This window comes from Frankia sp. AgB1.9 (assembly GCF_016786355.1).
In the GTDB taxonomy this organism is placed as follows: domain Bacteria; phylum Actinomycetota; class Actinomycetes; order Frankiales; family Frankiaceae; genus Pseudofrankia.
Map to the genome: position 1 here is coordinate 56,828 of NZ_JADWYX010000024.1, position 42,988 is coordinate 99,815.

38 protein-coding genes (1 of these 38 only partly in view) are annotated in these 42,988 nt (G+C 72.6%); 18 read left to right on the plus strand and 20 right to left on the minus strand.

The window, feature by feature from the left end:
• The 3 genes in view from I6A60_RS11715 to I6A60_RS11725 are tightly spaced (each overlapping or abutting the next) and all read right to left on the minus strand, a layout consistent with a single transcriptional unit that may run on beyond the window.
• On the minus strand, positions 1-2,033 hold the 5' portion of the coding sequence (locus I6A60_RS11715) for an FtsX-like permease family protein (RefSeq protein WP_203015521.1). Its footprint begins 265 nt before the window's first position; only the first 2,033 of its 2,298 coding nucleotides appear in the window; it begins with the start codon at positions 2,031-2,033; its stop codon lies off the left edge, out of view.
• Positions 2,030-2,716: an ABC transporter ATP-binding protein gene (locus tag I6A60_RS11720; protein WP_203015520.1), complete on the minus strand. Its 687-nt coding sequence runs from the start codon at positions 2,714-2,716 to the stop codon at positions 2,030-2,032. The genes I6A60_RS11715 and I6A60_RS11720 overlap by 4 nt, the downstream gene beginning before the upstream one ends.
• Positions 2,713-3,237, minus strand: a complete 525-nt coding sequence (locus I6A60_RS11725) for a PadR family transcriptional regulator (protein ID WP_203015519.1) — start codon at positions 3,235-3,237, stop codon at positions 2,713-2,715. Before I6A60_RS11725 ends, I6A60_RS11720 begins: the two co-directional genes overlap by 4 nt.
• A gap of 303 nt (positions 3,238-3,540) precedes the next feature.
• On the opposite strand from I6A60_RS11725, the gene I6A60_RS11730 reads away from it, so the two are divergent.
• Positions 3,541-4,344, plus strand: a complete 804-nt coding sequence (locus I6A60_RS11730) for a ferritin-like domain-containing protein (RefSeq protein ID WP_203015518.1) — start codon at positions 3,541-3,543, stop codon at positions 4,342-4,344.
• Positions 4,345-4,350: 6 nt separating this feature from the next.
• Here the strand turns inward: I6A60_RS11730 and I6A60_RS11735 are convergent, their stop codons facing one another.
• Positions 4,351-4,995 carry a formylglycine-generating enzyme family protein gene (locus I6A60_RS11735; protein ID WP_203015581.1) on the minus strand — a complete coding sequence of 215 codons (645 nt, stop codon included), beginning with the start codon at positions 4,993-4,995 and terminating at the stop codon, positions 4,351-4,353.
• Positions 4,996-5,103: 108 nt separating this feature from the next.
• Positions 5,104-6,885: a cytochrome c biogenesis protein DipZ gene (locus I6A60_RS11740; protein ID WP_374113364.1), complete on the minus strand. Its 1,782-nt coding sequence runs from the start codon at positions 6,883-6,885 to the stop codon at positions 5,104-5,106.
• A 536-nt stretch (positions 6,886-7,421) separates the two neighbouring features.
• Between I6A60_RS11740 and I6A60_RS11745 the strand changes: the two genes are divergently transcribed.
• Positions 7,422-7,715, plus strand: coding sequence for a DUF1540 domain-containing protein (locus tag I6A60_RS11745; protein ID WP_203015516.1), 294 nt, complete (start codon positions 7,422-7,424; stop codon positions 7,713-7,715).
• A gap of 395 nt (positions 7,716-8,110) precedes the next feature.
• Positions 8,111-8,575, plus strand: a complete 465-nt coding sequence (locus I6A60_RS11750) for a hypothetical protein (RefSeq protein ID WP_203015514.1) — start codon at positions 8,111-8,113, stop codon at positions 8,573-8,575.
• 217 nt (positions 8,576-8,792) lie between these two features.
• Here I6A60_RS11750 and I6A60_RS11755 read toward each other — a convergent pair whose 3' ends face one another.
• Together I6A60_RS11755 and I6A60_RS11760 are read right to left on the minus strand one after the other, a co-directional pair.
• Entirely contained in the window at positions 8,793-9,470 is a 678-nt protein-coding gene (locus tag I6A60_RS11755; protein WP_203015512.1) for a 1,4-alpha-glucan branching protein, read from the minus strand.
• A 121-nt stretch (positions 9,471-9,591) separates the two neighbouring features.
• A complete protein-coding gene (locus I6A60_RS11760; RefSeq protein ID WP_203015510.1) occupies positions 9,592-10,491 on the minus strand; it encodes an SDR family oxidoreductase in 900 nt (299 codons plus the stop codon).
• 85 nt (positions 10,492-10,576) lie between these two features.
• Here I6A60_RS11760 and I6A60_RS11765 point away from each other — a divergent pair, with 85 nt between their 5' ends.
• Positions 10,577-11,134 carry a TetR family transcriptional regulator gene (locus I6A60_RS11765; RefSeq protein WP_203015508.1) on the plus strand — a complete coding sequence of 186 codons (558 nt, stop codon included), beginning with the start codon at positions 10,577-10,579 and terminating at the stop codon, positions 11,132-11,134.
• A 39-nt stretch (positions 11,135-11,173) separates the two neighbouring features.
• On the opposite strand, the gene I6A60_RS11770 is transcribed toward I6A60_RS11765, so the two are convergent.
• The 7 genes from I6A60_RS11770 to I6A60_RS11800 form a co-directional block, all read right to left on the minus strand.
• Positions 11,174-12,013: a GNAT family N-acetyltransferase gene (locus I6A60_RS11770; RefSeq protein ID WP_203015506.1), complete on the minus strand. Its 840-nt coding sequence runs from the start codon at positions 12,011-12,013 to the stop codon at positions 11,174-11,176.
• The gene (locus tag I6A60_RS11775) at positions 12,010-12,483 is read right to left on the minus strand and encodes an N-acetyltransferase (RefSeq protein ID WP_203015505.1); all 474 of its coding nucleotides are present in this window, start codon (positions 12,481-12,483) and stop codon (positions 12,010-12,012) included. The genes I6A60_RS11770 and I6A60_RS11775 overlap by 4 nt, the downstream gene beginning before the upstream one ends.
• A 447-nt stretch (positions 12,484-12,930) precedes the next feature.
• Positions 12,931-15,399, minus strand: a complete 2,469-nt coding sequence (locus tag I6A60_RS41520) for an FtsX-like permease family protein (RefSeq protein WP_203015504.1) — start codon at positions 15,397-15,399, stop codon at positions 12,931-12,933.
• Positions 15,396-16,151 carry an ABC transporter ATP-binding protein gene (locus tag I6A60_RS11785; protein ID WP_238435272.1) on the minus strand — a complete coding sequence of 252 codons (756 nt, stop codon included), beginning with the start codon at positions 16,149-16,151 and terminating at the stop codon, positions 15,396-15,398. Before I6A60_RS11785 ends, I6A60_RS41520 begins: the two co-directional genes overlap by 4 nt.
• An 11-nt stretch (positions 16,152-16,162) precedes the next feature.
• A complete protein-coding gene (locus I6A60_RS11790) occupies positions 16,163-16,741 on the minus strand; it encodes a PadR family transcriptional regulator (protein ID WP_203015502.1) in 579 nt (192 codons plus the stop codon).
• 84 nt (positions 16,742-16,825) lie between these two features.
• Positions 16,826-17,674, minus strand: coding sequence for a hypothetical protein (locus I6A60_RS11795; protein WP_203015501.1), 849 nt, complete (start codon positions 17,672-17,674; stop codon positions 16,826-16,828).
• Complete coding sequence (locus I6A60_RS11800) at positions 17,667-20,909, minus strand: DEAD/DEAH box helicase (protein WP_203015580.1); 3,243 nt, start codon at positions 20,907-20,909, stop codon at positions 17,667-17,669. Before I6A60_RS11800 ends, I6A60_RS11795 begins: the two co-directional genes overlap by 8 nt.
• A 192-nt stretch (positions 20,910-21,101) precedes the next feature.
• Between I6A60_RS11800 and I6A60_RS11805 the strand changes: the two genes are divergently transcribed.
• Complete coding sequence (locus I6A60_RS11805; RefSeq protein ID WP_203015500.1) at positions 21,102-21,632, plus strand: pyridoxamine 5'-phosphate oxidase family protein; 531 nt, start codon at positions 21,102-21,104, stop codon at positions 21,630-21,632.
• Positions 21,633-21,815: 183 nt separating this feature from the next.
• Here the strand turns inward: I6A60_RS11805 and I6A60_RS11810 are convergent, their stop codons facing one another.
• Complete coding sequence (locus I6A60_RS11810; protein WP_203015499.1) at positions 21,816-22,610, minus strand: sulfotransferase; 795 nt, start codon at positions 22,608-22,610, stop codon at positions 21,816-21,818.
• 260 nt (positions 22,611-22,870) lie between these two features.
• Between I6A60_RS11810 and I6A60_RS11815 the strand changes: the two genes are divergently transcribed.
• Together I6A60_RS11815 and I6A60_RS11820 are read left to right on the plus strand one after the other, a co-directional pair.
• Entirely contained in the window at positions 22,871-24,121 is a 1,251-nt protein-coding gene (locus I6A60_RS11815; protein ID WP_203015497.1) for a cytochrome P450, read from the plus strand.
• A gap of 56 nt (positions 24,122-24,177) precedes the next feature.
• A complete protein-coding gene (locus tag I6A60_RS11820; protein ID WP_307873643.1) occupies positions 24,178-25,014 on the plus strand; it encodes an alpha/beta hydrolase in 837 nt (278 codons plus the stop codon).
• Positions 25,015-25,034: 20 nt separating this feature from the next.
• Here the strand turns inward: I6A60_RS11820 and I6A60_RS11825 are convergent, their stop codons facing one another.
• Positions 25,035-26,225, minus strand: coding sequence for a cytochrome P450 (locus I6A60_RS11825; RefSeq protein ID WP_203015495.1), 1,191 nt, complete (start codon positions 26,223-26,225; stop codon positions 25,035-25,037).
• Positions 26,226-26,545: 320 nt separating this feature from the next.
• Between I6A60_RS11825 and I6A60_RS11830 the strand changes: the two genes are divergently transcribed.
• Complete coding sequence (locus tag I6A60_RS11830) at positions 26,546-27,217, plus strand: TetR/AcrR family transcriptional regulator (RefSeq protein WP_203055607.1); 672 nt, start codon at positions 26,546-26,548, stop codon at positions 27,215-27,217.
• Here the strand turns inward: I6A60_RS11830 and I6A60_RS11835 are convergent.
• Entirely contained in the window at positions 27,162-28,361 is a 1,200-nt protein-coding gene (locus I6A60_RS11835; RefSeq protein ID WP_203055608.1) for a thiolase family protein, read from the minus strand. The two genes, I6A60_RS11830 and I6A60_RS11835, sit on opposite strands and share 56 nt — an antisense overlap.
• A gap of 277 nt (positions 28,362-28,638) precedes the next feature.
• Between I6A60_RS11835 and I6A60_RS11840 the strand changes: the two genes are divergently transcribed.
• The 5 genes from I6A60_RS11840 (at position 28,639) to I6A60_RS11860 (ending at position 34,328) form a co-directional block, all read left to right on the plus strand.
• Positions 28,639-30,270 carry an OB-fold domain-containing protein gene (locus tag I6A60_RS11840; protein ID WP_203015491.1) on the plus strand — a complete coding sequence of 544 codons (1,632 nt, stop codon included), beginning with the start codon at positions 28,639-28,641 and terminating at the stop codon, positions 30,268-30,270.
• 71 nt (positions 30,271-30,341) lie between these two features.
• Positions 30,342-31,157 carry an SDR family NAD(P)-dependent oxidoreductase gene (locus I6A60_RS11845; RefSeq protein ID WP_203015489.1) on the plus strand — a complete coding sequence of 272 codons (816 nt, stop codon included), beginning with the start codon at positions 30,342-30,344 and terminating at the stop codon, positions 31,155-31,157.
• Between the two features lie 119 nt (positions 31,158-31,276).
• Positions 31,277-32,128, plus strand: a complete 852-nt coding sequence (locus I6A60_RS11850) for a mycofactocin-coupled SDR family oxidoreductase (protein ID WP_203015486.1) — start codon at positions 31,277-31,279, stop codon at positions 32,126-32,128.
• Between the two features lie 179 nt (positions 32,129-32,307).
• Complete coding sequence (locus I6A60_RS11855) at positions 32,308-33,102, plus strand: SDR family NAD(P)-dependent oxidoreductase (protein WP_203015485.1); 795 nt, start codon at positions 32,308-32,310, stop codon at positions 33,100-33,102.
• 164 nt (positions 33,103-33,266) lie between these two features.
• Positions 33,267-34,328 carry a Rieske 2Fe-2S domain-containing protein gene (locus I6A60_RS11860; protein WP_203015484.1) on the plus strand — a complete coding sequence of 354 codons (1,062 nt, stop codon included), beginning with the start codon at positions 33,267-33,269 and terminating at the stop codon, positions 34,326-34,328.
• A gap of 64 nt (positions 34,329-34,392) precedes the next feature.
• On the opposite strand, the gene I6A60_RS11865 is transcribed toward I6A60_RS11860, so the two are convergent.
• Positions 34,393-34,779, minus strand: a complete 387-nt coding sequence (locus I6A60_RS11865; RefSeq protein ID WP_203015483.1) for a helix-turn-helix domain-containing protein — start codon at positions 34,777-34,779, stop codon at positions 34,393-34,395.
• Positions 34,780-34,882: 103 nt separating this feature from the next.
• On the opposite strand from I6A60_RS11865, the gene I6A60_RS11870 reads away from it, so the two are divergent.
• Positions 34,883-35,500, plus strand: coding sequence for an NAD(P)H-binding protein (locus I6A60_RS11870; RefSeq protein ID WP_203015577.1), 618 nt, complete (start codon positions 34,883-34,885; stop codon positions 35,498-35,500).
• A 153-nt stretch (positions 35,501-35,653) separates the two neighbouring features.
• Here I6A60_RS11870 and I6A60_RS11875 read toward each other — a convergent pair whose 3' ends face one another.
• Positions 35,654-36,064, minus strand: coding sequence for a nuclear transport factor 2 family protein (locus I6A60_RS11875; protein ID WP_203015481.1), 411 nt, complete (start codon positions 36,062-36,064; stop codon positions 35,654-35,656).
• Positions 36,065-36,833: 769 nt separating this feature from the next.
• Here I6A60_RS11875 and I6A60_RS11880 point away from each other — a divergent pair.
• The 4 genes from I6A60_RS11880 (at position 36,834) to I6A60_RS11895 (ending at position 42,072) form a co-directional block, all read left to right on the plus strand.
• Positions 36,834-38,333: an HNH endonuclease signature motif containing protein gene (locus tag I6A60_RS11880; RefSeq protein WP_203015479.1), complete on the plus strand. Its 1,500-nt coding sequence runs from the start codon at positions 36,834-36,836 to the stop codon at positions 38,331-38,333.
• 103 nt (positions 38,334-38,436) lie between these two features.
• Positions 38,437-39,348 carry a phosphotransferase gene (locus I6A60_RS11885; RefSeq protein ID WP_203015477.1) on the plus strand — a complete coding sequence of 304 codons (912 nt, stop codon included), beginning with the start codon at positions 38,437-38,439 and terminating at the stop codon, positions 39,346-39,348.
• A gap of 821 nt (positions 39,349-40,169) precedes the next feature.
• A complete protein-coding gene (locus tag I6A60_RS11890) occupies positions 40,170-41,396 on the plus strand; it encodes an aromatic ring-hydroxylating dioxygenase subunit alpha (RefSeq protein ID WP_203015475.1) in 1,227 nt (408 codons plus the stop codon).
• A 34-nt stretch (positions 41,397-41,430) separates the two neighbouring features.
• Positions 41,431-42,072: a nucleoside deaminase gene (locus tag I6A60_RS11895; RefSeq protein WP_203015474.1), complete on the plus strand. Its 642-nt coding sequence runs from the start codon at positions 41,431-41,433 to the stop codon at positions 42,070-42,072.
• A gap of 157 nt (positions 42,073-42,229) precedes the next feature.
• On the opposite strand, the gene I6A60_RS11900 is transcribed toward I6A60_RS11895, so the two are convergent.
• The coding region (locus tag I6A60_RS11900) for a class I SAM-dependent methyltransferase (protein ID WP_203055609.1) at positions 42,230-42,988 on the minus strand (759 nt) is incomplete at its 5' end.

Below are 42,988 nucleotides of genomic sequence, written 5' to 3' on the forward strand. Positions count from 1 at the left end.
GCGAGGCGCAGCATCGCGAACGGGCGACGACGGTCCGACAGGCCGGCGACGACGCTCACCGCGAGGCTGCAGCCGGCGATCGGCAGCGTCGTCGCCAGCACCACGTTCGCCAGTTGCCGCCAGCCGGCCAGCACCCGCTGCTGGTCGGAAGCCCAGTCGTTGACCATGCGGACCTCCTGCTGGGGATACGCGACGGTCAGCAGTGTCCGGGTCCGCTCCATCGCCGCCGTCGACCCGTCGGTGGTGACGTAGAGCATCTGCACGGGCAGCGTGGCGATCGCGGCGCTGCTGATCGGGGCCGTGGGCCACACCTGGTTCGGCGCGGACTCGAGGTTCAGGAAGGCGTCCAGCGCGACGGCCGCGACGCTCGCCCCGGCCGAGCAGTGGCCGATGACCACGAGGCGGGCCAGGTCCGAGCACGCCACCAGGCCGTCCGGCACCGTGGGAATCTCCGCGAGCAGCGGGTCGCCGGGAGCGGCGCGGGTCACCGGGGTCTCGGGACCGTTTGGCGGGCCCGAACGGACTTCCAGCACCTTTCCGATCTTGTCAGGGTCGGCGTGCACGACCGCGAGGCCGCTGAAGCCGGGAACGGCACGGAGCTGGGCGACGAGCCGGTCCGGCGTCGCGCCGGTCAGCGGCGCGTCGGACAGCGAGCCGTCCTGCACCGCGGTCCTCGTCTGCGCGTCACCGGCCAGCGAGCCGCGATCGACGTTGATGGTGCCGATGATGCTCACCGTCGCCGTGGTCACGAACAGGGCGAGGACCAGGCCGCTGACCGAGCGGAAGCCGGCCTTCGGATCGTCGGCGAGCCGGCGGGCCGCGATCAGCGTCGCCGGCCGGCGGGCCCGGCGGGCTCCCGCCCGCGCGGCGGTCATCGTCAGCCACGGCCCCGCCACCACCAGGCCCAGCATCACCAGCAGGAAGCCGGTGAGATACGCCGCCGCCTGGCCGTTCGTGCTCGCCGGTCGCCGGCCGAGGAAGAAGGCGAGCTCACCGAGCCCGGCCACGAGAACGAACAGCCGCCAGACCTGGGGCGGACGCGGCGTCACCCTACGAGTCACGCCGAGCGGCGAGATGGTCACCCGCCGCAGTGCGAGCCGCGCCGCCACCGCCGCCGCCACCGGGACGCCCAGGGCGACGACCACGGCCTGCAGCGCGGTCAGGGTCAGGTCCGCGGTGAAGAACCGGTCGCCGGTGAAGGGAACGGTGGCCACAGCCGGGCGCAGCAGGAAGAAGAGGCCGAAGCCGACGACGAGGCCGGCGCCGGCGGCCACCGTCGACTCGACCGTCGAGATCACCGCGACCTGGCGCGGGGTGGCGCCGACCAGGCGCATCGCCGCGTACCGCTGCTCGCGGGTCGCGGCGGACAGCCGCGTCGCGGAACCGATGAACATCAGCACCGGGAACACCAGCGCGGCCGCCACCACCGAGAAGATCAGCGTCAGCGCGTCGCCCCGCACACCGGACGCCGGGCAGTCCTCGCCGCAGACCGGCGGGAACGTGCGGGCGAGCGCGGTGACGGCTCGTGCGTCGGGCCCGGCTTTCACCTCGGCCTGGGTGCGGCCGAGCACGGCGACCAGCGCGTCCGGCGAGGCCAGCGCGTCGTCACCGACCAGGCCGGCGAGGCGGCCGGGGAACCGGTCGCCGAGCTGGTCGGCGGGCGTCGACCGCAGCAGCCGGGCCAACGCCGGCGAGGCGTAGTACTGACCGGCCGCGGGCACCCTGGCCAGGCCTGGCGGGACCGGTGCGGTCGGCCCGGTTGCGGCGACGTCGACCTCGACGATCGACCTGCCGTCGTAGTAGTCGGTGTGCGACCGCCACAGGAGCGGGTCGACCGGGGCCGTCTCTGTCCGGCTCGCGGCGCCGCTGTCGAGCCAGACCTGGCGGTCGTTCTGGTGCCCGACGGCGTTGCTGGCGGCGAGCGTGGACAGCAGCAGCCCGACACCGACGGCGACTGCCGCGGCGATCATGACCAGGCGCCCGACGGCGGACCGCCCGCCGCTGACCGCGAGGCGCAGCGCGAAGGCGATCACGAGCCGACCCGTTCGACGGTGAGCGGACTGGTCCGGCCGTCCCGGACGATCACCTGGCGGTCGGCGTAGGCGGCGACCCGCGGCTCGTGGGTGACCAGGACGACCGTGCTGCCCTGTTCCCGGGCCGCGTCGACCAGCAGGTCCATCACCTGCTCGCCGGTCAGCGAGTCGAGGGCGCCGGTCGGCTCGTCGGCGAAGAGCACCCTGGGCCGGGTCACCAGGCCGCGGGCCAGCGCGACGCGCTGCGCCTCGCCGCCAGAGAGTTCCCCGGAGCGGCGCCGATGCAGGCCGTCGAGGCCCAGCCGGGCGAACCACGGCCTCGCCTCGGCGAGGGCCGCCGCCCGTCGGTGGCCGCCCAGCAGCAGCGGGAGGGCGACGTTCTCCTCGGCGGTCAGCTCCGGGACGAGCTGGCCGAACTGGAAGACGAACCCGAACGTGTCGCGGCGCAGGGTGCTGCGCCGCTGCTCGTCGAGGGTGTCGATCCGCTGCCCGTCGATCCACACCTCCCCCGCGTCGGGCACGAGGATGCCGGCCAGGCAGTGCAGCAGGGTCGACTTGCCGGAGCCGCTCGGCCCCATGATCGCCACGACGTCGCCGGCGTCGACGGTGAGGCTCGCGCCGCGCAGGGCCGGGGTCCCGCCGAAGGACACCTCAAGGTCACGGGCCTCGATCAGGGCGGTCATGCGCGCACCTTCGCGGCGAGCTGGTCCAGGCGGCCCGCCGTCGCGTCGATCCAGCGCAGGTCCGCCTCAAGGTGGAAGAGCCCGTGGTCGGCGAGCAGCACGTCGACGATCTCCCCGGTCCGGCGCAGGTCGGTCAGCTCCCGCATGCGCCGCAGGTGGGCCAGGCGCTGGATGTCGAGGTAGCCATGCGCATCACGGCCGAGCATCAGGGCCAGCACGACCTTGGTGAACAGCAGCGACTGCAGGTTGGGCTCGGGCGTCACCGCCTCGGTGAGCCACGCCTCGAACTCGGTGGCGCCCGTCTCGGTGATGACGTAGCGCCGGCGTTCCGGCCCGTCGCCGGGCTCGGCGTCGCCGGCGAGGACCTTGCCGTCGCGGGCCAGCCGGCCCAGCGTCGAGTAGACCTGGCCGTACGGCAGGGGCTTGCCGCGGCCGAAGAATGCGTCGTAGTCCCGCTTGAGGTCGTAGCCATGACTCGGCTCTCGCTCCAACAGGCCCAGCAGCGTCAGGGGAACACTCACAAGGTCACTATACACCGCGTATCTACGCTGGGTGTAGGTCCCCGGTGAGTACAGGCGCGCCGACGACGTCCGTGCGGACGGGCTCGTCTTCGGGACGGTGCCGTTGCCGGGTGGCCTTGCCGCCTGCCTCTGCCGGCTGGCCTCGCCGGCAGCGCTTGTCGGCTGCCTGACCCCATCCCGCCAGGCCGTGGCCACGAATCACCGGCGACGGCGGGCTGGGGCCGAGGCGTCGCGCAGGCGCGTCGGAGCCGCTCGCCACCCGAGATACGCGTGCTCGCACGCGACTGACGAAGGCGGCCCCGGATGGCATTCGACGTTGACAGCTTCGCGCGCACCGCCGCGCCCGTGCGTACCGACGACCTGGGTGACCTGGCGGCACAGTTCGCCGGCCGGCCGCTGTCCGACGAGGGCCTGCGCTGCCTGCGCTACATGCACGACGTCGAGAGCCACACGGTCTGCTATCTGCGCGACCTGCTCCTGACGCCGTCGCATCGGGACCCGCGGATCACGACGTTCCTCACCGTGTGGAACTACGAGGAGCACGCCCACGGCGTGGCGCTCGGTTCGGTGCTCGCCGCGCACGGCGAGCCGCACGGCGACGAGCGCAACGCCGCGGTGCGCGCGCGCCAGGGACGCTTCGAGGGGCTGAAGGCGATGCTCACCGCGGCCGCGGCAGCCGCGGTCGGCGAGGACTTCGTCGCCGTGCACATGAGCGTGGGCGCCGTGAACGAATGGACCACCCGCTCGGGCTACGCCCGGCTGATCGAGCGTGAGCAGCACCCGGCGCTGACCGAGCTGCTGACCCGGATCATGGCGCAGGAGAGCAGGCACATCGCGTTCTACGCGAGCGAGGCCAGGACCCGCCTGGCGGCGAGCGCACGGGCCCGCCGGGTCACCCGGTGGGCGCTGCGCCGGAAGTGGGCACCGGTCGGGTCCGGGGTCATGCCCGCCGAGGAGACGGCGTTCGTGCTCGGGCATCTGCTGGACGGGGAGTCCGGGCGGCGCGAGGCGAGGCGCATAGACGCACTGATCGACCGGCTGCCCGGCCAGGCCGGGCTCGGCCTGATGACCGGCACCGCCCACCGCTACGCGGCCGCCGGGGGGTAATACCTCCTACGCGGAGCGCGCGATCCGGAACCCGACATCATCAATCTGAAAGGTCGGGTGACTTCGGCGACGTACCGAGGCCCGGCAGCTCCAGTGCTCGTCAAACCAGCCGCCACCACGGAGCACCCGGTAGGCACCGTAGACCTCGGCGTCGTACACGTCCCAGCACCACTCCCAGACGTTGCCCAGCATGTCGAAGAGGCCCCACGGGTTGGGCTGTCTGCCTCCCACCTCGTGTAGCCGCTCGCGCGAGTTTCCTCGATACCAAGCGATCTCGTCGAGTTGTCCATACCGTGGGCCGACCGTGCCGGCGCGGCAGGCGTGCTCCCACTCGGCCTCCGTCGGCAGCCGGTATCCATCAGCGGACGCGTCCCATTCGACGCTCTCGATGTCAGCATCAAGGCGGTACGCGGGGGCCAGCCCCGCACGGTGGGACAGCAGGTTGCAGAACCGGACCGCGTCCCACCAGGAGACGTTCTCGACCGGCAGCTGATCGCCTCGCGCGGTACTCGGCCGCTCGCCGGTGACCTCTGTGTATTCCGCCTGCGTGATCGGGAAAGCGGCAAGCTGGTACGGCGCCAGCTCGACGGACCAGCTGCGCGTCGATCGCCGGTCCGACAGCGTCACCTGCCCCGGCGGGACGGAAAGCATGCCCGTTCCTGTCTCCGCCGCCACGAGTAGATGATGCTACCGACCTCGGCCCTTGATGACAGTGCGCCCCAACAGCATCGGCGCGCTGCTAGTCAAAGGTGCGCGCTGCTAGCCGAAGGTGAAGGAATAGGCGGTCAGGCCCGGCGACAGGATGACGGTCAGGGTGTCGCGCGCCGGCGACGGCCGATCGGCCAGCGTGTAGATGTTGGGAGCGCCCGAGACCTGGTACGTCGTGGTCTTCCCGTCCAGGGTCGCGGTGATCGTCCCGGTCCCGCCGACGTCGAGATAGGCCGCCCCGGCGAAGAAGTTCAGCTCGATGCCGGCGTTCTCCTCGGCGGTGAGGGCTTCCTCGCCGACGGTCCAGGTACCCGCGAGCGCGAACGCGTCGTCCGGGAGCGCCTGCGGATAGCTGAAGGTGCGCCGGCCCGAACCGAGTGGTTCCTGGATACCGTTCGTCGCCCGCTCCGAGCCGAGATAGGTCTCCGGCGTCTGGTCCGGGTCGTCGGGCGTGGTGTCGGCGACGTCGGTGCTCGCGGGCAGCGTGACGGCCGGGTGCGCGGCGGTCAGGAGCTGGCGGATCAGCGACTCGGTGGTCGAGTAGTCCCCCTCGCCGATGGCGACATGCCGCACCTCGCCGGTCGCGTCGATGAGGTACTCGGCGGGCCAGGAGTCGTTGCCGAAGTTGTTCCAGGTCGTGTACCCGTTGTCCACGGCGACCGGGTAGGTGATGTGAAGCCTCTTCGCGCCGGCCGCCACGTTCGCGGGGACGTGTTCGAAGGCGTACTCCGGCGTGTGCACGCCGATCACGACCAGGCCGGCGGCCTTATACGCGGAATACCACGCCTGCACGTGCGGAATGGCGCGCTGGCAGTTGATGCAGGAGTAGGCCCAGAAGTCGACCAGCACCACCTTGCCGGCGAGGTCGGCCGCGGTCACCGGCGTGCCGTCCGGGGTGTTCAGCCATTGTTGGATTCCCGAGATGGCCGGTGCCTTGCCGCAGTTCTGCGGGACCGGCCGGGCCTCCTGCGCACAGGTCGCGAGACCCGCCGCCTGATCGGACCCGAGTTGCGCCGAGACGCCGGCGCCGTCGAGATCCTTGTTCAGGCTGGCGGTGTAGTCCGGAACCGTGCGCTGCAACGCGTCGGTGACATCGAACGTGAGCGCCACCGCCAGCGCGATCATCACCGCGCCGGCGACGATGCGGACGCCGCGTTCGCGATCCCGGAAGGCGCGGACCCGCTCGGCGACCCCGCGACCGGCCAGGGCGAAGCCGAGCAGCGGCAGCGCGGTCCCGCAGGCGAAGGCCACGGTCAGCGCGACCGTGCGCAGCCCGATCATGCCCGTCGCGCCGGCGACGGTGATCGCCGCGAGCACCGGGCCGGCGCACGGCACGTAGACGGCCCCGAGCGCCAGCCCGAGGACGAATCCGCCGTGCTCGCCGCTGACCTGACGTTGGCCGATCCGGGAGAAGGGCCGTTCGAGCAGGTGCTGGACCGGCGGGAACATCATCGCGACGCCGAGCAGCACGAGGGCGACCAGGCCGGCCCAGCGCACGATGTCCGTCGGCAGCGGCAGAACGCTGAGCACCAGCGTTCCCAGGAGAGTGAAGGCGCTGAAGCTCAGCGCGAGCCCCGCGACCACGAGATACGGACGACGGCTCGCCCGCCGCTCCGCCCGGTCCCGCCGACCAGCTCCGGGCACCGTCTTACCGTGTGCCGGCACAGCTTGGCCCGGCGCGGGCGCCGCCTGACCGGGTGCGGGCGCGGGCTGGCGGGGTCGCGTGTCCTGGACCCCGCCGGCGAGGAAGACGACCGGCAGCACCGGCAGGACACAGGGCGAGATGCCGGTGATGATCCCGCCGACGATCCCGATCAGCACGAGCGTGATCAGCGCAGACCTCCCACCCGCCGGCCGGCCCGCGAGCTCCGCGCCGACATCCTCGTCGTGCCGCGATCTTAGGTCCCGACCCTGTGCGTCGCGTTACGCCAAATCTTTCGATTCGCGGATCCCGAACCGACCCGCCTCCGCGGCCGCCAGCGGTGGAGCCACCCGCGCGCTCGCCTCGACGCGACCGGACCGCCCCGAGGTCGTGGTCGAGGTCGAGGTCCCCACCCCGGAGCCTTTCGGCCCTGGCCGTTACCAGACGAAGACGCCCCGGACTCCCACGCTTTGGCTCTCGCCCGGCAACCCGAGGTCGACGTGCGCGAAATTCCTCCTCGAATAAGGATAGCCTTACCTCACCGGTGTTCCGGGATTTCCGGGGGCGGCCGCGCCACAATCTTCGGAAATATCTCGGCTATGCGGCGGCATTCAGGATTCCAGCGCGCGGTTTTCGCCTTGACGGCGCGGCCGGCAGCTTCTAGGAAATGCTGGCGGGGCGGACCCGCGATGCTTTCAGGAACGCGACGCCGACCGAGGGAGATCCCATGCAGCTACCGATGATCACGAAGTGCGCCGTCGACGCCTGCGCCTACAACCGCGAGAACGCCTGCCACGCCCCGGCTATCACCGTGGGCGACACGGGCGCCATGGTGGCGCATTGCGACACGTTCCACGTGGCTCCGATGAAGGGCGGCGACCCGGGCGAGACCGGCCGGGTCGGCGCGTGCAAGGTCTCGGACTGTTCGCACAACCAGAATCTGACCTGTCACGCGAAGGGAATCACAGTCGGGTTCCAGAGCAACGGCGTCGACTGTCTTACCTACAAGGCCCGCCGCTAGAAACGTCCCCGAGAGCCGGCGGCCCGACGTGGCCGCCGGAGAGCCCGGCGCGGCCCGCTGGACCTACCCGAGCCCGGGGGCGACGGCGGTCGCGGGTCGCGTCGGCGGACGGCGTCGGGGTTGGTCGCGGCGACCAGGAAAGGACAGGAGACGGAGAAGGCTCGATACCATCCCGAACTCGCCTAACAGGAGCCGACCCGCTTCAATGCCGTTTCTCATCCGACCTCCGGCCGGCCCGTGACAATTTCGGGCACCGGCCGCAAAAGGCCGTCACGGTAGGACGCCCCACACGCCAGCCGTATCGTTTTCCGGGAACCGGCAGCTTAAGGCCGTGGACTGATGATATTCTCCGGTACCGGTGGGCAGGGCTGGCGACGTAAAGTCCGGGTGAGAGCATGTCCAATCAGGAGAACTGGGCCGACGTTTTTATCAGTCAGCTCATGTACCCAGCCCTCGAAGTCCTCGTCAACACGGTGCTCCTCGGGCTGTCCACGTACTACGTCGTGCACGCGTTCAACGACAACGTCTCGCTCGGTGCGCGGACGGCCGCCGTGACCCTGATCCCGCTGATCGTCGTCACGTACCTCGTGAAGAACCTTCGTCAGCCGCTGGCCAGGGCCGCGTCGGCCGGCTCGCCACGGGTGACGTTCGCGCTGACGACGGTCGTCGGGTTCTCCGCCTTCCTGGTCCTTCAGCAGTCCACCTCGCTCGCGCTCGACGGGTTCGTGCTGAGCCTCGTCTTCTCCTCGTTGATCGGGGTGCGGGCGAGCCTCCAGGAGGACCGGAGAATCTCCTACCTGTTCGGCGCCGCACTCGGCGGCCTGCTCGCCGTCGCGACCATCGGCCTGCCGGGCACCTGACCGCACGGCAGGCCAGGCCACGGCGCTCCCCCATGGCCGCTGCACCGGGCGCGCCGACCGACGGAGGAGGAGCGTCCCGACCGTCGGCGGCTGGCCGCCGCCTTGATCGCGATTTGGGCCCTGGGATGGTCGTGACGGGGACGTTTCTACAACCACCCCAGGGCTCAAACCGCGATCATGACCGACGTGCTGCCGGGCGACCTCGTAGGAGGCAGCCCTAGTCGCCGGCTCGGGTCGCGGTGACGAGGAGGCCGGTCGACTCGGAACCGTCGGGCTGACGCCAGACGGCCTGGACGTGGCCGGCCCGCTCGGCCACGACGGCGGGGCGAGCCGGAAGGGCCCGGGCGACCCGTACGACGAGGGCCGCCGCCGCCCCGTCAGTGTCCGCCACCGAGATCCGCATCCTCGTCCCGTCGGGCCCGTTGCTGGCCAGGGTGCACGCGGACACGACGAGGTCCGCGCCGGGGAGGACCGGGGTGCTGCGCACCGACGGGTCCGGGGTGTCGGAGAGGCTCTGCGCCTGCGGTACGGACTGGCCCTGCAGCAGGGCGATGAGCTGGGTGGTGAAGACCCAGTCGTGCGTCGCGTCGTAGACGTACCTGGTTCCGAGCACGCCGTGCTCGGTGGTCCCGATGAGGCCCGCCTCCGAACCTGTTGGCGGGGTCCCGCGGTAGGTCATGGGCACGTGGTAGGTCACCGGTCTGCCGCCGGCCAGGTCCGTGGCGAGCATGAACTCGATCCCGACCTCGCCGGCCGGGTCGTCGAGCCGGAAGCCGCCCACCTTGGTCAGGCGCGGGGCCTGGCCGGCGTCGAGATACCACGGCTGGCTGGGAAGCCAGGCCGTCAGCAAGTCCAGCTTCGACGGAACCAGCGTCGTGTTGTGAATCGTCGCCATGCTCGGATTGTCCTCCCGGCGCCTGGTCCGTCGCGCCACCGGCCGGCCCGCGGCGGGCCCGGCCCGACGGCCGCCTCAGGCCCGCGGCCCGCCGCCGGCCGAGTGTCACGCGGGAGGCCGGTCAGTCCGGCAGCGCGTAGGCCCCGGCGGCGATGTCCTCGAACAGCGTCGGGCCGGTGGGCGTCCAGCCGAGCAGCTCACGGGTGCGGGCGTTCGACGCGGCCACATCGAGGCCGAAGAAGCGCCCGATCCAGCCGAAGTGGGCGTCGGCGTCCGCCGGCGCGACAGAGCCGGTCGGCAGGCCCAGGTAGTCGCCGAGGGCGGCGGCGATGTCGCGGGAGGGCAGACCGGCCTCGGCCACCGCGTGCACCCGCGCACCGGCCGGCGCCTTCTCCAGCGCGAGTCGGACCAGGCGGGCGGCGTCGGAGCGGTGCACGGCCGCCCAGCGGGTCGAACCGTCACCGATGTAGCCGGCGACGCCGCGCTCCTTGGCGATCTTCGACAGGACCGAGGTGAACCCGTGGTCACCCAGGCCGTGCACGGTCGGCGAGAAACGCAGCGCCACCGGGCGGATCCCGCGGTCGGCTGCTTCGAGGGCGAGGTTCTCGCTGCCGCCCCGCAGCGAGTCGGCACCGTGGAACGGCGACGGGTCCTCCTCGGTCAGCGGCCGCCCCACGCCTGGCGAAGCCAGCCCGGAGGCGAGCAGGAACGGCCGGTCGCTGCCCGCGAGCGCGTCGAGCATCCGCGCGACGGCGGCGTGCTCGGTCCTGCCCGCGCCGGCGTAGTCGGAGAAGTCGTGGTTGAAGGCGAGGTGGACGACGCCGTCGCTGGCCGCGGCCGCCGCGGCCAGGTCGTCAGGGTCGTCGAGGCTGCCGCGGTGCACGTGGGCCCCCTTCGACTCCAGCGCGGCGGCCGCGTCGTCGGAGCGGGCGAGACCGACGACCTTGTATCCGTTGGCGAGGAGCTCGTCGGTGACGGCGGAGCCGATCCAGCCGGAGGCACCGGTGACGAAGACACGCATGGCTGACTTCCTTCGACGAGTATGTCAGTGACTGACATCGACAGTAGCACGCCATGTCAGGCACTGTCATCACTACACTCGGCATGTGGGTCGTTGGGAACCGGGCGCGCGCGGGCGGATGATCCGCGCCGCCGTCGAGCTGTTCGCCGAGCGCGGCTTCGAGCAGACCACCGCCGGCGACATCGCCGAGCGCGCCGGCGTCACCGAGCGCACCTTCTTCCGGCACTTCGCCGACAAGCGCGAGGTCCTCTTCGACGGTTCGAAGACGATGGTGCAGACCGCGTACGAGGCGATCCTGGCCGCGCCGGCCGAGCTCTCACCGCTCGACGCGGCCCTGGCCGGGATCGTGGCGGGCGGCAGCCTGCTGGGCGAGATCCGCGATCACTCGGTGCGCCGCTCCCAGATCATCGCGGCCAACCCGAGCCTGCAGGAACGCGAGCTGCTCAAGCTCGCGGCGATGACCGAGACGATCGCCGAGGCGCTGCGGGCCCGGGCGATCGGCGAACCGACCGCCAGCCTGGCCGCCCACAGCGCGGTGACCGTCTTCCACGTGGCCTTCGCCCGCTGGGTCTCGGCCACCGACCCGCCAAGCTTCGCCGGCTGCGTCGCGGACGCGGCGGCCGCGCTGCGCGCCCTGATCTGACCGGACGTACGCGCCGGCCGGGCAGGTAAGGCGCCCGGTTCAGAGGTCCTTGACCAGCACGGCCCGGGTGTAGAGCAGGTCGAAGCCCAGTCGCTGCACGTTCTGCTGGGATCTGGAGCCCGGCTGGGTCGTGACGACCGCGATGTCGCAGCCCGCGGCGTCGGCAAGCCGCGCGGCCAGAAGCGCCGACTGGACACCGCGGCGGCGGTGCGCGGGGGCGGTCGCCGCGCCGGTGAGCTGCGCGACGCCCTCGGCCGTGCGCATGCTCGCGCCGCCGGCAATCACACCGTCACACCGCGCGAGGTAGCGGTGAACGCCGGCCGCCGCCATGTCGAGCACGGCGCGCCGCAGGATCTCGCGGGGGAACTCCTCGTGGGTCGGGACCCCCTGGGTGTCAGGGTGGGCGAAACCGTCGACGACGACGTCGAGCCACGGCTCGAACTCGTCGTCCCCGCTCGGCCGGACCTCGACGCCCGGCGGGCTCACGCGCCGCGGGCTGCCGTCCAGGGACCGGCCGAGGACGTTCTCGAACGAGACCAGCCGGTACCCACGACCGGTCAGGAGTTCGCCCACCGCCGGGTCGGCCAGCTGGGAGAGCTCCACCTGGACCGGCGCGCCACAGGCGGCGAACGCCTTCTCCACCTGCTCAAGGTCGGCCACGTCGGGTACGCCGGCGAAGCCCAGCCCGACGATCTTGTTCATCGGCGAGCCCTCCTCGGCGAAGCTCGCCACGCCGCCGGCAACGGGCCTGACGAAGCCCGGCGTGCCCGTCTGGCGGAGCCCAGCGGCTTCGCTGCCGCGGGCGATGAGCTGCGCCTCGACCCGTTCGATCCGCTCGGCCAGGGCGACGTCACAGAACAGCGAGGGGTGAACGGTCATCGGGCGTCCAGGTCGTATCTAAAGACGATCATGTCTCGCATGACGATCCCGTGGTCACGAATCGGGGGTCGCACATAGGCGAAGTAGTCGGGCTTCACCGCGCGCATGCGGAACCCGCATTTCTGGTAGAAGGCGATGTTGTCGAGCGCGGAGTTCGCCGTACCGACGAGGAGCGACCTCCCGTGAGCGGGCAGCTCGGCCTGTATCGCGGCGACGATCTGCCGGCCGTAACCCTTCCCGCGCTCGTCGGCGGAGACCGCGAGGTAGAGAAGCTCGGCCTCGGCGTCCGGTTCTCCCCAGCGCACGACCGCGGCGCCCACGTCCGCTGCGTCGAGGGTCGCAGCGTAGGTGGCGCAGGCCGGGTCGCGCAGCGCCGCCCTGACAAGCTCGTCGTCCTCTTCGGCGTCGCGCAGGATCGGCATCAGCCGCCCCGCGGCGGCACCGTCTACCCGCGCACAGCGCACTGTCACGACGACGACCTTTCACGTATTCCTCGCGCGGTGCGCGGCAGGCCGGAGAAGCTCTCGGATTCGCCCGCGGCGTGTCCGTCCACAGGCAGTCCTCATCCGGCACGGCGTTCGGTGGGCCTGCCGGAGACGCAGCTGACCTGCGGTTCGGCGGTGTCGCCGCGAGCCATAACACTCGCACTCCGGATCCGGCTCGGCAACCGGATATCGCCGACACCAGCTGACGACCGAAGACGACTCACGCGGATGACACGGTGGCAGCCCTGGGTCGCCACTAGCTCCGCGACCGCCGACGTCTGCCCGTCTTCCTGATCGCTGTCTTGGCCCTCCGATGGCTACGAAACGGACCCGGTAACGACCACCGGAGGGCCAAAACAGCGATCTTGGGGAAGCCGAGGGCGAACTTTGCCGGAGGCGGTCTTAGATTTCGCCGCCACCGTCCGGACGGGGTCAGTCCGCGAGCCTGCGCCCGAGCGCCGGTGGCTCCTTCCCGGCCAGCAACCATCCCGCCACCGCGGCGACCAGCGGTACCCCCACGAGCAGGACCAGCGGGTACACCGGCGGTATCCGCCCGAAGACCGCGAGATCGTGCCGGTACACCGCGACCAGGCCGAGCCCGGCGCCCGCCGTGCCGAGTATCCCGCCGAGCAGCGCGAGCCCGCCCGCCGTGGCCGCGGTGAGCGTGCGCCTGATGCCGGCCGTGGCCCCGGTCGCCGTCAGCGTGCGCAGGTCGGCGGCGGCCTCGCCGCGGATCAGGCCGACGGTCATGGCCAGGACCGCGAGCGCGAGCAGCAGCCCGCCGGCCGTGGCGCCGGCCCGGACCGTCCGCACGCCCGAATGACCGTCGCGGAACTCGACGGTCAGCCCGGCCGCGGCGGCGATCCGCCGGGCGTCGGCCCGCTGCGCGTCGGTCAGCGGCTGCGCGGACTCCAGCAGCCAGCCGGCCCGGACGGGGGCGAGATGGCGGCGGGTGAGTGCGCCGGCGGTCAGCAGCGTGTCGGGCAGCGACGTGAAGCGGGGGCCGCTGACGTGCGTGCTGGACGGCTGCCGGGCCTCACGCCCGTCGTCGAAGATGACCAGCGGCCCGGCCCTGGCCGTGACCACGTCCGTGGCCGGTGGGATCTGCACCCCGTCGGCGCCCACGAGCCGCAGCAGGTCGGGCGTGGCGACGTACGCCGGGATCCCTTCGTACTCGCCGCCGCCGCGCGGCCGGTCGAGCTCCACGGCGCGCCGGACGGATTCGTTGCCCTGCAGGCCCAGCTCCGGGCGGGCCGCCGGATCGTAGGCCAGGTCCAGCGGGATCACGGCCGGATGTGGGAACACCGCCGCGAGCTGCTCGACCTGCGCGGCCAGGCCCTGTAGCTGGGCGTCGGTGCGGATGGGGACGAGGTCGGGCGGGTCGCCGGGCCGCGCGATCCCGACGAGCAGCTGGTGATCGCCCAGGTTCCCGCCCGTCGGGCTGCCCTGGATGCCCGTCGTCACCACGACGATGGCGGCGGCGATGCCCAGCGCAAGGCTGATCGCGGCGAGGGCCGCCCCGGAGCGGGCCTGGTGGCGGCCCAGGTCGCGCAGCGCCAGCCGGACGGCGACCGGAGCCCGTCCACCCGCCGCGGCGAGCAGCCTGATCGCCGGCGGTCCCGCGAACAGCATCGCGAGCGCCATCGCCACCGTGCCGGCGACGATCAGGGCCGGGCTCTTCTTCTCACCGGCCGCCAGCAGTCCCAGCCCGACGGCGAGGAAGAACACGCTGACGAGCGCCGGGCGGTGCGACGGCCTGGGCGCGGGCGGACGGCCGGACAGGGCGAGCGTGACCGGCAGGCGCGACACCGCGCGGGCCGGCCACCAGGCCGCGGCCGTCGCCATCAGCACGGCGAGCAACCCGACGCCGGCGACCAGCGGCCAGGGGATGTCGAGCCGGTCGATCCGGTGCCCGACCGCCGGCTCCAGCCAGGCGGCCACCGCCGGCCACAGCGCCAGCCCGAGGGCGGCTCCGGCCCCGGCGGCGAGGCCGCCGACCAGCAGGCCGGTGACGGCCATCATCAGCCGGACGTGGCGCTCGGTGGCGCCGATCGCCGCGAGCATCCCGAGCTGGCGCAGCCTGCGGTGGGCGAGGACGGCGAACCCCGCGGCCGCCACGAACGCGACGAGCAGGAGCAGGACCGTCGCGCCGCCGAGGACGAGGGTCGTGATCACCAGGTGGTCCGTGTTCGGCCCCTGCCCCATCACCTGGCCCACCGTCGTCAGGTGGAGGGCCTCGAGGCCAGGTCCGTTGTTCCTGGCGAACACCGACACGGTCTGCGGCGGGGCGGCGGCCGAGGGCGCGACCAGGACGAAGTCGTCCGCCAGGTCGCTCGGGTCCTCGGCGATGCCGACGATCACCCGCCGGTGGCCGTCGAGCGAGACGGTCCCGCCGAGCCGCAGCCCGAGCAGCTTCGCCACCCCGGTGGTGACGGCCGCCTCGTTCAGTCCGGACGGGTAACGGCCGCGGTGCATGGCGAGCAGCTGTCCGGTAAAGGTGCCGTGCGGCGTCTGTTCGCGGTAGTCGACCGCCTTGGCCAGGCCCGCGACGCTGTAGCCGGAGTGGCCGATCACATCGACCGTTCCGAACGCGTGGCGCAGGGTGGCGACGTCGGCCGCCAGGTCCGCCGCGTGGCCGTTCTGCCCGTTGAGCACGTACACGGCCCCGGCCGTACCGAGCTTGGGATCGGCCTGCGGCGGCACGTTGTACAGCGTGGTCCCGCCACAGACCGCCACGGCCACCGTCAGCAACAGCAGGAGGGTCACCAGGACCTGGGAGCGCCACTCGCGGCGCAGCATCCGCCAGGCCCACCGCGTCATCGCCCGCCGGGCGGCGAGGCCGCCGTCCGCGGGGGCGCCCGACGGCCGGGTCCGCGGCCGGGGCGGAGTCTCGACGGTCACCGCGGCACGTCCGCCGTGAGCAGCGACTCGGGGCCGGCGGCCGGGCCGGCCTGGTCCACGGCCACGCCGTCCCGGACGAACACGACCCGGTCGGCCCAGGCGGCGAGCTGGGCGTCGTGGGTCGCCAGCACGGCGGCGGCCCCTTCCTTGCAGGCGTTGCGCAGCAGCCGCATGACGTTCTCGCCGGCCTGGGAGTCCAGCGAGCCGCTCGGCTCGTCGGCCAGCAGCAGCCGGCGCTGGCCGACCAGGGCACGGGCGATGGCGACCCGCTGGCGCTGCCCACCGGACAGCTCGTCGGGGAAGCTGTCCGCCCGGTCCGCCAGACCGAGCCCGTCGAGGGCCCGGCGCGCCGACTCGGCGGCCTTCCTGGCCTTCAGGCCGTCGAGCTCCAGCGGCAGCGAGATGTTCTCGGCGGCAGTGAGCCCGGGCAGCAGGTTGAAGTCCTGGAAGACGTAGCCGATGTGGCGTCGTCGCATCCGTGCGCGGTCGGCCGCCGACAGGCCCGCCAGCGAGGTGCCCTCGACCAGGACGTCGCCGCTGGTCGGCTGTTCCAGACTGCCCGCGATGGTCAGCAGGGTGGACTTGCCCGAGCCGCTCGGGCCCATGATCGCGACCATCTCGCCGGCCCGGACCGACAGGTCGACGCCCGCCAGCGCGTGGACCTCGGTCGGCCCCGAGCCGTACACCTTGGTCACGGCGCGCAGCTCCAGGACGGGGGCGGTCGGGAGGGCGTCCGCCGGGACGGCATCCATCGAGGTCGTGGTCACCGGGCCGCCCTCGCGGTGCGCCGAGCCGGGGCGGGGACCGGCGCCGCGGGGGACGCCACGGGTGGGCGGTGCCGCAGTCGGCCTTCCGCCGCGTCCAGCCACCGGACGACCGCCTCCAGCCGGAAGATCTCGGCGTCCGCGACCAGCAGCAGCCCGAGGTCGCCCTCGGCGGCGTCCTGCTTCAGCCGGGTGTAGCGGCTCATCGTCTCGATCAGGTGCCGCCGGTGGCTCTGGAGGATTCCGGCGACGTCGGCCTCCGGCAGCCGCGCGGCCACCAGCACCTTGATGACCAGCTCGTCGCGGGGCGGCGCGTCGGCGCCGGGCGGCGTCGTGAGCCAGCGGGCCAGCTCGGCGCCGCCCTCCGGCGTGATCCGGAACGTCTTCTGCGGGCCCGGCTCGTCGCCGTCGTCCGAGGCGACCAGCCCGTCCCGTTCGAGCCTGGCCACGGTCGTGTAGACCTGCCCGACGTTGAGCGGCCAGACCTCGCCGGTCCGCGCCTCGAACTCCTGGCGCAGTTGCAGGCCGTACTTCGGGCCCTCGCTCAGCAGGGCCAGCAGGGCATGTCGCACGCTCACGGGCGCCCGTCCTCTCGGAGAATACTCGGTATCATACCCGGTATACACCAAGCCTGGCGAGACCCCCGCGTCAGCGCGTCAGACTCATCCCTCGACGGGACCGTCAGCACGGGGCGCGCTCGCCCGGCGGGCCGCGAAGACCTGGTAGGCGGGGCGCAGCTCCTCCCGCAGGTCACCGAGCGGCTCCACCACCAGCGGACCGCACAGGTCCAGCAGGATGTCGGGGCGGGCCGGCGCGTGATCACCGGACCGGACGCCCGAGCCGCCGGCCGGGGCCGGCGCGGACCAGAACGCCGTCGGGGAGCTGGGCAGCGGGACCGCTGTCTCGCCTGTCGTCCCGTCTCCTGGCTGGCCGGGCGCTCCCGGCGGCCATCCCCCGGGCCAGGCCTGGGTGCCGCCGCCCGGCCGGGACGCCGAGGCCGGCCGCAGGCGCCGCAGGCCGGCGAGGACCGCGTCGCGCTCGCGGCCGCGCAGCGCCAGCAGCGCGAACGCGTCGAGGTCGATCGACTCGCCGAGCCGGTGGCAGGCCGCCACGAGGTGCGCGCACGGCCGCTGCCAGTCGGCGCAGGTGCAGTCCATCGCCAGGTCGTCGGCCCGGGTCGGCAGCAGCGAGAGCCCGAGTACCGCGAAGGCGTCCTCGACGTCGGCGGGCATCGAGCCGGCCAGCAGCGCGGCGGCGTACCGGGCCTGCGACGCGAGCGCCCGCTCGATCCGCCCCCAGTCCGTGTCCCCGAACGTCCGGACGGCGAGCCGGGTCTTGTGCAGGTCCTCGTTCTGGTCGCGGACCATCGCGACGACGAGGTTGCCGGACCGCCGCACGCTGAGCACCGCCTCGGTGCGGGCCAGGGCGCGGCCGGCGCGCAGCGGCTCGGGCGGGCTCATGCCCTCGATCAGCGCGAGGAACCGGGACGACCACCAGGCCTGGTCAGCCATCGACTGCCTCGGGGGCGAGCGCGACGAGGTCGCGCAGCTCGTCGGTGTCCAGCGCCGCGAGCCAGCTCTCCCCGCCACCGACGACGGTCCGGGCCAGCGCCGCCTTGTCCACCAGGATCCGGTCGATCCTTTCTTCCAGCGTGCCCATGCACAGCAGGGTCCGCACCCACACGTCCCGGCGCTGCCCGATCCGGTGCGCGCGGTCGGTGGCCTGCGCCTCGACCGCGGGATTCCACCAGCGGTCGATGTGCACGACGTGGTTCGCCGCGGTCAGGTTGACGCCGGTGCCGCCGGCCTTGAGCGACAGCAGGAACACCCCAGGACCGGTCCCGGTCTGGAACCGTTCGATGAGCGCGTCACGCTCGGCCGCGCGCAGGCCGCCGTGCAGGAACGACACCTCCACCCCGAGCCGGGTGGACAGGTAGGGCGCGAGCATGGCGCCGAACCGGGCGAACTGGGTGAAGCAGAGCGCCCGCTCGCCGCCGGCGACGACCTGCGTGAGCAGCTCCTCCAGCCGGGCGAGCTTGCCGGAGCGCCCGGCCAGCGCCGAGCCGTCCCCGAGCAGGTGCGCCGGGTGGTTGCAGACCTGCTTGAGCCGCGTCATCGCCGCGAGCACCACGCCGTTGCGCCGGACCGGGGAGGAGGCGTCCCGCAGCCGTTCCATCATGTCGTCGACGACGGCCCGGTAGAGCGCCGCCTGCTCGGCCGTCAGCGTGCACAGCTGGCGCAGCTCCACCTTCGCCGGCAGGTCCCGCAGCACGGCCGGATCGGTCTTGACCCGGCGCAGCACGACCGGGCGGATCCGGCGGCGCAGCCGGGCCGTCGCGTCGGGGTCGCCGTACCGCTCGATCGGCACCGCGTAGCGGGCGTGGAACGAGCTGGCCGAGCCGAGCAGGCCCGGATTGACCGCCCGCATGATCGACCAGAGGTCGCCGAGCCGGTTCTCGACCGGGGTGCCGGTCAGCGCGACCCGGTGGCGCGCGGTGAGCCGGCGGACGGCCCTGGCCTGCGCGGTCGCGGCGTTCTTGATCTGCTGTGCCTCGTCGAGGACGAGCCGGTCCCAGCCGACCTGGCGGAACTCCTCGACGTCGCGGGCGAGCTGTGTGTAGGTCGTGAGGACGAGGTCATGGCGGCCGGCGGCCTCCGCCAGCGGCCTGCCGTCGCCGCTCGCGTGATGGATGTGGACGGTGAGGCCGGGCGCGACCTGCTCGGCCTCGCGCCGCCAGTTGCCGAGCACCGAGGTCGGGCAGACGACGAGGGTGGGCTCCCGCCGGGCGCCCGACCGGGCGAGCAGCTCCAGCGCCAGGACCTGGATGGTCTTGCCCAGGCCCATGTCGTCGGCGAGGACCGCGCCGACGCCGAGCCGGTCGAGCAGGGCGAGCCAGGCCAGGCCGTGTTCCTGGTAGGGCCGCAGCCGCACACCCAGCCCGGCGGGCGGCTCTACGGCCGTCAACCCGGCGCGGTCTGGGCCCGGCTCGCCGACGGCTCCCGCGAGCAGGGCGCCCAGCCAGCCGTCGGCTACGACCTCGACGTCGTCGCCGGAATCCTGCTCGTGGCCAGGCTGGAGGCCCGTGTGGGCAAGGACGTCGCGGACGGTCAGCTGGCCGCCGGCGGACTGCCGGGCCAGGTCGAGGCCGGCCAGCTCGCGCGGGCTCACCCGGGTCCAGCGGCCCCTGAGCCTGACCAGCTCCGTCTTGGCCGCCGCGAGGGCGTCGAGCTCGACGTCGGTGAGCTCGACGTCGCCCAGGCTGACGGCCCAGCGGAAGTCCACGATCCGGTCGAGGTCCGTCGTGACATCCCGCAGGACCGGCGCCACCGGATGCACCGCGCGCACGGTGAGCCGCGACGCGGAGCGGGCCGGGCGCGTCCACCACGACGGCACGAGCACCCCGAAGCCCTCCTGCTCCAGCGCTCCGGTGAGGCGCAGGAACTCCTGGGCCTGGTCGAGGTCGAGGTCCAGTCCGGTCGGCCTGGCCTCGCGCAGCGCCCGGCCCAGCCCCGGCCACACGGCGACGGCTCGCCCCAGCCCGGCGAGCAGCGACTCCTGGGCGTCGGTGGTCCAGCTCGTCGGCCCGGCGGGGCGGCGGGTCCAGACCTCGCCTGCCAGTACCTGGACGCCGGCGTCCGCGACCGCCTGAAGCAGGAAGTCGACCCGCCAGGCGTCGACGTCACCGGGCGACGTCCGCGACAGCGCGCCCGGTTCCCCCAGCCGGAAGCACACCCGCGTCGGCCAGGACCGCCCACCGCCCGCCCGCCACGCGCCGACCTTGGCGGCCAGCTCGCGGACCGGGGCGTCGGCGCCGGTGAGCCGCGGATCGCCGTCGAGGGCACGCAGCCAGTCGGCCGTCGCTCCCGCCAGTCCTGACCGCCGCGGTCTCCGGGCCTTCGGGGCCGCGGTCTTCGAGGCGGGGGCCGCCAAGTCCCCGGCCTTCGGGTTGCTCGCCCTCAGGTCGCCCGTCTTCGGGTCGCTCGATTTCGGGTCGCTTGTTTTCGGGTCCTGGGCCTTCGGCGTGCGGCTGGCCCGTTGGAGCCGGTCACGGGCGTGGGCGTCCACGAGGTCGTCGAGTGCCGCGCTCAGCGCGTCGGCCGGGCTCGTCCCGGGCGTGTCCCCGTCGACGGCGGCCCGGAACGCCGGTGGCATCGCGGCACCCAGCTCGTCGAACCGGTCGGCGTCCGGCCCGGTGCGGACAGGCAGCCACCGCGCCACCGCCCCGGCGCCGTCGCCTCCGACAGCGGGCAGGACGCGGCCCCGGTCGACCAGATCCGCCGCGAACCTGTCGAGGGCCAGCAGGAACAGCGCGGACGCGCCAAGCCGAAACGCCTCGCCGGGCGGTTGACCAGGCGGTTCGCCGTAGCCGAACGTGACCGGGACACGTGGCCGGACCGTGTCGACCAGCCAGCGCCGCAGCACCGGGCTGTTCCCCGCCGCCGTCGGACCATCCGACGCCGGCCCGGCTTCGGCCAGGGCGGCCGTCAGCTCCGGCGACGCGACTGGTCCCGTGGCCGTGGTCGGCAGCACGACCGCGCACTGCCTGGCCGGGTTGTCAACGGCGGGCCTGGTGGCACCGCCAGCCTCGGCGGGCTGTTTGGTGACGAGGGGCGCCAGGTCCAAGCCCGTGGCCGCGAAGGGATGTCGAGCGCCGCCTCCCGGGAGTGCCTCATCCCGGCGCCGTGTGTCCTCGGCCCACAGCCGGACCCCACCGGCGGCCGTGCAGACCGCGTGCACGACCAGCATCGACACCCCCAAGGGCGGACCGGAGCCCAGACCAGCGCAGCCGCGCGGGGCCTCCCCAGGACTCTCGGCCCCGAGCTTACGGAAGGCCTCCGACACGATTCCGAATCCGGCCGAACCAGCCAGCGGCCCACCGGTCCGGACTTGCGCGCCGTTCTCCGATGAGTCCTGACGTCCGGCCCGGTCGTAGCAGTCATGGAAACCACCAATCTCGCCACGCTGTACGACTCGCCGCTGCTCGACTGGTCCGGGATCGAGGCCCGGCTCGGGCGGGGCCTGCCCCAGGCACCTCACGCCGGCGGACCGGACCGTCATACCTGCTGGCTGGCCACGATCAACCCGGACGGCGGCCCGCACGTCACCGGCATCGGCGCGCTGTGGACCGACGGCAGCTTCTGGTTCGAGACCGGGCGGGGCACCCGCAAGGGACGCAACCTCGCCCGTGACCCGCGCTGCACGCTCAGCGTCGCGACCCACGAGTTCGACCTGACCATCGAGGGCACCGCGGACCTGGTCACCGATCCGGCCACGGTCGCGGAGCTCGCGGCGCTCTGGGCCTCCCAGGGCTGGCCGGCTCGGGTCGACGACACCGGCCTCGCGCTCACCGCCGAGTTCAGCGCGCCCTCGGCCGGACCGCCGCCCTGGCACGTGTACCGCCTGACGGCCCGCGCCGCGACGGCCCTGGCCACCGTCGACCCCGGCGGCGCGACGAGGTGGCGCTTCTGAAGCAGTGCGGCACGAGATCCGCACCGCGGTTCCGGTGTCTCCATGATTGCCGTTTCGGCCCTCGGATGGTCGTAACCGGGCCTGTTTCGTAGCCACCCGAGGGCGAAAACAGCGATCAAGGCGACGGGGCGCGGGCCAGCGGGTCGCGGGTAGCGGGGCAGCGGGCGGGTCGCGGGGAGCGGATCAGCGGGGAGCCGGTCCCGAGGTGGCTGCCGTGGGCCGGGGCGCCTCGATCGGGTAGTGCCAGGACCGCGCCGGTTCTCGCAGGTCTTCCGGCACCTCGTCGATGCCTGGCAGCGGGCGGTGCGGCTGGATCCGACCGGACCGGATGTTGTCACTCCAGTCGCCGATTCCGCGGGTGAAGGGGCCGTGGCCGAACCGGCCGTACTCCGTCATCGTCGGTTCCCACGGCACGTCCAGGAAGGCGCACAGGCGCCGCGCGACGTCCGCCGGGTTCGTGGTGAGCTCCTCATAGCGGACGGTCAGGCCGGGAAGCTCTGCGCGGGCCTCGTTCATCGACCGCACGAACCCGGCGGTCCTGCCCACCGGATCCATGTCGACCCGCCCTTCCCAGGCCCGGGCCAGCGACGCCGCGATGCTGGCCGGATGCCGGACCAGGTAGATGTAGCGGGCGCCCGGCCAGCATTCGGCGACCCGGCGCCACGTCAGCACCTCGTTCGTCGTCTTGTTCACGATCAGGCGTTTGCCGCTGCGCACCAGCTGGCGATGCAGGAGCCGGTCCCAGAGAAGGTGCTCCAGGTCGCGCAGGGTGAGGCCGAGCGCGTCGATCGCGATCTCGGCGTAGCGCTCGGCGTGGCGGCCCGCGCTCCATTCCCTGGTCTGCACCGCCAGGAGTGAAAGATGCAGCTCATGCGGAGCGTGAATCTCCGAATGGCTGTCGAGAACGGTCCGCAGGAGTGTCGATCCGGACCGGGGCGGCGAAAAGATGAAGATTGGCGACGCTACCAGGCGTTCCATGTCCACCCCTCGGTCCTACGTGGTCGCTGTCTGGCCAGGAAATGTTTCCCTGGCGTTCGCGTGACGTCACGCCGAAACGCTCGATCCGATGGGATTCCCGCCGCCGGCTCGACCAGCAGGCCGACACGCTATCGACCGTCTTAGGCCGGGTCCATGGCCAGAGTCTTATCGATCCATCGCACATTGGTGCAGCGCGAACTTTCGCGGCGCCGGAAAATGAGATCGCCGTCCGGACCGGCGGCACGAAGGAAGCGGACCTCATGACCTCTGGCCAGCTCGGGAACGTCGTGCCCGACGCGCTCGACCTGTTCGACAGCGCTCATCGCCTCGACCCGTACCCGGGCTACGGCCGGCTGCGGGACACCCCCGGCCTGGCCGCCGTCCGGCTCGGGGACACCGAGGTCACGCTGCTGTCCCGGTACGCCGACTGTGCCGCCGTGCTGCAGAGCCCGGCGTGGGGGCACGGGAACGCCGATCGGCTCAGCCCGTTCTGGGACCAGGAGACGAGCCTGCCGGGCTCGTTCATCCGGATGGACCCGCCGGACCACCGGCGGCTGCGCGCGCTGGTCAACAAGGCGTTCAGCGCCCGGATGGTCGCCGACCTCACTCCCATGATCACGGACCTGGTGGACAGCCTGGTCGACCGGGCCGTCCAGGCCGGTGGGCTCGACGTCGTCCGGGATCTGTCCGCGCCGCTCGCCCTGGCGATGGTGGGCCAACGGCTGCTCGGCGTGCCGGCGCGGGACTCGGACCTGCTGCGCGCCTGGGAGCTGGCGATCGCCCGTGGCACCGACCCTGAGCCGCTGCTGTCCGCCGAGGAGATCGCCGGGCGCGACGAGGCCGGCGCGGGCGTCGTGGGGTACCTGGCGGACCTCGTCCGGCGCCGCCGCGCCGAGCCGCGGGATGACCTGCTGAGCCGGCTCATCGCCGTCGAGGAGGCCGGGGACGCGCTCAGCGCGCCCGAGGTCATCGGTATCTGCGTGCTGCTGCTCATCGCCGGGATGGAGACGAGCATCAACCTGGTCGGCAACGGCGTCCGGGCGCTGCTGGCCCACCCCGACCAGCTGGAGCTGCTGCGCCGCCGGCCGGAGCTCACCGGCCCGGCCGTCGAGGAGATCCTGCGCTACGACACCCCGACCCAGTTCACGATGCGGGTCGCCCTGACCGACACGACGGTCGGCGGCCGTGGTTTCCGCCGGGGTGACGGCGTCATCGTGCTGATGGCCTCGGCCGGCCGGGACGGCGCGGTCTTCACCGAGCCCGACCGGCTCGACCTCACCCGCTACGCCGAACCAGGCCGCTCGCCCCGCCACCTCGGCTTCAGTCTCGGGGCGCACTACTGCCTCGGGGCACCGCTGGCCCGGCTGGAGGCGTCGACCGCGATCGGGACCCTGGTGCGGCGGGCCCCGGGCCTGCGGCTGGTCACCGACGGGCCGCTGGCCTACCAGCCAAGCATCATCCACCGGGGCCCGCGCTCGCTGCCCGTCGAGCTGACCACCGCCGCGGCCTGACGGCGCCGACGCCCACCGCCGCCGGGGCGGTCAGGCTCCCAGCGGGTCGCGTGTGGGTGGCCGTTCCAGCCAGAATCGGAGCAACGCTGACGGTCAGCGGTACCCGCGTCCGCGAGGAGCTGCTCATCACCGGCACCGGCGTCCCCGAAGCAAACGGTTCCGGCGTGGACGGTGTCCTCGACGCGGCCGGGCCCACCGCGCCCGAGGGCGGTCCAGCCGGCGGCGAGCGGCCACCGCTCGTGGTCCTCGTGCACGGTGCCCGCGACCAGGGATCGAGCTTCGAGCGCGTCACCGCGCTCCTGGGCGACCTGGAGGTGCTGTCCTACGACCGCCGTGGCTGGGGTGACGACCCGGCCTGGGACGGCGTCCCCGCCGGCGTCGACGGGCACACCGACGACCTGCTCGCGCTGATCGGGGAGCGGCCCGTCACGGTCGTCGGGCACAGCTGGGGCGGCCACGTCGCCGTCGCCGCGGCCATCCGGCGGCCCGACCTCATCGCCTCCGTCGGCCTCTGGGAGACGGCGCTGCAGTGGGAGCCCTGGTGGCCGGCGGACCACCGGCAGCTCATCAGCAACGCGGTCGCGCGGCTGCGGGAGAAGCCACCGGGCACGCCGCGGCAGAACCGCGAGCGTCTGCTGTTCGTCGCGGAGGCGACGGAGATGTTCACCGCGCCCTACGACCTGGCCCGGCTGAAGGCCCGGTGCATCGTCGGCTACGGCGACGCGCCCTTCCCCATCTTCGAACCCGGGGTGCGCGCCTTCGCGCGGCTCATGGACGCCGAGCGGTTCGAGCTGCCCGGTGCCACCCACATGGCGCACCGCGAGAACCCGGTCGACTTCGCCCGTTTCGTCCGCCGCGCGGTCGCGCTGAGTCGGCCCAGCGCAGCGGCCTGACCGGCCCAGCCTGACCGAGCTCAGCTCGTCGAGCAGGTGACGACGGCGTCCCGCAGCTCGTAGCTCATCAGCCCGTCGCACCAGGTCATGTCCGGGACGCGGGCGAGGCGGACGTCGGGCAGGCGCATCAGGGCGTCGAGGAACACCCGGGTCTCGGTGATCGCGACCTGGGCACCGGGGCACCGGTGGCTGCCGTCGCCGAAGCTCATGTACGAGCCGACGGTCTTCTCACGCCTGGCCCGGTCGGGGTCGACCGCGTGCGGGCACTGGCCCACCGTCGCCGGGTCGACGTTCGCGGCCCGGATGTTGACGGCGAGCAGCTCCCCCGCCTTCACCGAGTCCAATCCAAGGTCGGCGTCCTCGGTGGAGCGCCGGTGGAGCATCGCGGCGACCGGCTCCAGGCGCAGGATCTCCTCCAGGATCGCGGTCTGGTCGGCCTCGTCGCCGGCGGTGAAGCGGGCGCGCAGGGCGTCGTCGTCGAACAGGTGCCAGGCGGCCATCACGATGAACTCACGGGTCGTCACCATCCCGGCGACGGCGTAGGTCATGCACTCGGTGAGGATCGCCTTGTCCGGGTAACCCTCGTCGAGCAGGTGCGAGATGACGTCGTCCTGGCGCCGCTCGCGCCGGGATCTGATCGCGGGGCGCACGTCGCGGACGAAGAACCGCATCGCGTGCACGGCGGTCACGGCCTGCAGGCCGAAGCGCACGACGGGGTGCGCCCCGCGCAGCCGGGTGCCGAGCAGGGTCGCCTGGATGCGCTTGGCCATCCCGGCCTGGTTGCTGTCCGTCAGGCCGACGATCTCCGCGGCGACCGCGACGGCGAGCTTGTAGCTGAGCTTGTCGAGCTGGCCCGTTCCGGTGGCCCGCACCCCCGCCAGCAGCTCCTCGGTCGTCCGCTCCATGACCAGGCGGTGGCGGGCGCTGATGGCCTTCGGGGTGAAGAACCGGGCGATCGCCGTGCGCCGGCGGCGGTGACTGTCGCCGTCGAGGAAGAAGACCGGGCAGAACTCGTCCTCCGGGTCGATCTGGTCGGAGCTCGCACCGGCCTGCCGCATCTGCGCGCTGCGCAGGATCGCGCGGCCCAGCTCGAAGCTGCCGACCACCCGCGCCCCGGCGTCGGCGTGCACCCGCTGCGCCGCCAGAGCCGCCGACTTGCGGTCGTCGCGCGTCGGGTCCAACGCACGCGCGGGGAGCTCCGTAGTGGTCACAGCCGCCTCCAGGCCTTTGCCGATCCGGTGGACCGAACCGGTGGATCTCAGACAACCCAGGCACAGCGTAGGCCATCTCGTGCAAGAAGTCTTGCACGAGTCACGGCGCCGCCAAGAGCCGCCCGGAACGCGGGTGGCCGCGTCTCACGGGGCGGCGATCTCGACCTGCCAGGGTCGGGCGACTAGGTTCGGGCGACTAGGTTCGACGCCGGGCCGCGCTGGTGCCCGGAACAATGACCAGGTCTCGGGCCAGGGCAGGCGCCGGTACATCGACGAGGTCCGGCGACAGGCCTCGCGACGCACACGGAGGAGAGAACCCGATGGTGGCCGGCGGCTCAGGCACCGGATCGGCCCCTGACGGGCCGCGCGGCGCCGCCCGGCAGTCCCCGAAGGCTCGCTCGTACGAGAACTCGCAGCGCTCCAGGCAGGCAGCGGCGACCCGGGAGCGCATCGTCGCCACCGCCACGGACCTGGTGCACGAGCTGCCGAACTGGGACTGGCGCAACCTGACCGTCCGCGCGGTGGCCAGGCGGGCCGGGGTGAACGAGAGCACGGTCTACCGGCATTTCGCCACCGAGCGCAACCTACGCGACGCCGTCCTGCGCCAGCTGGAGACCGAGGCGGGCGTCGAGCTGGAGAACCTCACCCTCGACAACTTCGGCCAGACGATCGCGCAGACGTTCACCTATCTGGCGACGTTCCCGATCGACAGCCAGCCGATCGAGGACCCGACCTTCGCGGCGCTCGACGAACGCCGCCGCCGCGCGCTGCGGGCCGCGCTCACCGAGTCAGCCGCCGGCTGGACCGACGAGGAACGCGAGATGACCGCCGCGGCGCTGGACGCCTACTGGAGCGTCGGCACCTTCGAGCGCATGGTCACCACGTGGGACCTCGACCCCGAGAAGGCGACCAGCGCCGCCACCTGGGTCATCGGCCTCATCGCGGCGGCGGTACGCGACGGGCGCGGCCCCGGAAAGCCCGCCGGGGCCTAGGCACGCCGACGCCGGCGCACATCGACACGACGCCGAGCGAGCTCCCCCGCCGGCGCAGCTCGTCGACCATCGTCACGACCATCCGGGCACCGGTGGCGGCGATCGGGTGGCCGAGGCTCGCGCCGCTGCCGTTGACGTTGACGATCTCGGGCTTGATGCCGAGCTTGCGGATCGTCGCCACCGGCACCGAGCAGAACGCCTCGTTGACCTCGAACAGGTCGATGTCCGCGAGCGTCAGGCCGGCCCGGTCCAGCGCCTTCGGAATGGCCAGCGACGGGCCGAGCCCGGTCAGCGCGGGGGCGAGGCCCACCGAGGCCCACGAGCGGATCCGGGCCAGCGGCGCCAGGCCGTGCGCCGCCGCGTACTCGCCGCTGACGACGGTGACGGCGGCCGCGGCGTCGTTCAGACCGGCGGCGTTGCCGGCGGTCACCGTCGCGTCCGGCAGCTCGGGGTGCAGCAGCCGCAGCTGGGCGAGCGTCTCCACTGTCGTGCCCCGGCGCGGGAACTCGTCGGTGTCGAACACCTTCGTCGTCCCGTCCGGCTGCGGCACGTTGACCGGCACGATCTGGTCGACGAAGTAGCCGCCGTCGATCGACGCGATCGCCTGGCCGTGGCTGTAGGCGGCCCACTCGTCGACGTCGAGGCGGGTCAGGCCCAGCTCACGGGCGGTGTTCTCACCGACGGTGATCGACATGTCGAAGGCGGGGGCGTCCGCGGTCTCCGGGTGCGACGCCGACACCCACGTCACCGGGTTCCCGTCGGGGCCCCGCCTCGTCGTGGTCATCGCGCTGTTGGTCAGGCTCTCGGTGCCGCCGGCGATGACCACCTGGTCCATGCCGGCCCGCACGCTGCCCGCCGCGATCGCGACGGCCGCGAGGCCGCCGGCGCAGTGCTGGTTCGTCGCGATCCCGGCGACGTCGGCCAGGCCGAGGCGCACCGCGACGTTGCGGGACAGGACACCGCCACCCTGGTACGCCTCGGCCAGCACCAGGCCGTCGACGTCGCGGGCCGGCACCCCGGAACGCTCCAGCACGGCGGGCACGACGACCTCGGCGAGCTGGAACGCGTCCAGGCTGACCAGTGATCCCTTGCGGGCCCGCGCGATGGGCGTACGCGCGGTCGAGACGATGACTGCGTCGGTCACGGTGAACTCCTCGGGGACGAACGCGCCCGGGAGACCGGGACGCTGTCAGACTGCTGCTGGTCGAGACCCACCGCCGGAGAAGGTCATCGTCGGCGGCCGACGCACCACACCCCGCCTGGGCACCGCCGCCGTGATACATCTACATATAACAGGCCCCCGGTGGGGTGCGTACATCGATCGGCCCGCGACCGCCGACACACCCTGCTCGGCCTCGCGAAGAACCGATCCGTTCCGGGGCGGCCACGCCCCGCCCACCGACTCCCGAGGAGCGAACACCGTGCGGCCTCTCCCGCAGCTGACACCGGCCAACACGTGGTTCTGGACGTCGGGCGCCGACGGCCGGCTGCGAATCCAGGGCTGCGCCGACTGCGGCACCCTCGTGCACCCGCCCGTGCCGATCTGCCCGAGCTGCCGGAGCCGGGCGTCGGCGCCGACCGAGGTCTCCGGGCGGGGCACGGTCATCGGCTTCACCGTGAACGCCCACCAGTGGCTGCCGGGCTTCGAGCCGCCCTACGTCATCGCGGTCGTCGCGCTCGCCGAGCAGGCCGACGTCCGGCTGACCACGAACATCGTCGGCTGCGCGCCGGACGAGGTGCACATCGGCCAGGAGGTCGCGGTCCGGTTCGAGCAGCACGAGGACGTGTGGCTGCCGCTGTTCGAGCCGACCGGCGGCACCGACCCGGTCGACCGCGTCCCCGAGCCGAGCCGGCCGGTCCCCCGCCCGCCCGTCAGCGACGAGCGGTTCGAGCACCGGTCCGTGCTCTCCGGCATCGGGCGCTCGGCGATCGGCCGGCGGCTCATGGTCGACCCGCTGTCGCTGACCGTCGACGCCTGCCTGGAGGCGGTCGCCGACGCGGGCCTCACGCTCGCCGACATCGACGGCCTCTCGACCTACCCGGGCGGCGACGGCGCCCTGGGCGGGATGAGCGAGGGCGGGGTCACCGCGGTCGAGGAGGCGCTGCGGCTGAACCCGACCTGGATCAACGGCGGCATGGACATCCCCGGCCCGGGCGGCGCGGTGATCGCCGCGATGATGGCCGTGGCGAGCGGGCTGTGCCGCCACGTGCTGTGCTTCCGGACGGTCTGGGCGTCCACCTCCGCCGCCCTGGGCATCCACGCGGGCGGCGGCGGCCGGGTCTCCGGGATGTTCGAGTACCGGGGGCCGTTCGGGGCGATGTCGGCGGCGAACTGGATCGGCATGAACGCCAACCAGTACCTGCACCGCTACGGCGCGACCCGGGAGCTGCTCGGCGCCATCGCGGTCAACGCCCGGGCGAACGCGGCCCGCAACCCGGCCGCGATCTACCGCACCCCGATGACGATGGACGACTACTTCGCGGCCCGGCCGATCAGCTCGCCGTTCGGCCTGTACGACTGCGACGTGCCCTGCGACGGCTCGATCGCGATCATCGTCTCTGCCGCCGAGACCGCGGGCGACCGGCCACGCCCGGCGATCCGGGTCGAGGCCGTCGGCACCCAGATCAACGAGCGGGTCTCCTGGGACCAGGGCACCCTCACCCACGAGCCGCAGGTCCTCGGCCAGGCCGCGCACCTGTGGAGCAGGACCAGCCTGCGCCCGGCCGACGTCGACGTCGCGCTGCTCTACGACGGCTTCACCTTCAACGCCGTCTCGTGGCTGGAGGCGCTCGGGTTCTGCGGGCTCGGCGAGGCGCAGGACTGGATCGACAAGGGCCGCCGGATCGCGCTGGACGGCGAGCTGCCGGTGAACCCGCACGGCGGCCAGCTCTCCGAGGGCCGCACGCACGGCTTCGGGTTCCTCTACGAGGCGGTGGCGCAGCTGCGCCACGAGGCCGGCGCCCGCCAGGTCGCCGACGCCCGCACCGCCGTCGTGACGACCGGCGGCGGCACCCCGTCCGGTGTCCTCCTGCTGCAGCGCGACGCCCACTGACCCGCGGCGCCCACTGACCCGCGACGCCCACTGACCACGGCCCTCTGGCCTGTCTCTGATCGGGGAGAACGATGAACGAATCGGCACCGGCGCCGGTAGCGGTGGTCACCGGAGCGGCGAAGGGCATCGGCCGGGCGGTCACCCGCCGGTTCGTCGCCGACGGCGGGCGGGTCGTCGCCGGCGACGTCGACGAGGCCGGCCTCGCGGCGCTCGCCGACGAGCTCGGCCCGGACGCGCTCGCGACGATCCGCTGCGACGTCACCGTCGAGGACGACATCGCGGCGCTCGTCGACCTCGCCACGGCGCGGTTCGGCCGGCTGGACACCGCGGTCGCCAACGCCGGCGGCGGGACGCTCAGCGAGATCGCCGACCACGACTTCGACGAGTGGCGCCGCGTCGTCGACCTCTGCCTGCACGGGGTGTTCCTGACCGTCAAGCACGCCAGCCGGGTGCTGCGCGACGCCGGCCACGGCGGCTCGATCATCGCGCTCGCCAGCCTCAACGCCATCCAGGCCGGCCGCGGCATGGGCGCGTACTGCGCCTCCAAGGCCGGCGTCGTCGCGCTGACCGAGGTCGCCGCGCTGGAGCTCGGCCGCCACGGCATCCGCGTCAACGCGCTCGCGCCCGGGCTGGTCCGCACGGCCCAGACCGGCGGCGTGTGGGCGCTGCCGGGCGTCCTGGACGAGTTCGTCGAGAACACCCCGCTCGGCCGGTTCGCCGAGCCGGAGGAGATCGCCAACCTCGTCGCGTTCCTCGCCTCCGACCAGGCCTCGTTCATCACCGGCGCGCTCTACAGCATCGACGGCGGCGCGCGGACCAGGCGGTACCCCGACATGGTCGCCGGGGTCGAACGGCTGCTCACCGCCGGCGCTCCCGCCGCCGGCTGACCGCGGCTGTTCTAGCGCCTCTCCTCGCTGACCTCTATACCTTTCAGAAGAGCGTTCATTCCGTCGGGGCGCGCCGGCTATCCGCGCCGCCGTCGTACCGACAACCGAAGGGGTTTCTCATGGGCAAGCTTGAGGGCAGGGTCGCCTTCATCACCGGCGCCGCCCGCGGCCAGGGCCGCAGCCACGCGATCCGCCTCGCCAGCGAGGGCGCGGACATCATCGCGATCGACCTCTGCGAGCAGATCGCCAGCGTGCCCTACCCGCTCGGCACCCCCGAGGACCTCGCCCAGACCGTCAAGGAGGTCGAGGCCCTCGGCCGCGGCATCGTCGCGGTCAAGGCCGACGTCCGGGAGCGCTCGCAGCTGAAGGCCGCCGTCGACGAGGGCATCGCCCGGTTCGGCCGCCTCGACATCGTCCTGGGCAACGCGGGCGTCTGCCCCTGGGACGACTTCTCCCTGGCCAGCGGCTTCGTCGACTGCACCGACGTCGACCTCATCGGCGTCATGAACACCGTCGCGGTCAGCCTGCCGCACCTGACGGCCGGCGCCTCGATCATCCTGACCGGCTCCACCGCCGGCATGATGAAGGGCACCACCGAGGTCATGGGCAACACCGGCGGGGTCGGCTACTCCTGGGCCAAGCAGACCGTGGCGCGCTACACCGAGGTCCTCGCGCTGCAGCTCGCGCCCCACAACGTGCGGCTCAACGCGATCCACCCGACGAACGTCAACACCAACCTGCTGCAGAACGAGCGCATCTACAAGACGTTCCGCCCCGACCTGGAGAACCCGACCCGCGAGGACGCCGAGCTCGCGTTCCCCGTGCTCCAGTCGATGCCGATCCCGTACATCGAGCCGAACGACGTGAGCTCGCTGGTGCTGTTCCTCGCCTCCGACGACTCGAAGTACATCACCGGCCTCAACCTGCGCCTCGACGCCGGCGGCATGCTCAAGGGCGAACCGGCCTTCTGACCGTCCACCGACCGCCGCCTGCCCCCGGGTCGGCGGCGGTCGCCGTCGTCAGCGGCCGACGCCGCGGCACGCGTTGATAGATCTAGACCTTTCGGCCTAAGCTGACCACGTGGACAGCACCTGGGCCCCGCTGGGCCGACGACGTTCCCCGCTTCGGCGCCACCGGGTCGGAGGCTGAGATGGACCTCGGCATCCGTGACAGCGGGTTCGTCATCGTCGGCGGCACGGCCGGTATGGGCCTGGCGACCGCGCAGGTCCTGGTCGCCGACGGCGCGCGGGTCGTGCTCGTCGGCCGGGACGCCGACCGGGCCAAGGCTGCCGTCGAGCGGGTCGGCGACCGGCGGGCGGCGGCGGTGATCGGCGACGTCAGCCGCCCCGGCGAGGCCGAGCGGATCCTGGCCGAGGCGGTCGAGGTGCTCGGCGGGCTCGCCGGCCTCGCCGTGACCACCGGAACCTCGATGGCCGGGCACCGCAACCTGGAGACGGCGTCGGACGACGTCTGGGCCGAGGCCGTCGACGACGTGCTGATGGGAACGGTGCGCACGGTCCGGGCGGCCGTCCCGCACCTGGTCGCCGCCGGCGGCGGGACGGTCGTGACGACCGGGGCCTACGGCATGCGCGCCTACCATCCCGACCGGCTGCCGTACCTGACGCTGAAGAGCGGGGTCGCCGCGTTCACCAAGACCGTCGCCCGGGCGTACGGCGGCTCGGGGGTCCGGGCGAACTGCGTCTGCCCCGGCGCGATCGAGACGGCCTCGCTCGCGTCGATGCGCCAGGCGCTGGCGCAGCAGCGCGGTGTGCCGCCGGAGGGCCTGCTGGAGCAGGTCATGGTCGACGAGTGGCACATGGACGTCGCCCTGCGCCGCCCGGGCACGCCCACCGAGGTCGGCGAGCTCTTCGCCTTCCTCCTCTCGCCCCGCGCCGGCTACCTCACCGGCGCCGTCATCAACATCGACGGCGGCACCCAGTTCTGACCGGCCCCCTGGTCGGCGGCGGTGACCTTTGGCGAATCGGTTCTCGGGCGCAACGCGGCCGAAACCGGGTCGCGATGTCGTCGGTGTTCGCTCAGTACGCGGCCGAGTGGGTAGCCGGCGGTTCCGCACCGCCTCCGCCCGGCCATCGGAGGACAGTCCCTGCCATGAGGGCCGCCCTACAGAGCTCCACCGCCGGCGAGAACCCGGACCGGGTGACACGGCATGACGGGCCCGACCATCTCGTGGTCTCCGACCATCCGGTCCTTCGCCGGTTCTGGTACGCGGCCTGCCTCGCGCACAACGTCGGCGCGGAACCGGTCGCCGTCACCGTCCTGAACACTCCCCTGGTGCTGTGGCGGCCGTCGCCGGACGCCCCGGTCAGCGCGGCGCTGGACCGGTGCGCCCACCGGGACGCGCCGCTGTCGCGCGGCTGGGTCGCGAACTGCCATCTCGTCTGTCCGTACCACGGCTGGGAATGGGACCGGGCCGGGCACACCCAGCGGATTCCGCAGTTCCCCGACGCTCCGCACCCGACGAGAAGCGGCCTGACCATGGTCTCGGCTCGCGAACGGTACGGAATGGTGTGGGTCTGCCTGGCCGACGACCCGGTCGCCGACATCCCGCCGGTGCCCGAGTACGACGACCCCGCCTGGCGGCGGGTGCCGGAGTACGAGTTCGACTTCGACTGCACCGCCATGCACCTGCTGGAGAACAACTTCGACCCGGGCCACGTCGCCTTCGTCCACCGCGACACGTTCGGCAATCCGGACCGCGCCGAGCTGACCGACACCGAGGTGACCCGCGAACCCTACGGCCTGCGCACCTTCGGCCAGGTGAATGTCGACTCCAGGCCCGGCGAGATCGGCACCACCACCCGCACCACCGTCTCCAAGCTCTACGCGCCGTTCTTCGGGCACATCCACATCACCTATCCGGACGGCCTGCGGCACCTGATGGTCAAGGCCATCACGCCGGTCGACGACGAAAGCTGCCGCCTGGTCCAGCTGGTCCTGCGCACCGACACCGAACAGGACCGGCCGGCGGCCGACATCCTCGCCTTCGACGTCGCCGTGGAAAGCGAGGACCGTGCCCTGCTCGACCTGCTGCCGACGCCGTTCCCACTCGCGCCGCACCTGAACGTCCACGCCCGCGCCGACCGCAACAGCCTGGCGATCCGGCGCCTGTTGACCGACCTGGTCACGGACCGCTGGCTTCCGTCCTGGTAGCAACCTGGCGGCCCGGCGACCTGACGACCTGGCGACCTGACGACCTGGCGCGGGCCGAGACCGCTCAGCCCGCGCGGTCCAGTCTGGCGGCGTCGTCGTGAGCCTCGCGGGCCTCGAGTAGCTGGTCCCAGTGTTGCGCCGTCCAGGCGCAGGCGGCCGCCATCGGCTCCAGCAGGCTGCGGCCCAGGGCGGTCAGCTCGTACTCGACGTGGCGGGCCGCCTCGGGCCGGACGGCACGGATGACCAGACCGTCGCGTTCGAGGGCTCGCAGCGACTGGGTAAGCACCTTGGGAGTGACCCGGCTCAGCGGCACGCGCAGCTCGGAGAAACGGCGCGGGCCGTCCTCCAGGCAGCGGATGATGAGCGCCGCCCATTTGTCACCGAAACGGATCGGGTTGAGCGACGACGGGCAGAGCTCGTCGAAAAGGTCGGCGGGCAGCGGCTCCCTCATGGTCTCACCGTAGCCGGTATCCATCGGGTAACCACCGACCCGCATAACGTCCGCCTGCCGGCCGGCGCAACGGCGCCGGCCCTGGAGACAGGCGGTTTCCACGATAAACATCGTGGTGTTCGGCGCGGGCGGACGGGCGGGGCGGCGGGCCGTTTCCGAGGCGCTCCGGCGTGGCCACCAGGTCACCGCGGTCGTCCGTGACCCTTCGAAGCACAGTGATCTGCGGGACGCCCAGGTGATCGCGGGCGATGTCACCAGCGCCGCGGACGTCGAACGCGCGGCGGCCGGCCAGGCGGTCGCCATCAGCGCCGCAGCGGACCTGTCCGTACCCGCGGACGAGTTCTTCACCGCGTCGTCCCGCGCACTGGCCGCCGGGCTCGCGAAAGCCGGCGTGGGCCGACTGGTCGTCGTCGGCCTCGCCTCCGTCCTGCCCGGAGCGTCCGGCTCGGCGTTGATGGACGAGCCCGGTTACCCGAACGAGTACCGTTCTTTCTCGCTCGGGCACGCGGCGGGCCTCGCTGAGCTGCGCAAATGCGACCTGGACTGGGTCTACGTGGCGCCCGCGGGGGATTTCGACCACGAGGGCCCGGGCACCGGCCGATACCGGATCGCCGAGCACGGCGACGCGGACAGCCGGATCACGTACCCGGACTTCGCAGTCGCCCTACTCGATGAAGTCGAGAAACCAAGCCACCACCGCACCACCGTCAGCATCCGATAGGGGCGGTGCTTCCGGCTGCGCATGATCGCCGTTTGCGCCCTGAACTGGTTGTAATCACGGCCCGACGGCGACCAGTCGAGGGCCAAAACGGCGATCATGCGCGCGCGAGAGACCGGCAGATCATCGGCGACACCAGGATTCGCGCGAATGCGGTCACTGTTCGAAGAGCACTCGCTTCATGTAGGACGTGTCGCAGTACTCCCGGACGGAGACGATCAGGCCGTCGCGTACCTGGAACAGCACCGCGTAGTCATTGTCGTACGGCGTGCCGGAGCGGGCCTGGGCGTGGCTCGTCCACTCGGCGACGGCGTACTCGCCATCGGCGAGGATCCGGTGGAGGGTCTGCGTCACCGCCACCTCGGGGTCAAGGGTGGCGACGACCTGGGCGAGGAATCCGTCGAGGATCTCATCGGCGCCGGTCCAGGTGCCGGCCACCGGAAGGTCACCGCGAATCGTCCAGGTCGCCTTCGGCGCGAAGCTCGCCCGCAACGCCGCCAGGTCGCCTCGGCGCAGCGCGGCCACGTAGGCGGCGACAACAGCGCGGGTGGTTTCGGTGGTGGTCACAGGAAAACGGCCTTTCATGGAAGCGGTGCGTGCGAGGCTGACGCCCCGTTGATCGCGAACTGACGTCACGAGATCAGTGGACCAACCCTGTGCGCCCGCTTCAACGACCAAACATTCGCTGCGGTCATCACTGTCACTGATGAATCGAGGCCGTGGACTACCCTCCGGCGACCGGGGCCTACTCTCGGTCAGACCCGGCGACGTTCCCAGGCCCGACCACAGGACCAGTGCCCCCTCCGACAAGGTTCGCCCGCTTCCGGCCTCCCAAGGTTGGCCAGGCATAGAAGGCCGGCCCTACCTCATGGTCGATAGAAGACGCGTGCGGACGACCTGAGGTAGGACTCGACGGAACCAGACCAGTGACCACGAACGCCCGCCCAACCACGGTTGACGCGGCACTAGTACCGCCCCTGGCGAGGTTCATCCGTTCCGGCGTCCCCATGATCACCGTTTCGGCCCTCCGGTGGTCGTTACCCGGCCTTTTTCGTAGCCACCAGAGGGTGAAAACAGCGATCAAGGCGACGGGCAGACCTTGTCGGTCGCGGCACTGGTTCGTGACCTCGGCGACGGCCAAGGGCGGGCCTGCCACGAGAAGCAGCGGCATTGGGCGGTACGTCGACGTGCCTAGGTCTTTGGCCCACGATTCCGGCAACCGATTCACGGAAGCTACTTCCGCCGCGAATAGACGGTTTCCCTGCATAAACTCCGAGAAGCGCGTACCATCATTCCAGTCACTTGCGCATTTTCGGCCCGGCGATATCATGAATTCATGTTCGAATCGGGCGCGGGCTGCGCCCCGCCGCCCGCCGTCGCCTCGCCGGTTTCCCAGGCACCTGACGACCCACCCCTCCGCGGGCCGCTCACGCGTTCTTCAGTTGGCGACCCACCAGCCGTTGACCGGCCGCCTCAGACCTGTCTCTCTCGCTACGACACGCCCGACGTCGACCTCGCCGACAGACTGAACGACGTCGACGCGGTCTTCGACGAGGTGTTGAACGGTCTGGCCGTCAGTGACGCGACGGCGACGTTGGCGCCGGCGAGCCGGTTGGCCCGATGGAACGCTCGGTTGGAAGGCCTGACGATCCACGCCCAGGTGCACCTCGCCAGGCTCCGGCCGCCAGTTCCCGACAGCGGCCACGACGAGGACGGCGACCCGTACTCGGGGTTTGCGGCGGACGAACTCGCCGCCGAGATGGGCCAGTCGCCGCGCACGACGTCCTCCCGGCTCGCCACCGCCTGGGATATCGCCCATCAACTGCCCGCCTCGCTCGTCGAGCTGACCGCCGGCACGCTCGACCACACCCGGCTCATGGCACTGCATCGGCTCACCATCTGTCTCACCGCCGGCCAACGAGCCATGGTCGAGGCCACGATGCTCGCAGGCAGCCGACTCGCCTCCCCGCCCCAGTGGCGCCGCAAGATCCACCGACTCGTCGCCCGGATCGACCCGGACGCCGCCGCGAAACGCCGGCGACAGGCGCAGTCCGAGCGCAGGATCGATATCCAACCCCTCGACGACGGCTTGGCTCTCCTGACCGCGGTCCTCACGGCCGAGGACGCCCAGGCGATCTACGACCGGGTCCACCGGATCGCGAGCACCGACGCCCACGCCGACGGCGACACCCGCCCGATCGACGCCCGCCGCGCCGACGTCCTCACCGCCCTGCTCCTGGGAAACCGCCGCGAGTACGTCAGCGTCGAACTCCAGGTCATCGCCCCTGTCGGCACGCTGGCCGGCTTGGACGAGGATCCCGCGGAGCTCATCGGCTACGGCCCGATCCCGGCCGAGGTCGGCCGCGCTCTGGCCGCCGACGCCCATTGGCGCCGCGTCCTCACCGACCCGGCGACGGGGACCGTCCTCGATCTCGGCCACCGCAGAGTTCCCACCCCAGCGCTCGCCCGCCTGATTCGCCACCAGCAGACACGATGTCTCTTCCCCGGCTGCGGCATGCCCGCGGTCCACACCGACATTGACCACACTATCGCCCACTCCGCCGGCGGCCGCACCGCCCTCAACAACCTCGGCCTCCTCTGTCGGCGCCATCACCGCGCTAAACACATCGGCGGCTGGACTCTCGATCAGCCAAAACCCGGCGTCTTTGTCTGGACCAGCCCAGCCCACCACACGTTCACCACAGACACGACAACCAACGAAGAAGAGGCAACCACCCACCTCGACCCACCCGAAAACAACCACGCCAGCCTGCGGCGAAGCCGATCCGAAATCCCCACCGAGCGAGTTTCCTCTGAGACCCGCTGCCCATTCTGACCGCCACATCTCTCGGCCCCGAATCGCCGTTCAACAAGCCCACAGGCCGGTGGGGCCGCCTCCCCTGACAAGCCACGAGAAGCAGAAAGGACGGTCCTGGTACATGGTCGACTCCGCGTCGCTGCTTGCCGCGCTGCTGGCAGAGATTGGCGAGGCAGGCGAGGTGGCGCGCTCACCGCTCCGGGTCTGGGCGATGTCCGGCGTGGAACGGGTCCGGCTCCCGTCCAGCGGCCAGGTCATCTTCAAGTACGCGCGGGAGCCATTCACCGGCGAAGCGGACGTTCTACGGGCGCTCGCGAGGCAGGACGTTCCGGTTGCCGGTCTACTGGCCAGCGTCCGGCACGGCGAGCATCTCGGGATGTTGCTCGAAGACCTCGGCGACCCGGAACGCGAGGCCACGGACGCCGAGGGCGCGATCGCCGCGGTGGTCGCCCACGGCGCGAAGCCACCGGACTGGCTGCCGTTGCTCGACGTTGCCGCCATGGCGGACCTGCCTGGACGGGCGTTGACAAGCCTGATGGAACTGCGGTCGCGGGGCCGCTGGCAGGACACCGATGACCTTGGCGTGTTGCTGGGCGTTCTCGCCACGGTCGCCGACGATCGGGCTGCGGACGCCGCCATGCCGCCGTTCGGCCTGTGCCATTCGGAGTTCCACCCGACCAGCCTGCACGTCGGCCAAGAAGGGTGGCGGCTGCTCGACTGGGCACGGGCCGTCGTCGGCCCGGGACTCATCGACCTGGCGTCCTGGCAGGGAACGACCGGGCCGCCGGACGTCGAGGCGCTCGACAGACTGATCGCTGCGTATGTGGCCGCCGGCGGCGCGCCAGAGGCAGCGAAGCCCCGGGGAGGCGTGCCGGCGGCGTCATGGGCGCTCGGTTGGCACCGGCTGTGGGCTGTCGAGTGGTATCTCGAACAGGCGACGACCTGGATCAACGACCCGTCCCAGGACACCACCGTGGAACCAGTGGTCCGGCGGCATCTGAAGGAGGCGGCAGAACACCTGACGCTGACGTAGTGCCGCCTCCGGCAAGGTTCGCCCGTGCCGGCGTCGCCATGATCGCCGTTTCGGCCTTCCGGTGGTCGCTGCCGGGCCTGTTTCGTAGCCACCAGAAGGCGAAAACAGCGATCAAGGCGACGGGCGGACCTTGGCGGTCGCCGCAGTTGCTCGCGCGGTCAATCTGGCGCTCTGGGAGGCGCACGGGCGTGGCCGGATCAGGACGCATGGGCTCGGTTATCGGCCGGCGACAACCTCGATGCTGACCCGGTCGGCGGATCGGGCCGAGTTGCCAGCAGTCGGGCGTCGGGCACCGGGCACCGGGCACCGGGCACCGGGCACCGGGCACCGGGCATGGATCAACTCGTCGCGTTGCGGCAAGTTTCCCCGGCCGGATGTGTCGGTCGGGCCGCGCGCCCGCCCGGGTCAGGCGCCGGGCAGGATGGACCGACACGCGGTTGTTCGACGGATGCCACCGGTACGTAACGCCGGCGGCAGAGAGTCGGGGAGTTCGCAACGGGAAGCAACGGGAAGGAGGTGTGCCGGATGACGCAGGATCGCAGCGTCGACATGCGCCGCCATGTCCACCGGCACGCCTGGACGCGCGGACGGATCGCGCACGGCGCCTGACGGCCCCTGACCGGCCCGGCGGCCAAAGCGGCCCCGCCCTCGTGGCTACCGCGCCTCGCGGCGGCCACACCTCGCGGCGGCCGCACCTCGTGCCGGCCGCACCTCAGGCCTGCCACACGTCCGGCCGCACCTCGTGCCGTAGCCGGCACCAGCCGATCCTTTCGTCCCGCGCGCCTCGCCGCGCGCGGCCCACAACCCTGCGAGGCATCCCGATGGCCGACGTTCTCACCGCGCCCGCCGCGTCGGTGACCCTGCCGACCGACTGTTCCTTCGAGCCCGACGACTGGGCGATCCTCGCCCAGCACTGGTACCCCGTCGCCCTGTCCCGCGAGGTCGGCGACCAGCCCGTCGCGGCCCGTCTTCTCGACGAGCGACTGGTCATCTACCGGGCCGGCGCCGAGGTGGTCGTCGCCCGCGACATCTGCCCGCACCGCGGTGTCCCGCTGTCGATGGCCACCGGTGACGGGCAGAGCATCGCCTGCGCGTACCACGGTCTGCGGTTCGGGCCCGCTGGCGCCTGCGTGGCGATCCCGGCGCATCCTCAGGCGAAGATCCCCGCGCGGATGGCGTTGACGACGTTTCCCGCCGTCGAGCGCTACGGACTGGTCTGGACCTGTCTCGCACCTGTCCGCGGCGCAGGGCGCGCGGTCGGTCTTCGCGATGGTGACCGCCGCCCCGGCTCCGCCGCCGAGGACGGCGACGACGGCACGGCCGGCGGCCGGGCTGGCGGGACGGCAGGTGACACGGCCCGGGGCCGGGAGCGTGGGACGGACGACGGCACCGCTGGCGGGACGGACAACGGGACCGCCTGCGGCACGGCGATTCCGCGGATGCCGCACTGGGACGAGCCCGGGTTCCAGCGGGTGACCTGCCCGCCCTTCGACGTCGCCGCGTTCGCCGGCCGCCAGGTGGAGGGCTTCCTGGACGTCGCACACTTCGCCTTCGTGCACACCGCCACCTTCGGCGACCCGAACGACACCGAGGTTCCGGAGTACTCCCCCGCGCCGACCGAGAACGGCTTCGTCGCCGACTACTGGAGCACCGTGGGCAACTACCCGCACGGCGGCCGCCAGGGCGAGCCGGGGTTCCGCTGGCTGCGGCACTTCGAGGCGCATCTGCCGTTCACCGCCACGCTGGTCGTGCACTTCCCGGGCGAGGGCCGCCTGTCGATCATGAACGCCGCCTCGCCGGTGTCTGCGCGGCGGACCAGGATGTTCGCGCCGATCGCGAAGAACTTCGACACCGGCCAGCCCGACCAGGAGATCTTCGACTTCAACCTGCGGATCTTCGAGGAGGACCGGGCGATCGTCGAGGCGCAGCGGCCCGAGAACCTGCCGCTGGACCCCCGCATCGAGGTCAACATCCCCGCCGACCGCAGCTCCGTCGCCTACCGCCGCGGTCTGCGCGCGCTGGGCCTGAGCCATTTCTTCACCGCCTGACACGTTCACCACCTGACAGGGAGGGCCACCCCGCGTGAACGCCAACAGCAGCACCGGTCCCGTCACGACCAACACCAGCAGCACCAGTCCTGTCACGACGCTCAACGTCACCCTGCCGGCCTGGGTGGACGAGGAGGTGAACGCCGCCGGCTCCGTGCTGCCCGACGTCGAGGACCGGATGCGCCTCGTGCACCGGCTGGCGGACCGCAACCACCGGGAGGGCCACGGTGGACCGTTCGCCGCGGTCGTCGCCAGCCCCGACACCGGCGAGATCTACGCCGCCGGCGTCAACCTGGTCCTCGCCACCGGGCTGTCGTCGATGCACGCAGAGGTCGTCGCCCTGTCCTTCGCCCAGGCCCGCCTCGGGCGCTGGGACCTCAGCGCCGCAGGCACCCCCGTCGAGCTCGTCGTCAACTGGCGGCCCTGCGTCATGTGCTACGGAGCGACCATGTGGTCCGGCGTCCAGCTGCTCACGATCGCCGGTTCGGGTGACGAGATCGAGACGCTCACCGGCTTCGACGAGGGCCCGATGCGCGAGGACTGGGCCGAGCAGTTCGCCGGCCGCGGCATCACCGTGCGGACCGACGTCCTGCGCGACGAGGCCCTGAAGGTCTTCGCCGACTACGGCGGCCGCCCGGACGTCGTCGTCTACAACGCCCGGCGCGGCGGCGCCTAGGCCGTGCCTCAGAAGTGCGGTGCCCCAGAAGTGCGGCTCCGGCGTCCCCATGATTGCCGTTTCGGCCCTCAAATGGTCGTAGCCAGGCCTGTTTCGTGACCACCCGAGGGCGAAAACGGCGATCAAGGCGACGCGCAGACGTCCACCGTCAGGGCAACTAGGCCTCGCCCGTGGGCCGCTGGCCGCGGGTGGCGAGGGCGAGGAAGCGGTGCGGCGGGTCGTCGTAGCCGTCCAGCCGCCAGCCGCCCGCGGCCAGCAGGGGACCGAGCCGGGCGGCCGAGAGCGGCTCGGCGGGCCGCAGGGGCCGGCCGGGCCGGGCCGCGAGCGCGGCCCGGCCGGACGGGTGGAAGATCGCCAGCCTGGCGCCAGGACGGCTGACCCGCGCGAGCTCGGCGACGCCCGCGGCCATGTCCGGCAGGTGATGGACCAGGCCGGCGGCGAACACCGCGTCGAGGGACTGGTCGGCGAGCGGCAGCCGGCGGGCGTCGGCGAGGACGAGGCTGGCCGCATCGGCGCGCCCGGCCTGGCGGGTCGCGGCGAGCATCTCCGGGGTCACGTCCAGGGCGAGAACCCGGCCGGCCGGCCCGACGGCGTCCTGCAGGGCGGGCAGCGCCCGGCCGGTCCCGCAGCCGGCGTCGAGCACGGCCGCCCCGGGCCGCACTCCGAGCTCGCGGACCGCGGCGGCGTACGCGGGCAGGTCGTCACCGAACTTGGTGTCCCAGCCGGCGGCGCGGATGCCGAAGAACGCCTGGCTCTCCCGGACGTGCCAGCGCCCGTCGCCGGCGAGACCCGCCGCGACCCGGCGGATCACCGGCCAGCCGGGGTCGTCGACGTCGACGCCGATGTCCGCCGCGCGCCCGGGGGGCGCGCGGGGGGCGGGCCGGGGGCGCCGCCGGGGGGCGCCGGGCCCTCCGGG

Bases quoted from the DNA above. Each gene is read 5' to 3' on its own strand.
- I6A60_RS11720 (WP_203015520.1), bottom strand. From the start codon at position 2,716: ATGACCGCCCTGATCGAGGCCCGTGACCTTGAGGTGTCCTTCGGCGGG.
- I6A60_RS11730 (WP_203015518.1), top strand. From the start codon at position 3,541: ATGGCATTCGACGTTGACAGCTTCGCGCGCACCGCCGCGCCCGTGCGT.
- I6A60_RS11735 (WP_203015581.1), bottom strand. From the start codon at position 4,995: ATGCTTTCCGTCCCGCCGGGGCAGGTGACGCTGTCGGACCGGCGATCG.
- I6A60_RS11745 (WP_203015516.1), top strand. From the start codon at position 7,422: ATGCAGCTACCGATGATCACGAAGTGCGCCGTCGACGCCTGCGCCTAC.
- I6A60_RS11750 (WP_203015514.1), top strand. From the start codon at position 8,111: ATGTCCAATCAGGAGAACTGGGCCGACGTTTTTATCAGTCAGCTCATG.
- I6A60_RS11755 (WP_203015512.1), bottom strand. From the start codon at position 9,470: ATGGCGACGATTCACAACACGACGCTGGTTCCGTCGAAGCTGGACTTG.
- I6A60_RS11760 (WP_203015510.1), bottom strand. From the start codon at position 10,491: ATGCGTGTCTTCGTCACCGGTGCCTCCGGCTGGATCGGCTCCGCCGTC.
- I6A60_RS11770 (WP_203015506.1), bottom strand. From the start codon at position 12,013: ATGACCGTTCACCCCTCGCTGTTCTGTGACGTCGCCCTGGCCGAGCGG.
- I6A60_RS11785 (WP_238435272.1), bottom strand. From the start codon at position 16,151: ATGGATGCCGTCCCGGCGGACGCCCTCCCGACCGCCCCCGTCCTGGAG.
- I6A60_RS11795 (WP_203015501.1), bottom strand. From the start codon at position 17,674: ATGGCTGACCAGGCCTGGTGGTCGTCCCGGTTCCTCGCGCTGATCGAG.
- I6A60_RS11800 (WP_203015580.1), bottom strand. From the start codon at position 20,909: ATGCTGGTCGTGCACGCGGTCTGCACGGCCGCCGGTGGGGTCCGGCTG.
- I6A60_RS11805 (WP_203015500.1), top strand. From the start codon at position 21,102: ATGGAAACCACCAATCTCGCCACGCTGTACGACTCGCCGCTGCTCGAC.
- I6A60_RS11810 (WP_203015499.1), bottom strand. From the start codon at position 22,610: ATGGAACGCCTGGTAGCGTCGCCAATCTTCATCTTTTCGCCGCCCCGG.
- I6A60_RS11815 (WP_203015497.1), top strand. From the start codon at position 22,871: ATGACCTCTGGCCAGCTCGGGAACGTCGTGCCCGACGCGCTCGACCTG.
- I6A60_RS11830 (WP_203055607.1), top strand. From the start codon at position 26,546: ATGGTGGCCGGCGGCTCAGGCACCGGATCGGCCCCTGACGGGCCGCGC.
- I6A60_RS11845 (WP_203015489.1), top strand. From the start codon at position 30,342: ATGAACGAATCGGCACCGGCGCCGGTAGCGGTGGTCACCGGAGCGGCG.
- I6A60_RS11850 (WP_203015486.1), top strand. From the start codon at position 31,277: ATGGGCAAGCTTGAGGGCAGGGTCGCCTTCATCACCGGCGCCGCCCGC.
- I6A60_RS11855 (WP_203015485.1), top strand. From the start codon at position 32,308: ATGGACCTCGGCATCCGTGACAGCGGGTTCGTCATCGTCGGCGGCACG.
- I6A60_RS11860 (WP_203015484.1), top strand. From the start codon at position 33,267: ATGAGGGCCGCCCTACAGAGCTCCACCGCCGGCGAGAACCCGGACCGG.
- I6A60_RS11865 (WP_203015483.1), bottom strand. From the start codon at position 34,779: ATGAGGGAGCCGCTGCCCGCCGACCTTTTCGACGAGCTCTGCCCGTCG.
- I6A60_RS11880 (WP_203015479.1), top strand. From the start codon at position 36,834: ATGTTCGAATCGGGCGCGGGCTGCGCCCCGCCGCCCGCCGTCGCCTCG.
- I6A60_RS11885 (WP_203015477.1), top strand. From the start codon at position 38,437: ATGGTCGACTCCGCGTCGCTGCTTGCCGCGCTGCTGGCAGAGATTGGC.
- I6A60_RS11890 (WP_203015475.1), top strand. From the start codon at position 40,170: ATGGCCGACGTTCTCACCGCGCCCGCCGCGTCGGTGACCCTGCCGACC.